Below are 57671 nucleotides of genomic sequence, written 5' to 3' on the forward strand. Positions count from 1 at the left end.
CGGACTGGAGGTTCAGTTGCCCTGCGTGCTCGACGCCGACGCGCGGGTACGCACGGCCGTCGGCGCTCCCGCGGTGTTACCGATCTCGGTGCTGGTGCGGGCCGACGGCTCGGTCGCCGACGTCGTGGTGCGGGCGTTCGACGGGGTGGATGACATCGCGAACACGGTGGCGGGCAAGCTCGGAGTGGCCGCATGACAACGCGGGTGGACGAATCGATGGTGGAGGTGACGGTGCGGGCGAGCACGCGGCTCGGTGGGCGAATGCGCGGGGGAGGTGTGCGATGAGCATCGAAATGCCGCCCGACATCCCGAAATGGCTGACACGCTCGGCCGAGCCGGTCGCCGACAGCGCTGACACCCTGACCATGGCGCGGGCGCTGCGCCGCGCCATGACCCTGACTTCGAAGCCGCGTCAAGCCGCGGTGCTCGTGCTGTTCGGCGGCTCGCCCGAGCCGGACCCGGCCGCACCCGGCGGATTGCCCGCCGACGCGGAAGTGCTGCTCACCCAGCGCGCCTCCACCATGCGCCAGCATCGCGGGCAGGTCGCCTTCCCCGGCGGTGCGGTGGACCCGGACGACGCCGGGCCGATAGACACCGCGCTGCGCGAGGCCTGCGAGGAGACCGGTCTCGACCGGTCCGGCGTGGAGCCGTACGCGGTGCTGCCGAAGCTGTTCGTGCCGCCGTCCCGTTTCGACGTTTCGCCGGTCCTCGCGTACTGGCGCACGCCGGGCGCGGTGCGGGTCGTCGATCAGGGCGAGACCGAGCGGGTCGTGCGCGTCCCGTTGGCGCAGCTGCTCGATCCCGCCAACCGCTTCCTGGTCCGCAGCACCCTCGGCTACCAGAGCCCGGCGTTCCAGGTGGACGGGATGCTGGTCTGGGGCCTGACCGGCGGGATCCTCGCCGGGATCAGCAAGGCCTCCGGTTGGGACCGCGAGTGGGACCACGACGACGTTCGTGATTTGGAGACCGCCTTGGCCGCCGTGGGGATGACGTTATGAGCTCATCGGCGTGGCTCGACATCGCCGTCGTGCTGCTCGCGCTGCTGGCCGCCTCCTCGGGGTGGCGGCAGGGCGCGGTGGCCTCGGCGCTGGCCTTTCTCGGCGTGGTGCTCGGCGCGGTCGCCGGCATCCTGATCGCGCCGCACATCCTGCTGCACGTCGACGAGGGCCGCACCAGGGTGCTCACCGGTGTGCTGCTCATCGTGGTGCTGGTGATCGTCGGTGAAGTCGCGGGCATGGTGCTGGGACGCGCCGCGCGCAGCGGCATGCGTCATCCGTTCACGCGCAGCGTGGACAGCGTGGTCGGCGCGGTGCTGCAGGCGGTCGCCGTGCTGGTCACCGCGTGGCTGCTGGCGCTGCCGCTGGCCACCTCCTCGCAGCCGGCCATCGCGACCGCGATCAACGGCTCGCGGGTGCTCGCCGACGTCAACGACGTCGCGCCGAACTGGCTGCGCAAACTGCCCAACGAGTTCTCCAAGCTGCTCAACACCTCCGGCCTGCCGGACGTGATCGGGCCGTTCGGGCGGGCGCCGATCGCGGCCGTCGAACCGCCGGATCCGAGCGTGCTGGCCAGCCCCGTCGCCGCGTCCCTGCAGCAGAGCGTGCTGCGCATCCGGGGCGTCGCGCCGAGTTGCCAGCGGGCGCTGGAAGGTTCGGGCTTCGTGATCGCGCCGGAGCGCGTGATGACCAACGCCCACGTCGTCGCGGGCACCACGAGCGTCGCGGTGGACACCCCGCGCGGCCCGCTGGACGCCAACGTCGTGCTGTTCGATCCGTCCAAGGACGTCGCGGTGCTCGCCGTGCCCGGTCTCACCGCCCCGGTGGTGCCGCGTGCGCCCGCACCCGCCCGCTCGGGTGACAGCGCGATCGTGCTCGGGTACCCGGGCGGCGGACCGTACACCGCGAGCGCGGCCCGGGTACGCGAGACGCTGGATCTCACCGGCCCGACCATCTACCGCAACGGCACCGTCGAGCGTGAGGTCTACACCGTTCGCGGCCAGGTCAGGGCGGGCAATTCCGGTGGCCCGCTGGTGGATACGGAAGGGCAGGTGCTCGGCGTTGTGTTCGGAGCCGCCGTCACCGACGACGACACCGGGTACGTGCTCACGCTGGCGGAGGTCCGCGCCCAGCTCGACGCGGCCGAACGAGTCGGCGCCCCGGTGGATACCGGCGCCTGCGTACTCAGCTGAATCGCTGGCCCTGGCCACGCATCCGCGTGGCCGGGGCGGGTGTCAGCGGCTCAGGCGAGAAGCTTGGCCAGCTCCGTGGTCACGGCGTCCGGGTTCTCCTGGTGAGCGAAGTGGCCCGCCGCCGGGATACCGGCCAGCCGCCGTTCCGGCGAGAGATGGAGGTCGCGGCGGAAGGTCCCCGGCAGCACATACGCGTCCAGCTCGCCGCGCATCGCCAGTACCGGAATGTGGATGGGTTCGCGCATGGTCGCCATGAACCGGCGGCCGTCCGGACGCCATTGACTGCGGAAGGCCCAGCGCTGGTATTCCAGCGCGCAATGCGCGGCCCCGGGAACGCGAATCGCCGACCGCATGCGTCGTGCGGTGTCGACGAACTCGGCGGTGCCCGCCCATCCCGCGCTCACCCGCTGCCGTAGCAGTCGTTCCACTTCGAAGCCGTCGGCGGTGGTCAGTAGATGCTCGCCGTAGCGGGGCAACTGGTAGCGAAGGAAGTTCGGCAGCCAGGCCGCGCGCTGGCGGCGGTTGCGCAGCACGGCGCTCTTGAGCGCCGACGGATGCGGCGAGCCGACCAGCGCGATGGAACGCACCAGTCGCGGATGCAGCACCGCGGTGGTCCAGCAGACCAATCCGCCTTCGGCGTGCCCGACCAGCGTCGCCTCGGTGTAGCCGAGCGCCCGGATGAGCCCGGCGACGTCACCGGCGAGCGTCCAGCCGTCGTAACCGCGCGGCGGCTTGTCGCTGTCGCCGTAGCCGCGCAGGTCGACGGCCACGCTTCGGTAGCCGAGCTCGGCCAGGCCGGTCAATTGGTGACGCCAGGACCACCAGAAGTCGGCGAAGCCGTGCAGCAGCACGACCAGCGGGGCATCGGAGCGCTCGGGCGCCGCGTCCACGACGTGGAATCGAATGCCGTTGGCGTGCACGTCCCGATGGGTCCACCGTCCGTCGTAACGGACGCTGGACGGATCCGGAAGCAAGTTCGCCGACACGCCGATCGAGCCTAGTAGCCGCCGTATCGGCTCGTGAACGCGCCTAGGAAGTCCGCTTCTCCAGGACGAGGCGATCCTCGTGCGCGGAAGCGCCCAGCCCGTGCGGCAGTACCGTGCGCGCCTGCTTGAGCGAGTCGATCGTCTTCTCCGGCGCGCGCAGTTTCTTCACCCGCCGGTACCCGACGAACGCCAGCACCGCGGTCGCCGCGATCATCAGCAGGAAGACGATCAGGAAGGCCGCCCAGCGCGCCAGCCACACGTCGAGCAGCTCGCCGAGGAAGAAGAAAAAGAAGAAGGTGCTGAACAACAGCACGGTGAGCGCGAGGATGAAGAAGACGCTGCCCTGCAGGCCCTTCTTGATCTCGCCGGTGACCTCGGCCTTGGCCAGCTCGACCTCGGCGCGGACCAGGGTCGACATCTGCTCGGCTGCGTCACGGACCAGGGTTCCGAAACTCGCGGAGCCGAGCGGATCGGCGTCCGTGAGAGGAATGGAGGTGACCGTACGACCGCGCTCCGCGTCGCTCCCGTTACCGCCGTGGTTGAAACTCACTTGGTCGACCCTTCTCCCTGTCCCGGCACTGCTGAAACTCCCGTTCGATGGGCGGCGCTCCCGGTGCCCTCCGTGGTCACGCAGGCTACCGCCTCCGGGCGAATCGCTCGCGCCGCCGTATTGTTCACGTTGTAGCGCACGGGCGTCCCGCCGAGCCTGGTGGACACGCCCACGCCGCAACAGTAGCGCCGAACCGGCGAGCGACGCCGCCATTGATGTGACCAACACAGCGGCTTTCGCCAACTCGACGGCGGATCCGTCCGCGACATCGGCGAGCGCGAGTTCCGCCACGAGAAGGCTAACCGTGAACCCGATCGCGCCGAGCACCGACAGGGCGAACATGTCCCGCCAGCCGAGCCCGCTGGGGCGGGTCGCGATGCCCAACCGGATTGCCATCCAGCTCATCCCGAAGATGCCGAGCGGTTTGCCGATCAGGAGCCCGAGAATCACGGCGAGGGCGAGCCGGTCGGTGAACAACTCGCCGAACACCGTGGGATTCAACGGGACTCCGGAGGCGAACAGGGCGAACAGCGGAACGCACAGCCCGGCGGAGACCGGCTGGAAGAGGTGCTCCAGCCGGGTGGCGGGCGCTTGTCGTTCTCCGGGATCCGGGCGCACCCGGGTGAGCAGGCCGAGCGTGACGCCGGCCAAGGTGGGATGGATGCCCGCCTCGTGCAGCGCGTACCAGGACGCCAGCGCCAGCGGAACATAGAGCAACGGTGTACCGATTCGCGCGCGCTGCCCCAGCGCCCAGCCTGCGAAGCATCCGGCCGCGGCGAGCAGCCACAGCAGCGACACCGTCGTGGTGAACAGGACCGCGATCAGGATGATCGCCATCAGGTCGTCGACCACCGCGAGGCTCAGCAGGAACACGCGCGCGCCCGCCGGGATGCGCGAACCGGTCAGCGCGAGCACGGCGAGCGCGAACGCGATGTCGGTGGCGACCGGGATGGCCCAGCCGCGCTCCATGCCGGGGACGCCGAAGCCGACGACGGCCGCGATCAGGGCGGGGGTCACCACACCGCCGATCGCCGCGATGACCGGCAGCGCGGCGCGCCTGCGGTCGGCGAGTTCGCCGACGACCAGTTCGCGTTTGAGTTCCAGGCCCGCGACGAAGAAGAAGACCGCGAGCAGACCGTCCTTGGTCCAGTCGGCCAGCGTCAGTTCCAAATGCAGTCGTGGGATCGCGACGACCGTCTCGGTCATCGTCAGATAGCTCGCTCCCCACGGCGAGTTCACCCACAGCAACGCCGTCGCCGCGGCGATCAGAAGCAGTGCGCCTCCGACGGTTTCCGTGCGCAGGTAGCGAGACAGTTCCGAGCGCACTTGGATGATCACGGGAAACCTTTCGGGCGGTGGTCGGGCCGAGTGGACGCTGCACTCGGCCGGAGCCGGCGTACGCGTGCGCGACCGCTCGCCGACCAGACTTCCCGGCACACCTGACGCAATCTTAACGGGCACGGCCGGTGACGGAGCCCGCCACCGGCCGTGCCCAGCGCCGCGCGGTCAGTCCTTGCTCGCCCGGATCGCTTCGAAGACGCTCGGGTCGACGAGGGTGGAGGTGTCGCCGAGTTCGCGTCCTTCGGCGACGTCTCGCAGGAGGCGGCGCATGATTTTGCCGCTGCGGGTTTTGGGGAGTTCGGGGACGATGTGGATTTCGCGGGGTCGGGCGATGGGGCTGATGTGGCGGGCGACTTCGGTTTTGAGGTCGTCGATGAGTGTGGTTCCGGTGTTGTGGGCTTGGGCTGTGAGGATGACGAAGGCGACGATGCCTTGGCCGGTGGTGGGGTCGGTGGCGCCGACGACGGCGGCTTCGGCGACGGTGTGGTGTGCGACGAGGGCGGATTCGACTTCGGCGGTGGAGATGCGGTGGCCGGAGATGTTCATGACATCGTCGACGCGGCCGAGGATCCAGAGGTCGCCGTCGGTGTCGAGTTTGGCGCCGTCGCCGGCGAAGTACCAGCCTTGTGCGGCGAAGCGTTGCCAGTAGGTTTCCCGGAAGCGTTGCATGTCGCCCCAGATGCCGCGCAGCATCGACGGCCAGGGTTGGTCGAGGACGAGGTAGCCGTTGGCTTCGGTTTCTCCGCGGTGGACGGGTTTGCCTTCTTCGTCGACGACTTGGGCGCTGATGCCGGGTAGTGGGGTCATGGCGGCGCCGGGTTTGGTGGTGGTGACGCCGGGTAGGGGGGAGATCATGATGGCGCCGGTCTCGGTCTGCCACCAGGTGTCGACGATGGGGGTGCGGTCGGCGCCGATGACTTGGCGGTACCAGCGCCAGGCTTCGGGGTTGATGGGTTCGCCGACGGAGCCGAGTAGCCGTAGTGTGGACAGGTCGTGGGCGTCGGGGATGTCGCGGCCCCATTTCATGAAGGTGCGGATGAGGGTGGGGGCGGTGTAGTAGATGGTGACGCCGTATTTTTCGATGAGGTGGAAGTGGCGGTGTTCGTCGGGGTGGTTGGGGGTGCCTTCGTAGACGATTTGGGTGCTGCGGTTGGCGAGGGGGCCGTAGACGATGTAGCTGTGGCCGGTGACCCAGCCGATGTCGGCGGTGCACCAGTAGGTGTCTTGGCCGGGTTTGTGGTCGAAGACGGTGTGGTGGGTGTAGGCGGTTTGGGTGAGGTAGCCGCCGGTGGTGTGGAGGATGCCTTTGGGTTTTCCGGTGGTGCCGGAGGTGTAGAGGATGAACAGGGGGTGTTCGGCGTCGAAGGGTTGTGGTTGGTGGGTGGGGGATGCGGTGGTGACGGTGTCGTGCCACCACAGGTCGCGGTTGTCGGTCCAGGGGACTTCGATGCCGGTGCGGCGCACCACCAGCACGTGTTCGACGCTGCCGGGGGTGGTGCTGTGTGCGTGGAGGGCTTGGTCGACGGCTTGTTTCAAGGGGGCGGCTTTGCCGCGGCGCCACTGTCCGTCGGTGGTGATCACCAGGCGGGCTTGTGCGTCGTCGACGCGTTGGCGTAGGGCGGTGGGGGAGAAGCCGGCGAAGACGACCGAGTGGGTGAGGCCGAGGCGGGCGCAGGCGAGCATGGCGATGATGGCTTCGGGGACCATCGGCATGTAGATCGCGACGCGGTCTCCGGCGACGAGGCCGAGGTCGGTCAGTGCGTTCGCGGCCCGGCAGACGTCGTCGAGCAGTTCGCGGTAGGTGATGGCGCGGGAGTCGCCGGGTTCGCCTTCGAAGTGGATGGCGACTTGGTCGCCGTGGCCGTCGAGGACGTGGCGGTCCACGCAGTTGTAGGCGACGTTGAGTTTGCCGCCGACGAACCACTTCGCCACCGGCGCGTCACTCCAATCCAGCACCTGGCTGAACGGTTCGTGCCAGTGCAGCCGCCCCGCCTGCTCGGCCCAGAACGCTTCACGATCGGCCGCCGCCCGCTCGTAGAACCCGGCATCGGCGTTGGCCGCCGCCGCGAACTCCGCGGTGGGCGGATACGAGTCCCTGTGGTCGGCGCTGGTTTCAGTCATCTCGTCTCTTCTTTCCACGTAGCCTGAGCGCTCGATTCTTCGCAGCCGAGTTCGACAGTAATCAACTGTGACCTACGCCGCGTGCGCTTGTGCCGAGGGTGTCTCCGCCAGCACGCCGATGCCCGTGCCCGCCGGGGACGGCCCGCACGCGGTGTTCCTGTTCCGCCCTCGACGGAGGCAATGTTCCGGCAGCAGGAGTATTTCCGCACGAAACTTGGGGTGTTTCGGCGATGTTGCCGGATCGGTAACAAGTGCGACGAACTCGGATCAATCAGATGACAGTGCCCGCGGCGGTGGTTACTCTGCCAACCACACAGGGGGATCGTGTCGGCATGCGCTGATGGACCTCGCGCGGGTGCCGCCCGGCTCCCCCCTTCTCGCACCGGGAGGACGCGTTGAAATTCCACAGAGCGATGGCGCTGACCGCGGCAGTCGTGCTGGCCACGAGCTTGGGACTGTCCGCGTGTTCCTCAGGCGACGACGCAGATGCCGACATCGTCACCGTCAACGGAGGCGAGCCGCAGAATCCATTGGTGCCCACCAACACCAACGAGAACATGGGCGGGCGCGTGGTCGACCGGCTGTTCGCTGGGTTGAAGTACTACGACGCCAACGGCAAGGCGCACGACGAGATGGCGGAGTCGATCCAGACCACGGATCGAAAGAACTACCGGGTCACCATCAAGCCGAACTGGAAATTCACCGACGGCAGCCCGGTGACGGCGAAGTCGTTCGTCGACGCGTGGAACTACGGCGCGCTCGGCGCGAACGCGCAGTTGCAGAGCTATGTGTTCGGTCCCATCGTCGGTTTCGACGAGGTCTCCGCGGAAAAGCCGACCGCACAGACGATGTCGGGCCTGAAGGTGATAGACGACCGCACGTTCACCATCGAGCTGAAAGCCCCCTCGATCGACTTCGAGACCGCGCTCGGATACGCGCCGTTCTACCCGTTGCCGGAGGTCGCGTTCAAGGACATCAAGGCATTCGGGGAGAACCCGATCGGCAACGGCCCCTACAAATTCGCCCGGCCCGGGGCGTGGGAGCACAACGTCAAGATCGACCTGGTGGCCAACCCGGACTACCCCGGCGGCCGAGCGGCCAAGAACAAAGCGCTGCGGTTCGTGATGTACCAGTCCTTCGACACCGCCTACGCGGACCTGCAGGCGGGCAACCTCGACGCGCTCGACACCGTGCCCGACAGTGCGCTCACCTCCTACCAACAGGATCTCGGCGACCGCGCGATCACCAAGCCGACCGCGCAGAACCAGCACATCGGCATCCAGTCCAACGTCGCGCACTTCTCCGGCCAGGAAGGGCTGCTGCGGCGGCGCGCGATCTCGAAGGCGATCAACCGGGAACAGATCGCGCAGAACATCTTCCACGGCACCCGGATTCCGGCGCGTGACTTCACCGCGAGCACGCTGCCCGGTTTCCAGCCCGACCTCCCCGGCTCGGAAGTGCTGAAGTACAACCCGGACGAGGCCAAGAAACTGTGGGCGCAGGCCGACGCGATCTCGCCGTGGTCGGGCCGCTACGAGATCGCCTACAACTCCGACGGCGGCCACCAGGCCTGGGTGGAGGCGGTGGCGAACAGCGTGAAGAACACCCTCGGCATCGACGCCGTCGGCACGCCGTATCCGACGTTCAAGAACATCCGCGACGAGGTGAACGCGCGCAGCATCGGCAAGGCCTTCCGCTACGGCTGGCAGGGTGACTACCCGACCATGCTGCAGTTCCTCACCTCGCAGTACTACAGCTACTCCGACACCAACAACGTCGACTACAACAATCCCGAGTTCGATCGCCTGCTGGATGCCGCCCAGGCCGCCCCGGCCCAGGAAGAGTCCTACAAGATCATCGCGCAGGCACAGGCCCTGCTGATCAGGGACATGGCCGACATCCCGGTGTTCGACTACGTCGCCGCCGCGGGCCGCTCCGATCGAGTGCGGAAGGCCGAACTCGCCTGGAACGGTCTGTTCGACTTCGAGAACATCGAGAAGTAGCCGCTCGCCGCCGCGCCCGGCCCGGTGCGCGGCGGCACCGACCCCGGAGGCGTAATGGCCTGGTATGTCCTGCGGCGTCTGCTTCAGATGATCCCCGTCTTCCTCGGGGCGACGCTGCTCATCTATGCCCTGGTATTCCTCGTTCCCGGCGACCCGATCCACGCGCTGGCCGGCGACAAACCGATGACGCCCGCCGTCGAGGCGCAACTACGTGCGCGCTACCACCTCGACGAGCCGTTCATCGTGCAGTACCTGCTCTACCTGAAGGGCATCCTCACGTTGGACTTCGGCACCGCCTTCTCCGGCAGGCCGGTGCGGGACGAGCTGGCCCGCGCCTTTCCCATCACCATCAAGTTGGCGATCATGGCGGTTCTGATCGAGTCGGTCTTCGGCGTCCTGTTCGGGCTCGTCGCCGGGCTGCGCAAGGGCAAGCTGTTCGATTCGACAATGCTCGTGGTCAGCCTGATCGTCATCGCGGTTCCGGTCTTCGTGGTGGGCTTCCTCGCGCAGTATCTGCTCGGGGTGAAGTGGGGGATCGCTCCGGTGACCGTCTCGGGAAAGGCGACGGTCGGCGAACTGCTGGTGCCGGCCTTCGTGCTCGGGTCGCTCTCGTTCGCCTATGTCCTGCGATTGACCCGGAATTCGGTGGCGGAGAACATGTCCGCCGACTACGTGCGCACCGCGACCGCCAAGGGCCTGGCCAGGCCGCGTGTCGTGACCGTGCACATCCTGCGCAATTCGATGATCCCGGTGATCACGTTCATCGGCGCCGATCTGGGCGCCCTCATGGGCGGCGCGATCGTCACCGAGGGCATCTTCAACATTCCCGGCGTGGGCGGCACGCTGTATCAGGCCATCATCAGGGGAGAGCCGCCGACCGTGGTCTCCTTCGTCACGGTGCTGATCGTCATCTTCCTGATCACCAACCTGATCGTCGACCTGCTCTACGCCGCACTCGACCCGAGGATCCGCTATGCCTGAGGTGACCAAGAGCGACGGCCCCCAGCGCCGCGGCCAGGAACACTTCGTCGCACCGCCCGACGAGGTAGAGGTACTCGCCACCGACGCCGTGCTGGACGCCGGTCCACCGACCAGTATCTGGCGCGACGCGTGGCGGCAGCTGCGGCGTAACCCGATCTTCCTCGTCGCCACCGTCCTGATCGTGTTCGTGTTGATCGTGGTGATCTGGCCGGGGTCGTTCACCGATCAGGACCCGCGTTACTGCAACGGCGACTTCAGCATGGACCCGCGCAGCTCCGGCCATCCGTTCGGTTTCGACAAGCAAGGCTGCGACATCTACGCCAGGACCGTGTACGGTGCCAGGGCATCCGTGCTCACGGGGGTCGGCGCGACGCTGCTGTTCGTGCTGGTCGGTGGCACGCTCGGCGCGCTGGCGGGCTTCTACGGCGGGCCGCTGGACTCGATCGTCTCCCGGCTGGCCGAGATCTTCTTCGCGATCCCGTTGATGCTGGCCGCCATCGTGATCATGCAGCTGCTGGAGGCCCGCACGATCTGGACCGTGATCGTCATCCTCGCCTCGTTCACCTGGCCGCAGGCGGCGCGGATCGCCCGCAGCGCCGTGGTACAAGCGAAGAACAGCGATTACGTCACGGCGGCGAAAGCATTGGGGGTCTCGCGAATACAGACGCTGCTGCGCCATGTGCTGCCGAACTCGGCGGGACCGCTCATCGTGGTGACCACGCTGTGGCTGGGCGTGTTCATCGTCACCGAGGCGACGCTGTCGTATCTCGGCGTCGGGCTGCCGCGCACGGTGGTGTCCTGGGGCGCGGACATCGCCACCGGGCAGAAGGAGATCCGCACCTCGGCGATCCTGTTCTATCCGGCGACGGCGCTGGCGCTGACCGTGCTGAGCTTCATCATGCTGGGCGACGCCGTGCGGGACGCCCTCGACCCGAAGGCGAGGAAGCGATGAGTGAGTCGGCGCGGCCGCTGCTGGAGATCACCGATCTCAACGTGAGTTTCACCGCCGACGGCAGACCGGTGCCCGCCTTGCGGGACGTCAGCCTGTCGGTCTATCCGGGGCAGACCGTGGCCATCGTGGGGGAATCGGGTTCGGGGAAGTCGACTACCGCGCACGCGATCATCGACTTGCTGCCCGGTACGGGCCGGATCACCTCCGGCTCGATCGAGTTCGACGGTAAGGACCTCACGGCTGCCTCGAAGCGAGAGATCGGCGCGGTGCGCGGCAGCGGCATCGGGTTGGTCCCGCAGGACCCCATGTCGAACCTGAATCCGGTGTGGAAGATCGGATTCCAGATCCGTGAGACGCTGGAGGCCAATGGCATCGCGAAGGGCAAAGCGGCCAGGAAACGCGCGGTGGAGTTGCTCGAGGAGGCGGGGATGCCCGACGCCGAACGCCGAGTGAACCAATATCCGCACGAGTTCTCCGGCGGCATGCGCCAGCGCGCGCTGATCGCCATCGGCTTGTCCTGCCGGCCCAAGCTGCTCATCGCCGACGAGCCGACCTCGGCGCTCGACGTGACCGTGCAGCGGCAGATCCTCGACCATCTCGAACGGCTCACCGCCGAACTGGGCACCGCGGTCCTGCTGATCACCCACGATCTGGGCCTCGCGGCCGAGCGCGCCGAACATCTGGTGGTGATGTATCGCGGCCGCGTCGTGGAGTCCGGCCCCGCCTTGCGGATTCTGCGTGATCCCCAGCACCTGTACACCAAGCGGCTGGTGAGTTCAGCGCCCTCGCTGGCCGCACAGCGGCGGTCGGCAGTGCGGCGCCGAGCCGAGATCCACGTGCGGGCCGAGCAGGTGGCCGCGGACGACACGGTGATCACGGACGAGGTGTTGGTAGCCGAACACCTGAAGAAGACCTTTCGCATCCGCGAGCGCGCGCCGTGGAAATCGACCGAGTTCGTCGCCGTGGACGATGTGTCGTTCCGGCTGCGGCGCGGATCGACCACCGCGATCGTCGGAGAGTCGGGCTCGGGCAAGACGACGGTGGCGCAGATGGTGCTCGGTCTGCTCGCGCCCACCTCCGGCGCGGTCAGGTTCGACGGCAAGGACGTGGCCACTCTGAACCGCAAGGACGCGTTCGCGTTCCGGCGTCGGGTGCAACCGATCTTCCAGGATCCGTACGGTTCGCTCGACCCGATGTACACGATCTACCGCACCATCGAGGAGCCGTTGCGAACCCACCGCATCGGGACGCCCGAGGAGCGGGAGGCGACCGTACGGGAACTGCTGGACAAGGTCGCGCTGCCCGCCGGCGTCATGCGGCGCTATCCCAGCGAACTGTCCGGAGGACAGCGTCAGCGCGTGGCGGTCGCGCGTGCCCTCGCACTCCGGCCCGAGGTGGTGGTGTGCGACGAGGCGGTGTCCGCGCTCGACGTGCTGGTGCAGGCCCAGATCCTCCGGCTGCTCGACGAACTGCAGGCCGAGCTTGGGCTGGCGTACCTGTTCATCACCCATGACCTGGCCGTTGTCCGGCAGATCGCCGACGACGTGCTGGTCGTGCAACGCGGCAAGGTGGTCGAAGCGGCGACGACCGACGAGGTGTTCGACGATCCCCAGCAGGAATACACGCGCAAACTGCTCGACGCGATCCCGGGCCGCGATCTGCTGGCCGGCTAGGCGAGACAGGCGCGCGGACCGTTCCCCGCGGGCGCAAGTAGCCTCGTATGCCGTGACCGATCCGCTTCAGCCCCTCGTCGATCTTCCCGGTGTCCGGGACGCGGCCGACCGCGCCCGCGACGCGCTCGCCGAGGTGCACCGGCACAAAGCGAACCGGCGTGGGTGGCCGACCACGGCGGCCGAGGCCGCGGTGCGCGCGGCCCGGTCCTCGGCGGCCATCGACGGCGGCGGCACGGACATCCCCGTCGACGGACGCGTCGAGGACCCGATTCTGGCCGGTTCGCTGCGCGTGGGCCAGGCATTGGACGGAGAAGCGCTGCGGAATCTGGTGAGCACCTGGCAGCGCGCTCCACTGCAAGCGTTGGCGCGGCTACACCTGCTCGCCGCGGCCGATCTGGTCGAGCAGGAAGAGTCGCTGGGCAGACCCCGCGGCGACGCGGGCGTGGCGCAGCGGCTGGACCTGCTGGCGCAGACGGTGGTCGGTTCGCGAGCGCCCGCGCCCGTGCTGGCCGCCGTAGTACACGGTGAGCTACTGGCACTGCGTCCGTTCGGAACGGCCGACGGCGTGGTCGCGCGGGCGGCCTCTCGGCTGGTCGCGGTGTCCAGTGGGCTGGATCCGCACAGCCTCGGCGTGCCGGAGGTGTTCTGGTTGCGCAGGCGGCAGGCGTACCTGGACGCGGCCGCCGGGTTCGGGACCGGGGATCCGGAGGCCGTTGGCGGCTGGGTGATCTTCTGCTGCGGGGCTTTCGAGGACGGTGCGCGCGAGGCGACGTCGATCGCCGACTCGGCGGTGAAATAACCCCCCCGTACACGTCAAAGCGGGCGGCGTTGTCTGACGACCTCACCGCCCGCTAGCACGGACTACCCGGTTACCAAGCGTGCTGTGGTGGGTTGTGTTCTGCGGCCTCGGCGACAATCCGGACATCGCCGGTTCATCCCCGCAACCTGTGCGAGGCCCTCGCCGTCGACTATCCGAATCTCGCAGGCCCACAACGCTTCTGCCCTTGTCGCGGCGCGCTCCGCGTGGGTGCCTGGTGTCCGTGCTGGGAAGGATGGTCGGGAGACAGTACCTTCTCTTCCGGTGCTGCCTTGGCCTTCCGTCCCTCCGTAGTTACCTTTCTACACTGTGACTGCACTCACATCAAGGGATGATAGAACATTGCATAATCGGCGTGTTTCTCGGCGTTTCGTGGTTAAATGCCTGGTCTCTTGCCGGTTCCGCTAAGTCGGCGAATCCCTCGGCAAGCATCCGGCGACCGGTGTTCACGCCCCGTTCGGGGCGCCCGATCTCAGCGTCGCCGACGGAGCATCCGGTAGCTGATCGCCCCGGCCACCAGCGCGCTCAGGCCGACTGCGGCCGTGGCCGCGAGCGTCGTCGAGGACGGCGCCTGGAAGCGCGACCACAACGACACCGGATTGGAGAAGGCCAGGATCGGCCAGCCGCGCGCGGTGGCTTCGCGGCGCAGATTGCGATCCGGGTTGACCGCGGTGGGGTGACCCACCGCGCCCAGCAGCGGCAGATCAGTGATCGAGTCGGAGTAGGCGTAGCAGCGCGACAGGTCGTAACCCTCACTGGCGGCGAGTTTTTCGACGGCGGCGACTTTGCCCTCGCCGTAGCAGTAGAACTCGACCGCGCCGGTGTACTTGCCGTCCGCCACGACCATCCGGGTGGCCGCGGTCTGCGAGGCTCCGAGCGCCTCGGCGATCGGGCCGACGATCTCCTCGCCGGAGGCCGACACGATCACCACGTCGTGACCCCGGATCTTGTGGTCGGCGATCAAGTCGGCCGCCTCCGCGTAGATCAGCGGATCGACCAGCTCGTGCAGTGTCTCGGCCACGATGGATTTGACCTGTTCGACGTCCCAGCCGGCACACATGCTGGTCAGGTGGGCGCGCATCCGTTCCATCTGGTCGTGGTCGGCGCCCGACAGCAGGAACAGGAAATGGGCGTAGCTGCTCTCCAGGACGGCGCGGCGGTTCAAAAGCCCCTGCGCGTAGAAGGGCTTGCTGAACACGAACGTGCTCGACTTCGCGATCACGGTCTTGTCCAGATCGAAGAAGGCGGCGACGCGGCCGCCCGTGGCTGAGTTGTCCACCTGACCAGGATAGGGGGCGCGCCTTCGGCTCGGGCTGCGGCGGAGTTCGACCGGCTGTTTCGGCGCGGTGCGGACTGTCGACGTCGGCTCCACGGCGGCCTTGTCTCGAAGCGGCCTCGGCATGTTGTGCACGGACCCCGTCACGCCTGTCGAGTGGCTGCCTTGCCTTCGTTCGGGCCGATGTGGGCGGCGGACGGACTTCGGCCGCGTCCATTGGGCACGCGGTGTTCCGGGCGGCGGGGCCGCTGCCGTCGGCGCATCGATGAAGTTTGCCCCGCAGACGCCGGGGCTGTGACGGCCGCAAAGATGTCCAACGGCGGACTTGCGTTGTGGGCGGGGCTTGGGTGTAGTATTGCTGGCACCTGGACATGGTCCAGGCGCGTTCAGCCCGACCCCCCGGGGCTGAACCCCGACGGCCCCAGCCTCCTCCCCCCCCGGCTGGGGCCGTCCTCTATTTCGGGGACGCTTCGGTAGGCCGCGCAGGCGGATAGTTGTCCACAGCCCGCGGGTTATCCACATTCGGCATACTGCGCCTTCTCTCCCTACCCGCATTCAGCGACGCTGACCTGCATGAACCTCGAAGCATCGGAGCCGAGCGGGCCACCGCCCGCCCTCGTGCTCATCGATGACGACCGCCTCCGTGACGAAGTCCGGCGTATCGCGGCGGCCGCCGAACGGGCTCTCGACGAGCGGACACAACCCGTCGGCAGGCACGCCTGGACGGGCGCTCCGCTGGTGATCCTGGATACCGCCTCTGCACGGGAGGCGGCAGCCGCCGGCTACCTGCGCCGGACCGGCGTGGTGTTGGTAACCGATGGTGAGCCAGGTTTGCTCGACTGGCAGGCCGCCGCCTCGGTCGGCGCGCAGCGGGCTATCGCCCTGCCCGGTGCTGCCGTGGGGCTTATCGAGATGTTTGCTGAGTACGGCGAGCAGCGTGCGGGCGACGGTGTGGTTGTCGCCGTCGCGGGGGCGGGCGGCGGGGCCGGGGCATCCACCCTCGCCGTCGCGGTCGGGCTGCGCGCCGCCGCGGAGGGATTCCGGCGCGAAACCTTGCTGATCGATGGCGCACCCTTCGCCGGTGGCCTCGACCTGCTGCTCGGTATCGAGAACACAGCGGGTTTGCGCTGGCCCGACCTGGTGGTCGAGGACGGGCGCGTGTCGGCGGCCGCGCTGCACGGCGCCCTGCCCATCGCCGCGCCCGGGTTGGCCGTGTTGTCCTGCGGGCGCTGCGGTGCGGGACGATTGCCACGCGAGCTCGGCTCGGCCGGAATCCGCGCGGTTATCGAAGCGGGCCGTGCCGCAGGCGATTTCGTAGTTTGCGACATTTCCGGTGAGCGCGGGCCGCATGCCGACCAGATGCTCGACTCGGCGGATCTCGTAGTGCTGGTCGTCCCGGCGCGCCTGCGGGCGGTCGCCGCCGCCGAAGCGGTGTCCGCGCACATCGCGCGGCGAAACCCGAACCAGGGGTTGATCGTTCGGGGACCTGCGCCCGGTGGCCTCCGTGGAGCCGAGGTCGCCGAGGTGCTCGACCTCCCGCTGCTCGCCGCCGTCCGCGCCCAGACCGGTCTGGCGCACCGTCTGGAGCGCGGCGGGGTCTCGGTCCGCAGGCGCGGGCCCCTGCGTGATGCCGCCGATGCCGTGCTCGGCGTGCTCAGCGCTCCACCCGGGCACCGGCGGTGAGGAGGCGGCGATGAGCGCGATACTGACCAGCGAGCTGCTGGATCGGGTGCGGGAGCGACTGGCCACCGAGACCGGCGATCCGGATCCGGCGCAGGTCGCCGCCGCGATCCGCGCCGAGGCAGGCGGGGTGCTCGGTGACACAGACCTGCTGCGTGCCCTGCGGCTGTTGCAGACCGAGTTGACCGGCGCGGGTGTCCTCGAACCGCTGCTGCACGATCCCCACGTCGCGGACGTGTTGGTGACGGCCCCGGACGCGGTGTGGATCGATCGAGGCCACGGTTTGGAGAAGACCTCCATCACCTTCTCCGACGAGGCGGCGGTCCGGCGGCTGGCACAGCGCCTGGCGCTGTCGGCGGGGCGACGACTCGACGACGCGCAACCGTGGGTGGACGGCCGGCTGACCGGACCCGGTGCGGCACTCGGACATTCGTTCGGCGTTCGTTTGCACGCGGTCCTCGCGCCGGTCGCGCACGGCGGCACCTGCCTGTCGCTGCGCGTGCTGCGTCCGGCCACCCAGGGGCTCGCCGCGCTCGCCGCGGCGGGCTCGATACCCTCCGGCGCGAAACTTCTCCTGGAGCGCATCATTCGGGCCAGGCTGGCGTTCCTGGTGGTCGGCGGCACCGGAGCCGGGAAGACGACGCTGTTGTCCGGGTTACTCGCCACCGTGGACCCGTCCGAGCGGATCATCTGCGTCGAGGACGCGGCGGAGCTGGCGCCGCCGCACCCACATGTGGTCCGCCTGGTTGCCAGGACCGCGAACGTGGAGGGTGTCGGCGAGGTCACCGTGCGCGATCTGGTCCGCCAAGCCTTGCGCATGCGGCCGGACCGGATCGTGGTCGGCGAGGTCAGGGGAGCCGAGGTGGTCGACCTGCTGACCGCGTTGAACACCGGTCACGACGGAGGAGCGGGGACCGTACACGCCAACTCGTCGCACGAGGTCCCCGCCCGTCTGGAAGCCCTCGCCGCCCTGGGGGGCATGGACCGAGCGGCCTTGCACAGCCAACTCTCCGCCGCGGTGCAGGTCGTCCTGCACGTGCACCGCCGATCCGACGGCTCGCGTGGCCTGCGCGAGATCGGTTTCGTGCACCGCACCGGAGAGGGACGGGTGCGGATCACGCCCGCCTGGCACGAGACGGGTTCGGCCCCGGCCGCCGCGGACTTGTCCAACCTGCTCGCCGAGCGGCTCGACCGATGAGCGGGGCGGTGGTGTGCCTCGCGCTGGCGCTGGTCGTGATTCCGGCGCCACGGTCCCGGCGCCGGTTCGGGCAGCTGTTCACCGCGCACGTCGCGTATCGAATGCCGCAACGGCGACTCTGGTTTCGCGCCGGTGCGATCGCAGGCGTCGTGGTCGCGTTCGTCCTCCTCGGGCCAGGTCCTTCCGTCGCGGCCGGCATGGTCGCCGGAACGGTGGGGTTGCGAGCCCGCCGGGCGGCGCGAGACCGGCGCAGGAACGTCGAGCGTGGGCACTTGCTCGAAGCCTTGGAAGCCGTGATCGCCGAATTGCGTGTGGGGGCGCATCCGAGCGCCGCCGCAGAGGCCGCCGCACGGGAGGTGCAGGGCGAGTCGGCGCGCACGTTCGCCGTCGCGGCCGCGCGCAGCCGGCTCGGTGGCTCGGCGGCGGAGGGCTTGCGCCGACCGGTTTCCTCTGTCGCCGCCGAACTTTCCCGCGTCGCGGGCGCCTGGTGGATGGCCGAGCAGCATGGTCTGGCACTGGCCGAGTTGCTGTCGGCCGCTCGCGCGGATCTCGTGGGGCGCATTCGCTTTCACGGCCGTACCACGGCTGCGCTGGCCGGCCCACGCGCCACCGCGGCGGTGCTGGCCTGCCTGCCGTTTCTCGGCATCGCACTCGGCCAGATGATGGGTGCGTCGCCGCTGGACGTCCTGTTCGCCTCGTCCGTGGGGACGGTGCTGCTGCCGCTCGGCGCGGGCCTGGCCTGCACGGGCCTGCTGTGGACCGATGTGATCACCCGAAAGGCGCTGATATGAAGGCGTTTTCCATTGCCGGTCCGGGTCGGCCGATTGGGCTACGGCAACCATGCGCTTCGGTTCGAGGGGTGGTTCTCACCGCATCCACGGGTGGCACCGCCGCGCACGGCCCGACAGAACATCCTGCGAAGGGACCTTCTGCAACAGCATTGGAGAGGAAGGCCGCTGATGGTGATCACAACCGGGACCGCACTGCCGTTGCTGCTGGTGGCGGCTGCGCTGACTCTCATGCCGGGACGGGTGGCCGTGAACCGACGGTGGTGTACTCTCCGCCGAGCACACCAGGGACCGGCCGAGTCGTCGCGCCGAACGAACCAGGAGACCGATCCATTGGCTGTGGCGTCGGTCCTGGAGCTGCTGGCCGCCTGCCTGCGCGCCGGGCTTCCCATGGCCGGGGCGGCGCGGACTGTGGCGTCGGAGGCGCCGGAGCCGCTCGGGGCGGCACTGCGCCGGGCGGCGGACCTGCTCGCGCTGGGCGCCGACGCCGCCACGGCCTGGGAACAGGTCGCACGGGATGCGCGCGGGCGACCCGGTGCCGAGGAGATCGAGTCACTGGCCCGGATGGCTCGCCGGTCGGCGCGGTCCGGATCGTCACTGTCCGCCGCGGTCACGGAGTTGGCCGAACAGCGCAGGTCGGCTGCCGAGGACACGGCGGCCGCGAAGGCGGAGCGCGCAGGCGTCCTGATCGCCGGCCCTCTGGGTCTGTGCTTCCTCCCGGCCTTCGTCTGTCTGGGCATAGTGCCGGTGGTCATCGGCTTGGCAGGCCGAGTGCTCGACGGCGGGCTTCTGTAGCCACGCGGCGCACCGTGGCTTCGCCGGGCACGGCGTCGGTGCCTGCGGGTGATGCGCGAGGTGCGCGTTCGCCTGATCCAGGCGTCCTGATCGGCGGCGCGGGGGATTCGAGACGGTGGTACGTGGCACTCGCGCCGCGCACTGCCCCGGAAGAAGCGTGCTCGTGCGGACGGGCCGCACGGGTCGGAAAGGAGGAATCGGGTGCGTATCGAGGGGGTCAGGAGATCCGTGGGCCGGATACCGAGGGCTGTATATATGGGCCTGCGGACGCGGGTGCTACGGGCAGTCGTCGCGGAGGACGGCATGAGTACGGCGGAGTACGCGATCGGCACGATCGCGGCGGCGGCCTTCGGCGCCGTGCTCTACGGCGTGGTGACAGGCGACAGCATCGTCAACGCGTTGACGAAGATCATCGACCGGGCGCTCAACACATCGGTGTAGCTGTCGCCGCGGCACGACAGCGTCGCGCCTCGCCGAGACTGCGCGACGACCGGGGAGCGGTGACGATCGAGGCCGCGATTGCACTGACGGCGGTCGTCGCGACCCTCGTGCTGTGTCTCGGTGCTTTGCTGGCGGCGTCGACACAGGTCCGCTGTGTCGACGCCGCCCGTGAGGCGGCCCGCCTCGCGGCGCGCGGCGATCATGCGAACGCCCTCCCGGCGGCGGAGCGCATCGCCCCACCATCGGCCGACATCGCCCTGCGCACCGACGGCGCTCGTGCCATAGCCGTGGTATCCGCCCGAACTCCGCTTCTGCCTCTGCTCACGCTCCGTGCCGAAGCGGTCGCAAACCTCGAACCGGGGGTCGCGAAGTGAAGGTGGTCCTGGCAGTCCGTTCCCTCACGTCCGTCGGCCCATCACGTCGGGGCGGGTTCGTCGGCGCGGTACTGCCGGAAGGAGCGAGTGGAGCGCGGAGGCTGCACGTCGACGTGGCCGACCACGCCATGCGCCCTGGGCAGTCCGATCCGAGGGTGGCTGTTCGGAGTGGAAGAAGTGTGTCGGCACACGCCCCGACCAGGGAAGACGAGTCCGGGATGACAGCGGGGGTGACGTGAATGGCCCGAGGAACGGGACCTGAGCAGGTCGCGGGCAGCGCCCGGCTCGAGCGGAGACAGCGCACGTCCTCTGGGGCCGGGCGCCGCATGTCCGCTGACGAGGGGTTGGCCACGGTGTTCGCGTGCCTGGCGCTCGTGGCGCTGATCGGGGTGACGCTCTTGATCGCCCAGGTCGGTGCCGTGGTGGTGGCGCGGCATCGGGCGCAGGCAGCAGCGGATATGGCGGCGCTGGCCGCGGCAGGCGCTTTGGTCGGAGGCGTCGACGTCGCATGCGGCGAGGCGACAGCGGTGGCACGCCGGATGGGCACGCGAATCCGCGAGTGCGACGTAGCGGATTGGGACGCCATGGTGACTGTCGAAAGGAATGTACCTATAGGTCTGTATGGGGGTCGCGACGTTCGAGCGAGCGCGCGGGCCGGACCAGTCGAAGAGTGAGAGAGTTCGATACACAGTCGCCCGCGCGTCGCTTCCGGTAGCGGGAAACGGTAATTCTACTGGCCGGTTAAAAAAGGCCTCGGTGCAATTCCCCGCGCGAGTCCGGATATGGAAAACGAATGAATGCGCATGTCCGCAATGGAGGCGGTGGCAATGATCTAGTTAACATGAATGTATTCCTTTTTATTCGGCAGAGGTGAAGCGGTGTCATTCCACTGGGAGATGTCCCAACCTTCCCAGCGTGCTCGCTGGCAAGGTCGACAATTGGTCACATGTCCGGCTCGGGCCCGTCACGAATGATGCGCAGCGTCTTCACCAGCGGACAGTTCGGCGAGTACGGCCGTGAGCAGGCGTCCCGCTGCGGCCTTGTGCAGCGGGTGGTTCCCATTGCCGCACTTGGGCGATTGCACGCAGGACGGACAGCCTGCCGCGCAGCCGCACGACTCGATGGCCGCCAAGGTCGCCGAAAGCCACTGTCGTAGCCGGGCGAACCCGCGTTCGGCGAAACCGGCTCCGCCGGCTTGGCCGTCGTAGACGAAGACGGTCGGCAGCCCGGTGTCCGGATGCTCGGCGGTGGACACGCCGCCGATATCCCAGCGGTCGCAGGTCGCCACCAGGGGCAACAGTCCGATCGCCGCGTGTTCGGCCGCGTGCAGCGCTCCGGGAACGTCCTGCGGTTCGATCCCGGCCAGCGCCAACAACTCCGGTGTCACCGTGTACATGACCGCCCTGGTGGGCAGTGTCTGCGGCGGGAGGTCGAGTTCGACCAGGTCGAGCACTTCCCCGGTGAGCAGCGTGCGCAGATAACCGATCACCTGGCTGGTGACCCGCACCCCGGCCAGGCTCACCGTCACGTGACCGTGAGCGCGGTGCTCGGTCACCACGTCGACGGCGATCGTTGTCACCTGACGTGCGCTGGTGGTCCACCCCGGCTCGGCGGCGTGCACGAAGGCCACGCCGTCGTCGAGATCCAGCTCGTCGACCACGTAGGTCTCGCCCTGATGCAGGTGAACGGCGCCTTGGTGCAGCGTCGCCCGTGCCCGCGCCGCGTCGGCGGTACCCAGGAGCCTGCCGGTCTCGCCGTCCACGATGGCCACCGGAGCGCCGATCCCGCCCCGGACGTCCACCGCGTCGTGCGGCTGCGTCTCGGCGGTCACGTACCAGCGCGCGCGGTCATCGGTGCCGCGCCGCCTGATCAGCCCTTTCGCGGCCAGCTCCGCCAGCACTTCGCGCGCGCCGAGTTCGTCCACCTCCACGTCGGTGAGCGGCAGTTCCAGCGCGGCGCACAGGAGTTGCGGACCCAGTACGTAGGGGTTGCGCGGATCTGTGATGGTGGCCTCGACCGGCTTGTCCAGCAATGCGTCGGGGTGATGGACCAGGTAGGTGTCCAACGGGTCGTCCCGCGCCACGAGCAGGACCAGCGACCCCTGCGTGCGTCGACCGGCCCGCCCGGCCTGCTGCCAGAACGACGCGACCGTTCCGGGGAAACCGGAGATGACCACGGCATCCAGTCCCGCGATGTCGACGCCGAGCTCCAACGCGTTGGTCGTCGCCGCGCCCAGCAGCGATCCGTCCGACAGGGCCGCTTCCAAGTCGCGCCGATCTTCCGCGAGATATCCCGCCCGGTAGGACGCCACGCGCGCGGCCAAGTCCGGATCGACCTCGGTCAACAGTCTTTTGGCGTCCATGGCGGTCAGCTCGGCGGCCCGGCGCGAGCGGACGAAGGTCAGGGTGCGCGCGCCTTCGGCCACCAGATCGGCCATGATCCGCGCCGCTTCCGCGGTGGCCGCCCTGCGCACCGGTGCGCCGTTCTCGCCGGTCACCGCGGTGAGCAGAGGCGGTTCCCAGAGGGCGACGGTCCGCGGCCCCTGCGGCGATCCGTCCCGGGTGACCGCGATGACCGGCGCGCCGATCAGACGCTCGGCGGCCGCCGCCGGTTCGGCCGTGGTCGCCGAGCAGAGCACGAACACGGGATCGGCGCCGTACCGCGCGGCGATCCGCCGCAGCCTGCGCAGCACCAGCGCGACGTGTGAGCCGAAAACACCCCGATAGGCATGGCATTCGTCGACCACCACGTAACGCAGCCTGCGCAGCACGCGTGCCCAGCGCTGGTGTGAGCGCAATATGCCCAGGTGGAGCATGTCCGGGTTGGTGAAAATCCATCGCGCGTTCGCGCGGACCCACTGCCGGATCTCGGCAGGCGTGTCGCCGTCGTAGGTGGCCGGATGGATGTCGCGCAACGGGCCTTCGTGAGTCAGGGTGCCGACGGCGCGCAGCTGATCGGCGCCGAGCGCCTTGGTCGGCGACAGATACAGCGCGGTGGCCTTCGAATCCGCTTGCAGCGCCGTCAGTACCGGGAGCTGGTAGCCGAGCGATTTGCCGGAGGCTGTCCCGGTGCTCACGACCACATGCAGGCCTCGAAACGCCGCATCCGCCGTCTCCGCCTGATGGCGCCACGGCGCGTCGACGCCCGTGTCGCGTAATGCCGCAATCACATCCGGCGATGCCCAAGCGGGCCAACCGGCGTGATCGGCGGCCCGGGCGGGCAGCTCGACCACATGGGTCAGCCGGGGGTCGTCATCCGGGACCCCGGTTAGGACACGATTCAGCAACGATGCCCCGTAGCCGAGTCCGGTTCGCAGCCGCGCACGCGGCGCCGAGTCCGCCGGATTCACGATGAGAACCCCGCAACACGCTCCGGAAGTGTGAAACGTGTGCGTCCGGGAACGTCCACCTGCCATTTCGATACCCAATAGCGACCTGGGTCACAGCTCCTTTGCTGTATGTCGACTCGGTTATCAGCAGGCAAACGAACCCCAAGTCCGGATTCCGCCATTGTCTCCCTCACCTGCACATTCGCAAGATCAACTTTTTTGCAAATTGTCGGTAACTCGACTGTTGAATTGCCCGAAGACATGGTTCACTGGTTCCTGGTCGCAAGCTTCTGTGTTCGAGGGACGGATCCAAAGTCCAAACCGTCAGCAGGATCGATGTTGCGAACGGTGTGCTTGGTGCTTTCCTGCAGGGGGAACCAACAGTACAGCGGTCACAACGGACCCGGTGGACGAACCCAGTTGTCCGCCGTTCCGGTAAGAAAAGAGAAGGAACAGAATGGCACAGGGAACTGTGAAGTGGTTCAACGCGGAGAAGGGGTTCGGCTTCATCGCGCCGGAGGACGGCTCCGCTGACGTCTTCGTCCACTACTCCGAGATCCAGGGTTCGGGCTTCCGCACCCTCGAGGAGAACCAGAAGGTCGAGTTCGAGGTCGGCCAGGGCACCAAGGGCCCGCAGGCCACCGGAGTGCGTGCGCTCAGCTGAGCGGCGCGAGATTCACAGCTCGTCCCTCACCACCGGTAACGGGGTGGGGGACGAGCTATATCTGGGGTGAGCACTGCCCGCGCGCGAACTGGCGGAACAGCCCGCCGAGCACGACGCGGCGAGAGTGCGGCGAACAGACAAGGCATACTGATTCGAACTGACGCGCGTACGCTCAGTGGTTCGAGTCGCAAGCAACTCGACCACACGCGGCGTCACGGTATAAACGTGTCTGGTGGCGATGTACAGCCGTCGCAGCCGCTTACCCCAGCCGCGCACAGCGGAAACAACGCAGCGCGGGTCGATAAGGAAAGGTGTATTCGCCGGTGGCAACACGAGACCGCGGTGCAGCCGACCAGGGCCGTCCCCTGCGTCGTCTCGTGATCGTCGAGTCCCCGACCAAGGCCCGCAAGATCGCGCCGTACCTCGGTCGTAACTACACGGTCGAGGCGTCGGTCGGGCATATCCGGGATCTGCCGCGAGGCGCGGCCGACGTACCGGCCAAGTACAAAGGCCAGTCCTGGGCGCGTCTCGGCGTGGATGTGGACAACGACTTCGAACCCATCTACGTCGTCAGCCCGGACAAGAAGGCCAAGGTCACCGAGCTCAAGAGTCTGTTGAAGGACGCCGACGAGCTCTATCTGGCCACCGACCCCGACCGCGAGGGCGAGGCGATCGCCTGGCACCTGCTGGAAACGCTCAAGCCCAAGGTGCCGGTCCGGCGGATGGTGTTCCACGAGATCACCGAACCCGCGATCCAGGCCGCCGCCTCGGACACCCGCGACCTCGACAACGATCTGGTCGACGCGCAGGAGACCCGCCGCATCCTGGACCGGCTCTACGGCTACGAGGTCAGCCCGGTGCTGTGGAAGAAGGTCATGCCGCGGCTGTCGGCGGGCCGAGTGCAGTCGGTGGCCACCCGGGTGATCGTGCAGCGCGAGCGCGAGCGGATGTCGTTCCGCTCGGCCGAGTACTGGGACATCGCCGCCAAGCTGGACGCCGGTAACGGCGAAGCGAGCGACGCCGCCAACCCGAGGACGTTCGGCGCGCGGCTGGTCGCCGTCGACGGGGCTCGGGTTGCCACCGGGCGTGATTTCGGATCGGACGGGCAGCTCAAAGCGAGCAACGGCGTCGTCGTGCTGGACGAGGGCTACGCGCGGCGGCTGGCCGAGGCGCTGGACGGCGCCGACCTGGTGGTCTCCTCGGCGGAGGCCAAGCCCTACACCCGCAAGCCGTATCCGCCGTTCATGACCTCGACGCTGCAGCAGGAGGCCGGTCGCAAGCTCCGCTTCACCTCCGAGCGGACCATGCGGGTCGCGCAGCGACTGTACGAGAACGGTTACATCACCTACATGCGTACCGACTCGACGACGCTGTCGGAGTCGGCCATCGCCGCGGCGCGCGCGCAGGCGACTCAGCTCTACGGCTCGGAGAACGTGCACCCGACCGCGCGGCAATACAACCGCAAGGTGAAGAACGCGCAGGAGGCACACGAGGCCATCCGTCCGGCAGGCGACACTTTCGCCACGCCGGGTCAACTGCACGCGCGGTTGGACAACGACGAGTTCCGCCTCTACGAGCTCATCTGGCAGCGCACCGTCGCCTCCCAGATGGCCGACGCCAGGGGCACCACGCTGACGCTGCGCATCACCGGCGTCGCGGGCACCGGCGAGGAGTGCGTGTTCTCCGCTTCGGGCCGCACCATCACCTTCCCCGGCTTCCTGAAGGCCTATGTGGAGAGCGTCGACGAGGAGGCGGGCGGTCAGTCCGACGACGCCGAGTCCCGGCTGCCTGCGCTCGAGCAAGGCCAGGCGGTCACCGCCGTCGAGCTGAACCCCGATGGACACAGCACGAATCCGCCCGCGCGCTACACCGAGGCGTCGCTGATCAAGACGCTCGAAGAGCTCGGCATCGGCCGTCCGTCGACGTATTCGTCGATCATCAAGACGATCCTCGACCGCGGCTACGTCTACAAACGCGGCAGCGCGCTGGTGCCGTCCTGGGTCGCGTTCGCCGTGATCGGGCTTCTGGAGGAACATTTCGGCAGGCTGGTCGATTTCGACTTCACCGCCGCCATGGAGGACGACCTCGACGCCATCGCGGGAGGACGGGAGCAGCGCGGAAACTGGTTGTCCAGCTTCTACTTCGGCGGCGATCACGGCGTGGAAGGCTCGGTCGCGCGATCCGGCGGTCTGAAGAAGATGGTGGGGGAGCGGCTCGACGACATCGACGCGCGAGAGATCAACTCCATCAAGCTGTTCAGCGATTCCGCCGGACGCGATGTCGTCGTCCGGGTCGGCAAGTACGGCCCGTACCTGGAGCGGATGGTCGCCGATCCCGATGACCCCGAGGGCAACTCGGTCTCGCAGCGCGCCAATCTGCCGGACGATCTCCCGCCCGACGAGCTGACGCCGGAGGTCGCCGAGAAGCTGTTCGCGACGCCGCAGGAAGGCCGGTCGCTGGGCATCGATCCCGAGTCGGGGCACGAGATCGTCGCCAAGGAAGGGCGTTTCGGGCCGTACGTCACCGAGATCCTGCCCGAACCGCAGGTCGAGGAGGGACAGGAACCGGCCAAGAAGACCGCGAAGAAGGCCGCGGCGCCCAAGCCGCGCACCGGCTCGCTGTTCAAGTCCATGGACTTGGCCACCATCACGCTCGATGAAGCGCTCCAGCTGCTGTCGCTGCCTCGGGTGGTCGGCACCGACCCGGCCAACGGTGAGGAGATCACCGCGCAGAACGGACGTTACGGGCCGTACCTGAAGAAGGGCACCGACTCGCGTTCGCTCAACACCGAGGACCAGATCTTCACCGTGACGCTGGAGGAGGCGCTGAAGATCTACGCGGAGCCCAAGCGTCGTGGACGCCAAGCCTCGAGCGCGGCCCCGCTGCGTGAGCTCGGCACCGACTCGGCCAGCGGCAAGCCGATGGTGATCAAGGACGGCCGCTTCGGCCCGTACGTCACCGACGGTGAGACCAACGCGACGCTGCGCAAGGGCGACGAGATCGAATCGATCACTCCCGAACGGGCCATGGAACTGCTCGCCGACCGGCGGGCGCGCGGACCGGTGAAGAAGACGGCCAAGAAGACCGCCGCGAAGAAGGCGCCCGCGAAGAAGACAGCGGCCAAGAAGGCGACTGCTTCGAAGACGGCAGCCAAGAAGGCGACCACCACGAAGACGGTGGCCAAGAAGAGCGCGGCGTCGAAGGCGGCGACCAAGAAGACCGGCGTCGGGAAGTCGTGAATTCTCTGTTCGTCGCATCGGCCGTAGCCTGAGCGCCATGAGTATCGAACCGGAGCGCGAAGATCTGATCGCAATGCTCGCCGACCAGCGTGCGCTCTTCCGCATCACCCTGCGTGGCATCGATGACGAGCAGGCGCGGCGGCGAACCACGGTGAGCGAACTGACCCTCGGCGGCCTGCTGCACCACTTGGTCAGCTGCGAAAGCCACTGGACCACGGTGATCGTGCAGCGCGATGAGAACGCGGAACTGGACGTCTCGAAGTTCGGCGGCGAGTACGTCATGGCGCCCGAGGAGACCGTGGCCGGACTGCTGGCCACCTGGGACGAGGTCGCCACGGCGACGGCCCAACTGATTCGCTCGGTGGACAGCCTCGACACCTCGATCCCCTATCCGACGGCGCCGTGGGCGCCGGAGCGAACCTGGCAGTCGGTGCGCTACACGGTGTTGCACATCCTGCGGGAGATCGCGCACCACTCCGGGCACGCCGACATCATCCGTGAGGCGTTGGACGGGGCGAACAGCACATCACAGCGCGTCTCCTAGTCAGGAGTCTGCCGAATGTCACCCGCACCGCCGTACGAGCGCGCTTTCTGCGCTGCTCGGTGTGGCCGGGGCCTGCCAGGATCGCGGTGAACTGTCGGTCGGGGCGGATAGGGTGGACGGCGTGGCGGGAGTCTTCGATCGGTTGGTCGGCCAGGAGGCGGTCGAGTCCGAGTTGACGGCTGCCGCCGTCGCGGCGCGCGGGGGCGTGGTCGAGGGCGCTATGACGCATTCGTGGTTGTTCACCGGCCCGCCGGGGTCCGGCAGATCCGTCGCTGCGCTCTGCTTCGCGGCGGCGTTGCAGTGCACCGACCCGGGGACACCCGGGTGCGGCAGGTGTCACGCCTGCACCACGACCATGGCGGGCACGCATGGCGACGTTCGCCGGGTCGTGCCGGAGGGGCTGAGCATCAGCACCAAGGAGATGCGCGAGATCGTGCAGGTCGCCTCGCGCAGGCCGAGCACGGGGCGCTGGCAGGTGGTGGTCATCGAGGATGCCGACCGATTGACCGAGGCTGCGGGCAATGTGCTGCTCAAGGTCGTCGAGGAGCCGCCGGACCGGACGGTGTTCCTGCTCTGCGCGCCCTCGGTGGATCCGGAGGACATCTCCATCACGCTGCGTTCCCGCTGCCGTCATGTGCACCTGGTGACGCCGTCGGTGCCCGCCATCGCGCGGGTGCTGCGGGAACGCGACGATCTCGACGAGAAGACCGCGCATTGGGCCGCCGCCATCAGCGGCGGGCACGTCGGCCGCGCCCGCAGGCTGGCCACCGACGAGGAGGCGCGAGCCCGCCGCAAGCGTGCCCTGGCTTTGGTCGCCGCAGTCGGCAAGCCCGGCGCGGCCTACGCCGCCGCCGACGAGTTGGTGCGCGCGGCCGACGACGAGGCCAAGCAGATGAGCGCGACCCGCGACGAACGCGAGCGCGAGGAATTGGCGACCGCGATGGGCGCCGGCGGCACCGGCAAGGGCGCGGCGAGCGCCACTCGGGGCTCCGCGGGCGTGCTCAAGGACTTGGAGCGGCGGCAGAAGTCGCGAGCGACCCGCACCGGCCGTGACGCGCTCGATCGCGCCCTGATCGATGTGGCGGGCGTCTACCGGGACGCGCTGGCCGTCCGATTCGGCGCCACCCGGCTCGGCTCCGGCGTCGCGCTCACCCACCCGGACCTGTCCGACGAGATCCACGATCTGGCCGAGCGGGTGCGCCCCGAGGGCCTGCTGAAGTCCATCGAGGCCGTCCTCGCTTGCCGCGAAGCCCTCGACCAGAACGTCAAACCCCGTTTCGCCCTCGCCGCCATGGCCGCCGCCCTCATCGCCGCCCGCGCACAGTGACCGTGACCACGCGTTTTCGCGATCGGGCCGCAAGAGGATAGACTCGCTTGGCCGCAAGGCACGCCGCCTTAGCTCAGTCGGTAGAGCGCTTCACTCGTAATGAAAAGGTCGGGGGTTCGATTCCCCCAGGCGGCTCAAACAAAGGCCAACATCGGGCCGGAGACCGGCGCGGTGCGGATCAACAAGGCATGCAACGTCGACGGCACCCGCACCGTCAATGTGCCGCTGGAAACCGTGGCGCGTGTGGCTCTGGCGCATCCGGGCGACGCGCTGCTGCCCCGCACCCGCAGCGACACACCCGGCACCGCCTACCACTTCTACAAGACCGCCTGGCAACCCGCGCCACGCCGCCTCGAGGCGCTGTCGCGCCGGGACTTCAGCTTGTTCACCAAGAAGGCCTGGGCGCGGTGCGGGCCCCGAACTGCTGCTGGCCTACTACGGCAGTGCGGTCAACACCTGATGCGGTAAAAGGCTGAGTCCCTACCCCTGCGCCACACCGGCATCTCTCGGAAGTTGCAGGACGGGGTGCCGCTGTTCGTCGTCTCCCGCGACGCCGGGCACGAATAGTGTGGATCTGGGGACACTCCGACGCCACGTCCATGATCGGGCCGGGTGGCGTACGTCGCCACCACCCACCACGGCACCCCATACACCCTGCTCTCCTACCGCGAGGGAGAACTCCAGCCCGCGACCCCACACGGACGAAATGGAGCCCGGGCGACTATGATCTCGACCGCCACAGAATTGGAATCGGCGTAGAGTTGCTCGAACTCGCCCGGCTCGCGGTCTACCGCACCCTCCAATGAAACGTCATGTGCCACAGTGATACCACTCCGTCTTACCGAATAGGTGAAATGATCGACCAGGTTGTGGTGTGAGCAACATCATCAGGGCGTGGCGAGCTTTGCGCGACATGCTGAGGAACGACCAGATACCGAACGCCGCGAGATCAGCGGCGCGTCTGCCCTCCAGCGGTGCGGACGGTTTGCGGTCTGTTGTGCGAACAGATATCGCCGCCGACGAGTCGCTCGCCACGGGGTTGAAACGTGCCGTGGACGACCCAGCTACGCCCGAGGTCGAATCGATCCAGGGGCGGGATCTGCCCGAACTGGCCGCCGCACGGGGCTTCGGCAGCAGCAGCGCCACCGATCCTCGGCGGCCTCTGCGTACCGGGACCTGGAATGTTGCCGGGCTGCAAACCATCAAGTCCCACGGCATGTGGGATTACAACCCGCGCGACGTCGACTACTTCGCCAAGGTGCTCAACAGTGTGCACCCTCCACCCGATGTCCTGCTCTTCCAGGAGGGGCAGGTCAGTCGGGCCTTCAACGAGATGTCGGTGGGCCGGGCCAGATCGGATCTACGCGAGCTGGCCAAATCGCTCGGTTACCCGCACATCCACGAAACCGTCATCTCCAGATCGCACATGTCCGCCGACCAAGACTTGTCCATGGCGATCATGAGCAAATTACCGTTCGAGCAGACATGGGCCCGGCGGATCCCGGATCCGGACCTGCCCCTGACCCTGTTCGGCGAGCCGGTCGATCCGCTGCCGCGGTACGTCCAAGGCGCGACAGTCTCCGGCATCACCGTCGTCAACGCGTTCCCCATACCATTGGGCGTCCTCGGACACGACTACGAAACCAGCGGAGGGGCACAGCATGCCGCACAGGTCGCCGAGACACTGCGATCAATGATCCAAGGCCCCACAGTGATCGGCGGCGACATCAACACCGCACGCCCCGAAGTGGTGTACAAGGACCACTTCGATGACATGGGTCTGAGTGCCGCCCTGCAACCCGGCACCAAAACCGTGCCCGGGTGGGACGGCTCACCCGATCAGGTGTACTCCACCCGCGAATTCGCTACCGTCGAAAGCCTTGTCGTCCCCACCCGTACCGACCATCATTTGATCTTGACAGATCTCGCCGTCACCGACCCCGATTTGCTCGAAGCCCTCAGCCGAACACGACAGTCACAACCGTAGACAACCGGCTCGCCACGAGCGGTGATGCCAGGCTGGACCGCTCGCGGCGAGCGCGTCTGAAGCGAGCTGCCCAACCGGGGACCGTCAGGAGCCGCGACCGGTGCGCTGCTGGAGTTCATTGATCAGCTGCGATGCCTCCGCCTTGGTCAGCCCCTTCGGCACCTCCTCGCCCGCCTCCTGGGCCAGGGTATTCAGATAGGACTCCTGCGGGCCGGTCATCGGCTCGTCGCCGGTGGTCCACTGGTCCGGATCCTTCTCCGGCTTCGGCTGCACCATCACCGCTCCTCCCGTTGGACAGAACAAGTGTTCGATCCGGGCCTACCCGGATCGTGGGATCTTCAATCACAGGTCGAGCCGTTGCCTAGAACACTTCGCCGAGGGTGCGCAGCAGGAGGGCGATCCGGTCCTCGTCCCGGCGGTAGTAGGTCCACTTGCCACGACGTGTGGCGGTCACGAGACCCGCCTGGCGCAGCAGGGTCAGATACTGCGAGGTGGTCGACGGGCTCAAACCGATACGTCGCTGGATGTCGCTGACGCACACACCGATCTCGACATCCTCCGGCTCTTGGCCGGGAAAGCTCATCGGATCTTTCAACCAGACCAAGATCTGGCGTCGCGACGGGTTCGACAACGCCTGAAATACCTGGAGCAATTCCTCCTCGGACAGCACTCCCGCATCCTAGTCATGTTGAAGATTCGCGAAATGTGGATACACAATCGTGGGGTGACGCAAAGCCAATTCATTCGCCGGATTCCGGGCCACGATCCGGCACCGCTTCGAGCTCTGGGCGTGCACCATGGCCACGCCAGTTCCGGTATCCGCGATGCGCGGCAAAGGCTCCGATGATCGCGGTGACGCACCACACGGCGATCGCGGTGTAGGCGAGAGGCGCCGAAAGCTCACCTATCGACGCGCCGAGCGCGGTATAGACGAATGCGCGTGGTGCGGATCCGATGAACGAGCCGACGATCATCTGCCACAACGGGACTCCGAACGTGCCGAAAACGTATGACGCCAGCGCATCCGAGATGCCGGGGACGAAGCGCTGGCCGACGACGGCCCACAGGCCACGCCGTTCGATCCGTGCGTCGATGCGATCGGCGCGCTCGCTGCCGAGCAACTCGCGCGCACTATCGCGGCCCGCCCGCCGTCCGAGGAGGTTGGTGATGGTCGCGGTGCCCACCGCCGCGCCCAGCGTCACGAACGTCCCGGTCAGCGGCCCGAACAGCAGGCCGCTCGCACCGGCCAGCAACGGGCCCGGAACGAAGATCGCGCCGAGTACAGCCGATGCCGCCACGTAGACCAACGGCGCCGCCGGCCCCGTCGCCGCGATCATGCCGCGCACCTCGGCGAGGTCGATCACCCGTGCGACGGCGACGAGATAGAACATGCCGAACAAGACCACGGCGAACAGCGCCAGCCGCCCGATGTGCCACCGTCGGCTGGTAGGTGAGGAAACCTCGTTGTCGGTCATGGTGAGTGCAATCCTGCCGCACGCCGCCCGCACCCTCGAATCGACGCGGATGCGGTGACCAGCCCGTACCGGGCCGCGCACTCCGAGTCGCCCTACCGTCCGGGACAGGCAGAACCGGCCGATGGGTGAGCATCCGGACAAATTTTCTGCGAGGGTGTGTATATGGAGGTATTGGCCAGGAACCACGTGACTGTGAGCGGCAAGACCGGCGCGCCGGTGGTCGTACTCGCTCATGGCTTCGGGTGCGACCAGAACATGTGGCGGCTGGTCGTACCGACCCTGGAGCGTGATTTCACCGTCGTGGTGTTCGATCATGTCGGCGCGGGCCGCTCGGATCTGTCGGCGTGGAGCGCGCGGCGATACTCCAGTATGGACGGCTACGTCGAGGATGTGCTCGCGGTTATTCGCGACCTGGCGCTGGGGCCGGTGGTCTTCGTCGGGCATTCGGTGAGTGCGACGATGGGCGTGCTCGCCGCCGCACGCGAGCCCGCGGCGTTCGCCGGACTCGTATTGCTGGCTCCCTCGCCGTGCTTCATCGACGATCCTGCCACCGGGTACCGGGGTGGTTTCAGCGCCGACGACATCGAGGAACTCCTGGAGGCGCTCGATTCGAACTATCTGGGCTGGTCGGGTGCGATGGCGCCCGTCATCATGGGCAACCCGGAACGTCCGGAATTGGCCGAGGAACTCACCAACAGTTTCTGCCGCACCGATCCGGAGATCGCGCGCGTCTTCGCCCGTGTGACGTTCCTGTCGGACAATCGGGCCGACCTCTCCGCGGTGACCGTACCCACCTTGGTTCTGCAGTGCTCCGACGACGCCATCGCCCCGCTCGAGGTCGGCTCCTTCGTGCACGAACAAATCGCAGGCAGCCGACTGGTCACCCTGACGGCGACCGGCCACTGCCCTCAGCTCAGTTCACCGGCGGAGACCGCCGCCGCCATCGCCGCCTTCGCCCGCGAGACCGGATGACCAGCGCGGCGGGCGGCCGAGACTGTGGCAGGAATCGCGGAGACCTCGAAGCCGGACACGATGACGACGCGGCGTTCGCCGCGTTGCTCGAGGACAGCGTCGAGGACCTGTACGAACACGCGCCCTGCGGATACCTGTCCACCACGCTGGACGGCCGCCTCGCCAAAGTGAATGCCACACTGCTCGGCTGGCTGGGCTATCGGCGCGAGGAACTGGTCGGCCGTAAACAGTTCTCCGACCTGCTCACCGCGGGAGGTCGCCTCTACCACGAGACGCATTTCGCTCCCCTGCTTCGGATGCAAGGCGAAGTCCGCGGCATCGCCCTGGAGATGAAGGCCGCCGATGGGCGACGACTACCCGTGCTGGTGACCTCCATCGTCAAGACCGGCAGCCACGGACAGCCGCTGCTGATTCGTACCACCGTCTTCGATGCCCGCGAGCGCCGCGCGTACGAGACCGAACTGCTGCGGGCACGGCGCGAGGCCGAGCAGGAGCGCGAGCGCCTCCAGCGTCTGAACGCCACTTTGCAGACCACACTGCTACCACCTGAACTGCCGCAGGTCCCCGGTCTCGAGGTCGCCGCGTACTACCACATCGCCTCGGCCGACGAGGTCGGCGGCGACTTCTACGATCTGTTCCCCATCTCCACGGACATCTGGGGAATGTTCCTGGGCGATGTCTGCGGCAAAGGCGCTCCCGCCGCTGCCCTCACATCCCTGGCCCGATACACCCTGCGCACGGCCACCGCCTACACCCGCGATCCGGCCGAAGTACTGGACACGCTCAACACCGCGCTCACCGAGCGCTACCACGGACACAACCCTCGGTTCTGCACGATCATCTTCGGACTGATCGAACCCACTCCCGATGGCGGGGGTTGCGAGATCACCTTGGCCAGTGGCGGACACCCGCCGGCCCTGCTCTTGCATTCCCACGGCGCCGTGGAGGAATTGCATACCCGCGGTGGTCAGCTCATCGGGGCGATCCCGCACGCTCAGATCGTCACCAGGAGCGCACGCCTGGAAGCCGGAGACACCTTGCTCCTCTATACCGACGGACTCACCGAAGCTCGTACGGAGGCCCACGGTGGTCGCTACGGCGACCAAGCCCTCGTCGATTTCGCTCGGGGACTCGCGCCTGTCACGGCTTCCGGTGGCGTCGCAGCCATCCGAGAACTGCTGCACTCCTTCGGATCCGGAGTGGAGGACGATACCGCCGTTCTCGCGATCCACGCGCTACCCCCTTCGCAGAGCACGACGCGCTGATCCCGAGCTGGGATACCGCGCCGCCGCGAGATCGGGGGCTCCTTGTGGGGCACAAGTAGATCCGCGCGGCCGTGTCACAGAGCCGTCACCTGCTGGAACGCCACTTGGCCGAAATGGGAACGGCCACATGTGTTTAGTGAGCCGTCGAATAGTGGCACAATTCATAGCGAACCAATATTCGCGTAACCCGGGCGTAACCATGTTCCGCTCAGGGCGGTGAGGAGGGACGTCAGTCCAGATGGGGAGACGCACACGCGCGACGCCTCCGCGCCCGGATGGCCACCGTCGCCCGGCGCCACGCTCCGGACGCCGAAGGGGGGAGTTTGTGCGCCCTGCACGAGCCAGGCCGGCCCGGGGCATGAGCTCGTGCAAGACGAGTCGCACCCATCGGCTTCGCGTGCTGCCAGGCCCGTCCGAGCCGAGATCTCGCCGATGTCGAGAAGAGGCGGTGAATATCGACTGATCCCGCCACCCTCACGCAGGGGCATGGACGGACTGGCTAATTCTCGAGTCGAGGTGATCATCAAATGTTGGAAACGCAAACCAAGGTAGTTCGAAGTCTGGTTCCCGCCCGGATGGACCGGCTTCCGTGGACCAGGTTTCACTGGCTCATCGTCGTCGGTCTGGGCGTCTCCTGGATTCTGGACGGGATCGAAATCCAGATCGTCAGCAGCATGGGCGGACCGCTACAGGACGCGGATGCGCTGCATCTGACCTCCGGTCAGGTCGGCGCGATGGCGTCATGGTACCTGGCCGGTCAAGTCGTCGGCGCACTCGTGTTCGGCCGCCTCACCGACCGGCTCGGCCGCAAGAAACTGTTCATCCTGACCTTGGCCATCTATCTCCTCGGCAGTGGATTGGCCGGGTTCTCGTGGAATGCGTGGTCGCTGTACTTCTTCCGGTTCATCGCGGGTATGGGAATCGGTGGAGAATACACGGCGATCAATTCGGCGATCGACGAGATCATGCCGTCCAAGTATCGCGGCCGGGTCGACATCGCGATCAACGGCACCTATTGGGGCGGAGCGGCTCTGGGAGCGGCGGCCAGCCTGGTCCTGTTCAACGAACGTTTCATCCCGACCGGCTGGGGATGGCGCATCGGTTTCTTCATCGGGCCCGTCCTCGGGCTGATCATCATCTTCCTGCGCAGGCACATCCCGGAGAGCCCGCGCTGGCTGCTCACTCATGGACGGGCCGAGGAAGCCGAGCGGACCGTCGACGAGATCGAAGCGCAGGTTCGGAGTCGAGGAATCGAACTTCCTCCGGTCGACGAGAGCAAAGCCTTGGACGTCGTGGACGCGGGTCGGCTCTCCTATGTGCAGATGGGTCGGATCTTCTTCGGAAAATATCCTTCCCGTTCCTTCCTCGGCTTCACGATGATGGCCACACAGGCGTTTCTGTACAATGCGATCTTCTTTACCGTCGGATTGGTGCTGATCAACTTCTACAATGTGCCGGCCCACCATACGGGTTATTATTTCTTCCCCTTCGCGGTCGGCAATCTGATCGGCCCTCTGGTGCTCGGCCCGCTCTTCGACAGCATCGGCCGCAGAAAGATGATCTGCGCGACCTATGTGGGGTCCGGTTTTCTGCTCTTCATCTCCGCTTGGGCGTTCAACGCGGGTATTCTCGACGCAACCACGCAAACCATCTTCTGGTGTGTCATCTTCTTCTTCGCTTCGGCGGGGGCGTCCTCCGCTTATCTCACGGTCAGCGAGATCTTCCCGCTGGAACTGCGTGGTCAAGCCATCTCGTTCTTCTTCGCCATCTCGCAGGGCGTGGGTGGGGTCATCGCCCCGTTCCTCTTCGGCCACCTGGTGGGCGGCGCCGAGAACCCGAGTCCCGACCGGTTTCCGCTCACGGTCGGTTACCTCATCGGCGCCGGATTCATGATCTTCGGTGGCCTGGTCGCCTGGTTCTTCGGAGTGAACGCCGAAGGCCGGTCCTTGGAGGACATCGCAGATCCACTGTCGATAGCTCAACCATCGAAAACGGCTTTCGGCGTAGCCCCCGACGAGGTGAGCGGCGACAGCTCGCAAGCCCCCGACATGAAGGGCCATCAGGAACCGGCAACGATCGGTAAACCTTCAGCATCCAACGAGCCGATATCTGACGGTTCATCATCTATCGATTCACTGAGCAGGGAATGACGGATATGGTGCAGCCGACTCCGTGGGGGGCAAGCAAGAATCAGAACCGGCAGGCAGGCTCACCGATTCGCGCAACGGGTGGCGGCCGAAAGCGGCGGGTCGACGCGGAGAAACTGCGGGCGCGGGTCCGACCGCTCGTCACTCTGCTCCGAGACAACTCGGGTTATCTGTTGGCCGCGGTGGGCTGCCTCATCACCTTCACCCTGTTGTTCAAGCCGTGGCTGACCACAGGCGGACCCGACGGCACGATCTGGAGCAATGCCTTCGGCCAAACCCATATCAGCACTACGCTCGTGGGTCTTTGGTCGCAGAAGCCGCCCGCCCACTCCAATCTCAGTGGCAAGTGGGCGATTCTCGCCACCATCGCGATCTTCCTCACCGTGCTCGCCGCGTTGGCGAATCTCTGGGCCCGCACCGAAACGCTGGCTCGTTTGACGACGGGTTCCGCGGTGGCGGTGGCGCTTTTCGTCGCTTTCACCCTGGTCTATCTCAACGGAAAGGGGCCGGAACTGCGCTCCATGATCGGGTCCGGCCCTCCCACCGACCTCGGGACGCAGGCCGGCTTCGTGATCCGATGGGCTTCGGGCAACGGGCAATACCCGCTACCAGGGCTGCGAAAGGTCGAGTTCTCCACCGCGAAGCTCACCGGTGACGCGCTACTGGCAGGCGCGACGGCGATGTTCTCGGCGGTGGCGGCTATCGCGCAATGGGTTCGGAGACTGAAGGCGCGTCGCCGCTCCGGCTGAGGTCGGACTCGGCCGGAGCGACTCGGCGGGAACGCAGCTCAGGAAGCCCAGGGACCGATGCCGCCAACTTTCTCGATCCGAATACGGGTGAGGTAACCGGGCGGGGCGTCCGCGGGCGGAAATGTGACGTTCGGACTGGCCAAGGTCTTGGCGAGTTCTTTCAGCAACTCCGGTGCGCCGCCCTCCACGACGCGCGCGGTGCCGATGATCGACAGATACGGGCGCATCACCTCGCCCCGTTCCGGGGAGAGGATGGTCACCGCGACGCGCGGGTCACGGCGGACGTTGCGGATTTTCTGGTAGACGCCCAAGTGGGCGGTGACGAGCTCGTCGCCGTCCGGTGTCGACTGCAATGCCACCCAGACGACCGATACCTGTGGGCTGCCGTCCGGATTGATCGTGACCAGCGTGGCGTCGGCACCGGGCCCGATGAGTGCGCGAGCCTCGTCGTCGAGTTTCATATGTCGTTCTACGGCTGGCGCCGCGCTTTCATTCCCGCACCGGTTTCCGCTCTCCGCTCGTACGCCGTCCGGCACATGCCCATCGGGCGAAATCGTCGAGCTACGGCTGCCGTCCCTGCTACGTGACGACGAACACTCCCTTTCCCGGAACGTGTGGCAAGTTGGTCGCGATCAGTACTTCCACCCGGCCGAGGCCGGAGGGGAGGCCGAGCGGCACCCACGCACCGGCGACGTTCTCTTTGGTCGGTGTGTCGTCGGCGACCCAGAACGTGGGAAGGGTGCCCAGCACGCCGGTGTCGGAGTTCTGCCACGACACCGTGACCTCTACGCCGCAGGCGCCGCCGGGCCGGTCGGGCGTGAAGACGAACTCCGGACGGATCCAGAGCGTGGGAGTACCGGAGGAGTTGCGGTCGGGGTCGTAGTGGGCCGTGATCATGCCGATACCGGCACCGCCGCCGCCGCAGAGCGTTCGTGCCGCTGGGACGCCACGGGGGAGGGCGGAGGCCGCCGGGGTGGTCACCGCGACTGCGCCGATGGCCAGAGCCAGGACTGCTAGGCCGTGCCGGACTTTCACCGATGCTCCCTTCGCCGGAACCGAACTGTCTGTCTGCTGTGTCGACAGGGACTGGCTGCATGTTAACGGCAGGCGGGTTGAGGGAGTGTTATTCGAACTGAAAGCGCTCGAATCTCCCGGTGGCGGCGGCGTTGCGGACCGTTGTCCTGGACCGGGCGCCGTTGACCGGCCCAGGAGAACGGTCTCCGGGGTCAGCCGGCGACTGCGGAGCGCAGGTGGGCGCGCTCGGCGATGGCCGCCAATTCCGCGTTGAAGCGGTCGGCGGCTTCGATATTGCCGAGGTGGCCGGTGGGCCACACGTGGTACGCGGCCAGGTGGCCGGTCTCGGCGAGCGCGTCGGCGATGCGGCGCGACATGCGTTCGGGCAGCAAGCGGTCGTGCGCGCCCGCGATCACCGTGGTGGGCACGGTGAGGGACGCGGCGGCTTCGGCGAGATCCATGTCGGCGAGCGCGGCGGCATGCCTGCCGCGGGTGAGCGGTCGGCACGACCGCACGATGCCCAGCGCGAATTCCACCTGATCCGCGGTCGCGTGCGGGGTCATCACGCGCGCCTTGAGCAGCGCGCTGGCCGGCCAACCGCCCGGTAACGGGACCGGCGCGGTGAGCAGCGTCTCCGCGACGATCATCGGCATCCGCACGGTGGCCCCGAGCACGGTGATCGGCCGATCCGCCAGGGTGAGCGGCTTGTTCAGCAGCGGAAGCAAGTCGGTGTCGTAGCGGATGTTGCCCGAGGAGCTGTTCAACAGGACGGCGGCGGCGGCCTGCTTACGGACCTGTTCCGTATGGCGAGCGGCCCAGGCCTGAATGGTTATTCCGCCCATGCTGTGGCCGACCAGCACGGCGCGCTGCCCGGGCCGGAGGGTGGCGTCCAGAATGGCCGACAGATCGTCGGCCAGCGACTCTTTGCTGGGGGCGGCCTTGCCGAGCTCACTGGCGCCGTGGCCGCGCTGGTCGTAGCAGACCACGCGGTATCGGTCGGCGAACGCGTTGATCTGCGGGTTCCAGTACTCGATACTGCAACTCCAGCCGTGGATGAGGACGATGACATCGCCGTCGGCCGGACCGTAGGCGTGTACGCGCAGGCGAGCGCCGTCCTTGGTGGTGACCGGGATAACCGCGTGGCGGGCGGTGGGGGCGTTCAACGACGCCGTCCGGAAGGTGCGGGACCGCAGTCCGGCACGGTAGTCGGCGGTCAGCGCACCGTCGTACGCGTCCGCCAGCGTCCTCATCGACTTCACCAGCATCGAGCACTCCTTTGTGTCCACCGTCACCGTACAGTGCAAGCAGAGTGCTTGCTAGTGCTAGCGCTGTATGACGGGATGTCCTGGCTTGTACCAGGGAGTACCCCGGATTCGGTCGGGCTAAAGATCATTCCTACCCAAACATCGCCCGCGATGAACCGAGCGTTTCGGGCCGGGCGGGCCGGGGTTCGAGTTGGCCGACCCGTCCGGCAACGTGCTGCGGTTCGCGCAGCCGAAGTAGCGCCGCGCTGCTGTGGCGTCCCCGCTCACCGCCCGGTTACGGTTGAGTTCGTGGACATCGCGCATACTTCCTCCGGCCCCGCGGCGGACCCGGGAACCGAGCCGAGGACCGGGTGGCGCGGGGCGGCTGTTCCCCTGCTCGTGGCGGGCGTCGGGGTGGGTGTCGGCGTGCTGCTGCACCTGCGTGATCCCCACGTCGAAGGCTCCTATGGCACCTGCCCGGTATACGCGCTGACCGGCTGGTACTGCCCGGGTTGCGGGGGGATGCGCGCGGTGCACAATCTCACCGACGGGCAGGTTCTCGACGCCCTGCACAGCAACTTGCTCGCGATTCCGCTGATTCTCGCGTTCGCTGTGTGGGTGACGGACTGGACCGTCCGGGCTTGGCGTGGCCAGAAGATGCGGCTGCCCTCGATCAGCAAGACCACCATGTGGACCTTCTTCGCATTGCTCGCGATCTACACCGTGGTGCGCAATACGCCGTGGGGAACCCTGTTCACACCGGTGTAACAAGCCGGTATGCGGGCACCCCGAGGTATGAACGATTCGCTGAAGACCCGGGTGCGGCAGAAGTTGCTGCGCCAGCTCGTCGAAGATCCGCGGGACACCGAGCACGACGACCCCCGCCAGATCGCCGTGGAAACCGATCTGGACGCGCTGGCCAACGTCTCGGAGGACGATCCGCTCGTCGAAGAACTCGCCACACGTTATCTCGTGTTCTGATCAGGCCGTCGACGCGCCGCCATAGGGCGGTAACTGCGGCAGCCGCTCGGCGAGCAACCAGCTGTCCCACAGGGGACGCAGCGGCACCAGGCTGTAGTGCCCCGCCAGATCGGTGAATTCCTCGGTGGTCACCGACGAGTGGCGGTAGCGAATGGTCCACTCGCGCAGTAAGTCGAAGAACGTCGAGTCGCCCAGTTCCAAGCGCAGGGCGTGCAGGGTGAGCGCGCCCCGTTTGTAGACGCGATCGTCGAACATGCGCTGCGGTCCCGGATCGCCGATGACGATGTCCTGCGGCTCGCGGGAAAGATTGTGCCGTGCCGCGCGGGCCAGCTGATCGGCGGTTGGCCCGCCCGCGGCCTCCGACCAGATCCATTCCGCGTAACAGGCGAAGCCCTCGTGCAGCCAGATGTCACGCCACTGCCGGATGGTCAGGCTGTTGCCGAACCACTGGTGGGCCAGTTCGTGCGCGACCAGCCGTTCGGCGCCGCGGCGGCCGTCGCAGTGGTTGGCTCCGAAGATCGAGATGCCCTGCGCCTCGATCGGAATCTCCAGCTCGTCGTCGGTGACGACCACGGTGTAGTCCTCGAACGGGTACGGGCCGAATTTCTCGCTGAAGACTTCCAGCATCATCGGCTGACGCGCGAAATCGTAGTCGAAAGCGGTGCGCAGTCGCGACGGGAGGACGGCCTGCATCGGTACCGGGGAGTGCGAGGAGCCGATGCGGTGCTTGCGATAGTGACCGATCTGGACGGTGGCCAAGTAGCTCGACATCGGTTCGGGCTGCTCGTACACCCACGTGGTCTGACTGGACTTGGTCTGCTTGCGCAGCAAAGTCCCGTTCGCCACCGCGTAGTACGGCGAATCGGTGGTGATCGAGATCCGGTAGGTCGCTTTGGAACTCGGGTGGTCGTCGCACGGGAACCAGGACGCAGCGCCGTTGGGCTGGCTGGCCACGAGCGCGCCTTCGGTGAGCTCCTCCCAGCCGACTTCGCCCCACGGCCCGCGCACCGGTCTCGGGGTGCCGCCGTACTGCACCACCAGCGCGAGCACGCCGCCCGCGGGGATCCGCTGTTGCGGCGTGACCACCAGTTTGCCGTGCTGGTGGGCGAATTTCGCGGCTTTGACCCCGTTGACGAACACCTTCGAGACGCTCAGCCCCTGAGCGAGATCGAGGGCGAACCGGGGCCGCGCCTCGGTGGTCACCGCGGTGATCGCGGCGCGCGCGGTGAGCCGGTTGACGGCCACCCGGTAGGCCAGATCGAGTTCGTATCGGGACACCCGATACCCCCGGTTGCCGTTCTGCGGTAGGTACTCGTCGATGGGGGCTTCGTAGAACTTGCCCGCCATCAGCTCGCCCCGGGGTCGCCCGTGAACCAGGGCGCGATCGGGTTGCCCCACCAGCGCGTCGAGGCGGGCACCGCGTCACCGCGCATGACCAGAGAGGCCGGGCCGACGGTCGCGCCGTCGCCGATCGCGGAGGCGGGCAACGCCACGCAGTGCGGTCCGAGGGTGGCGCCCGCACCGAGGGTGACGGTGTCCATGGCCATGATCCGGTCGTGGAACAGGTGGGTCTGCACCACACAGCCGCGTTCCACGGTCGCGCCGTCGCCGAGAGTCACCAGATCCGCCTCCGGTAGCCAGTAGGACTCGCACCATACCCCGCGGCCGATGCGGGCGCCGAGGCCGCGAAGCCAGAGGTTCAGGACGGGCGTCCCGGTCGCCGCGCGCGCGAACCACGGTGCGGCAACCGTTTCCACGAACGTGTCGGAGACCTCGTTACGCCAGACGAACGAGCTCCACAGCGGATGCTCCTCGCTGCGGATTCGTCCCACCAGCAACCATTTGGCGGCCACCGCGCTCGCTCCGGCGACGGCGCCCGCTGCCAGCAGCACCAGCCCGCTGAGCAGCCCGGCGGTGAGGTGGCCGAAAGTTCGCGCGAGCCAGGCCAGGGTGAACAGCACGCCGAGGCCGATCGCGAAGGTCACCAGGACAGGGAACAAGCGGCAGGTTTCGACGAGGCCCCTGGCGACGCGCAGGCGTACCGGCGGGTCGAAGGTCCGCGCGGTGTCGGCGCTCTCCGCGGCGCGGCGCAACCGCACCGGCGGGCTGCCCAGCCAGGACGAGCCGGCCTTCGCCTTGGACGGCGCCGCCGACAGCACCGCGACCAGGCCGTTCTTCGGCACCCGGCGGCCGGGCGCGGTCATCCCGGAGTTGCCGAGGAAACCGCGCTTGCCGACCTTCGCCTCACCGATGCGCAGCCAGCCGCCGCCGAGTTCGTACCCGGCGATCATGGTGTCGTCGGCCAGGAACGCCCCGTCGGCGACGGTGGTGAACTTGGGCAGCAGCAGTACCGTGGACGCCTCGACGCTCTTGCCCACCTTCGCCCCGAGCGAGCGCAGCCACAGCGGCGTGAGCAGGCCGGCGTACAGCGGGAACAGGAAGGTGCGCGCGGAATCCAGCAGCCGCTCGGTGGCCCAGGCCTGCCAGCCGACGCGGCTGCGCACCGGGTGGTAGCCCTCGGTGAGACCGATGCTCAGCAGCCGGACCGCGACGATGGTCGCCGCGGCGTACACGCCCAGGCTGAGCAGGGTCGCGAGGGGCAGGACGGTGAACGCCCGCGCGACGCCGTCGGCGAGCGTGCGGGTGTCCCGAACGAACCACGCGATGAACACGCCACCCGCGCCGATACCGAGAATCGGCATGGCGGCCAAGGCCATCGAGGTGATGCCGAAGACGCCGACCCAGTGCCGGGCTCGGTCGGGCCGGTGCGACGGCCAGCGGTGCTGGGCCTTGCCGACCTTCACCGCGGGCGAACCGGCCCACTCCTGGTCGGCCTTCACCTTGCCCGATACCGCGGAGCCGGGCGCCACCTCCGCGTTCCTGCCGATCTTCGTGCCCGGCAACAAGATCGAGCGCGAGCCGACCACCGCGCCGGGGCCGATGGCGATCGGACCGAGATGCACCACGTCGCCGTCGATCCAGTAACCGGACAGGTCGACCTCCGGTTCCACGCTGCAACCGTCGCCGAGTTCGAGCATGCCGGTCACCGGCGGGAGACTGTGCAGGTCGACGCCCTTGCCGATCTTCGCACCCAGCGCGCGAGCGAACGGCACCATCCACGGCGCACCGGAGAGGTTCTCGGCGCCGCTGGCCGCGGAGAGGCGGACGGCCGCCCACAAGCGCAGGTGCACCGATCCGCCGCGCGGATAACGGCCGGGGCGGATGCCACGCAGCAGCAGGCGCGCGCCTGCCACGCAGATGGCCATGCGGCCGGGTGGGGAGATGAACAGCGCGAACGCGACCAGCGTCCACCACCAGGACAGCTGGGGCAGCCAGGGCAGCGAGCCGGACCAGGCCGCGATGTTGCCGACGATTGCCAGCCAGGTGAGCCACTGCAGCCCGGTGAGGGTGGTGAGGGGGATGGTGGCGAGCACCTGCGCCGCTTGCGCCATCGGTGGCGTCGGTCGCACCGTCCGCTCGGCGACCGCCACCGCGGGCGTGGTCTGCTCCAGCAGGTCGGCCAGCGCGCCGAGGCGGGGATGGTCGTAGACATCGGCGACCGTGATCTGCGGATACCGTTCGCGCAGCGCGGTGACCAGTTGCGCCGCCGCGAGCGAGCCGCCGCCCAGATCGAAGAAGTCCGCGTCGAGATCGCCGACCTCCGCGCCGAGGATGGAATCCCACAGCCCGGCAACCCACTGGGCGGTGCCGGTCAGGTCGTTGTCGTCGTCGTCCTCGGCGGCATTGGGCAGCGGCCAGGGCAGCGCGTCCCGGTCGACCTTGCCGGAGGTGCGGGTGGGCAGCTCGTCGACCACCGCGAGCCTGGGCACCAGCGGCGCCGGGAGTTGTCCGGCGAGGGCGGCTCGCGCGGCCTTGGCATCGAAGTCCGTCCCCGGCCCGGTCACATAGCCGACCAGGAGCTTGTTGCCCGCCTTCGTGGTTCGGATGGCCGCCGCGGCGCCCGTGACGCCCGGGAGGTGCTGGAGAGCGTTGTCTATCTCGCCGAGTTCGATGCGCCGACCGCCCAGCTTGATCTGATCATCGGCGCGGCCGAGGAAGATCAGCCCAGCGCTGTCGTTGCGGACCAGATCGCCGCTGCGGTAGGCGCGCTCCCAGCCGACGGAGTTCAGCGGGGCGTACTTCTCGGCGTCCTTGACCGGGTCGAGGTAGCGCGCGAGACCGACTCCGCCGATCACCAATTCACCGGATTCGCCCTCGGCCACCGGATTGCCCGCTGGATCCACCACGACCAGATCCCAGCCGTTGAGCGGCAGTCCGATCCGGATCGGCCACCGGCCGTCCAAGCGCGCGGCGCACGCGACGACCGTCGCTTCCGTGGGGCCGTAGGTGTTCCATACCTCGCGAGCCGAATCACCGTTGCCCGCAAGGCGTTCGGCGAGTTCCGGCGGCACGGCCTCGCCGCCGAAGATGAGCAGGCGCACCGCCTCCAGCGCCTCGACCGGCCAGGTCGCCGCCAGGGTCGGTACGGTCGAGACCACGCTGATCTCCCGCCGCACCAGCCAGGGACCGAGATCGGCTCCGGTGCGCACCAGATCGCGTGGGGCGGGCACCAGGCAGGCGCCGTTGCGCCAGGCCAGCCACATCTCCTCGCAGGAGGCGTCGAACGCGACCGACAGACCCGCGAGTACCCGGTCACCGGGACTGATCGGAGCGTCGCGGAGGAACAGGTCCGCTTCGGCGTCGACGAAGGCGGCGGCGTTGCGATGAGTGACCGCCACGCCTTTCGGAGTTCCGGTGGAACCGGAGGTGAAGATGATCCAGGCGTCGTCGCCGGGGCCGGGCAGCGTCGACCAGGTCTCCTCGCGCTGCCGCTCCGCCGCGCGGATGCCCGCGGCGGTGGTCTCGATGCCTTGCGCGGTCACGATCGCGGTGACCTGCGCCTCCCCGAAGACCAGTTGGGCGCGCTCGTCCGGGTCGTCGGCGTCGACCGGCACGTAGGCGGCACCGGAGTACAGGATGGCGAGAATGGTGACGTAGAGCTCGCGGGTGCCCGAGGGCATGCGCACGCCGACCCGGTCGCCCGGCCGCACGCCCGCCGTGGCGAGGCGAGCCATGGCCTTCTCGATCTCGACGACCAGCTCCAGGTAGGACAGCACGACTCGGCCGTCATCGATGGCGGGGGCATCGGGGTGCGCGAGCGCCGTCGCGGTGAGGATGTCGACCAGCGTCCTGGCCGCCGGCGCGTGATCGCCGCGCGACAACGGACGCGCCGGCGCGTCGAGCTCTGTCTCGAGCATGGTGCTCTGTGCACCTCCCATCGACCTGCCTCACACTTTCCTGTTGTTGTGTCATAGCTGGGTTACCAAAGGGCAAACGCCATGCTGGCCAGTTGTCCACGGTACCCGGGGTTGTCGTCGTTTGTTGTTCACCGGACGGCGCGTGGGAGCGGCCGGTGCTGCGGGTGTTGTTGCAGGTGAGCCCGCTATTTACGGCTTTCCGCAGGGCAACGGCTGGTCGGCGGGTCAGTCTCGTGCATTCGCCACGAGATCGCTGAACCGAGGGTGTGATTCCGCTCATCGAAGCGGTCGGTCGCCTCCCGCACGGTGGTGCCGAACGTCGAGTCGCGGATCGCGGCACCGGGCGCGGTGGCAGTCGTCTGTCGCCGAGGGGTCCACGATTTCGCGAGGCAGGCGCGGCTCGCGTGTCTTCGTGGGGGTGCTTGTAATGGCTCCCACATGGTGGTTAGGTCCACGCGGTGCTCGTGGGGGACTCGGGTCGGATGTGGTTGACAGTGCCGGGGCGCTTCTGCCACTCTCGGGTCAGGTCATGAGTGCCAGTGCAAAGCCCCGGCTTGCTGGCCGGCAACCCTCCTCCGCGGTGGGGTGCTCCGGGTGACGACCCGGCCGCCGCCCGACCGGGCGCGGCAAGCGCGGACTCGACGACTCATCTGATCGCGGGTCCCTTAGCCGACGGGATTCACGTGATGACTACTGCCCTCGACAACGCCTGTGCCGCACTCGCCCAGGTCTCCGGTGACCAACTGCGCGTGCCGTTGGTGCAAGGCGGAACGGCGACCTACGCCAACTTCGACTACGCGGCGAGTGCGCCCGCTTTGACGCAGGTCAGCGAGCGTGTGCAGCAGCTGCTTCCGTTCTACGCGAGCGTGCACCGCGGTGCGGGCTACGCCTCCCGGATCTCCACCGAGTGCTACGAGGCCGCTCGCGGGTCGGTCTGCCGGTTCCTCGACACCGCCGACGACCAGGTGGTCGTCTTCACCCGCAACACCACGGACTCGCTCAACCTGCTCGCGTCCTGTGTCCCCGGCGACACGGTGGTGCTCGACATCGAGCACCACGCCAACCTCCTGCCGTGGACCAGGAATGGAAGGCGCGTCGTGCAGGCGGCGGGCACGGTCGAGGAGACGATCGGCAAGCTGGTCGCCGAACTGTGCAGCAGGCCCGCGGCTTTGCTCGCGGTGACCGGCGCCTCGAACGTGACCGGTGAGGTGCTTCCGCTGGAGCGTCTGGCCACCATCGCCCACCAGTGCGGCGCCCGCATCCTGGTGGACGCGGCGCAGTTGGCGCCACATCGGCGGATCAGCCTGCGCGACACCGGCATCGACTATCTGGCGTTCTCCGGACACAAGCTGTACGCGCCGTTCGGTGCGGGTGTGCTGGTGGGCAAGCGGGATTGGCTCGACGCGGCCCAGCCGTACCTGGCCGGTGGTGGGGCGGTGCGCGAGGTGCGTACCGACGGGGCCGAGTGGGCGCCTGCTCCGCAGCGGCACGAAGCCGGTTCGCCGAACGTGCTCGGCGCCGCCGCGCTGGCCGCCGCCTGTGACACGCTCGGTGCCATCGACGCCGAAACCCTTGCCGCGCACGAGCATCGGCTCGCCGATCGCCTCCGCGACGGCTTGGCCGCGATCCCCGGCGTCCAGCTGTTGCGCATCTGGACCGACAGTCCCGACTCCGTCGGCATCGTCGCCTTCACACTCGCCGACTTCGCCCCCGGCCACGTGGCCGCCTATCTCTCCGCCGAGCACGGCATCGGCGTGCGTGACGGACGTTTCTGCGCCCATCCGCTGCTCACCCGCCTCGGGCTGGCCGGCGCCCTGCGCGCCAGCATCGGCCTCGGCACCACCTCCGCCGACGCCGACCGTCTCGTCGAGGCCGTGGACACCCTGGTGCGCACCGGCCCCACCTGGGACTACACCGTCACCAACGGCCTGTGGAATCCCACCCCCGAAACCCGCCCCTTCACCTCCACGGCTCCCGCCGGCGCTGCCCCCTGCTTGGTCGGCTGAGTCCGCGTACGCCCGATCAGGGCAGCGCCGCCGGATACTATCGCCGTATTCGAATCCGAGCTGAGGCGAACTTATGAGCACGCTGCCCGTCTGGGCCACCGATCCGGGGGCCCTCCTCATCACAGAGGAGGGCTACGCGGCGCTTCCCGAAGATATCCAGCGGCAGATCGAGGTGGTCGACGGCCATGTGATCATCTGCCGCAGTGGGACCTTCGAGCACAACAATGTGGCGCGGCGACTGGCCAACGCGTTGGAGCAGGCCGCCCCGGATGAGCCGTGCACCGGGGTAGTGACCGACTTCGAAATGCATTACGTGCGCAGCCGCCCGGGAAGCCCTGGTTTCTCTTTTCGCCGCCCGGACGTGGCGTTGCACCGGTGTATCAATGGCGATCGCAAGTTGACGACGGCGGACGTACTGCTGGTGGTCGAAGTTGTCTCACCAGGGTCCGAATATACCGACACCGTCGACAAGTGTGCCGAGTACGCGAACGAGGGAATCCCTATCTACTTGGTCGTGCACTTGGCGGCGGATCGCAAGGTCAAGATCATCCAAGAATACCGGCTCGACTGGGCCAGCCGCAGCTACCGCTTGGCGGAAACACACCAGGACGTGCTTCGGCTGACCGACCCTTTCCCCGTGGACGTCGACTTCGCCACCTTGGACGGGGCGTGAGGTCGGGTGGCGTAGTCGGAATCTACGGTCAGTCGCCCAGGGCGGTGGGGCGGTAGTAGCGGCCGTTGTAGTACAGCAGTGGCGAGGCGGCGGGTTTCTCGTCGGTGTTGTCGTGGACGCGGGTGACCAAGCCGACGACGAAGGTGTGGTCGCCGATGGGGATCAACTGGTGCACGGTGGCGCGCAGCCAGATGGGGGTGCCGTGCAGAACCGGTTCGCCGGTGTCCAACGTGGTCCACAGTGCGCGGTCGGTGAAGCGCTCCTCGGCGGCGCGGGAGAACCGGTGGGCCAGGTGCTGCTGGTGTTCGCCGAGGAAATGGATGACGACGGACTCGGCGTCCAGCATGGCGGACAGGCTGGAGGAGGTGTGCGCGATGTTGAACGAGACCAGCGGCGGATCCAGCGACAGCGAGGCGAAGGAGGTCGCGGTGAAGCCGACCGGCCCCTGCGGCGAGTTCAGCGTCACGACGGTGACGCCCGCCGGATAGTGGCGCATGGACGCGCGATACTGCTCCGCGGTGATGCCGCTCAGATCATCGGGAATCTGTAGTCCCGTCTCCGGCCGTGGTGCGTCGGTCACATGACGAAACTACGCCCGGACGCCCGAACCGCGCGGGGGTGTGTGGCCGTCGGCATGATTTCCGCGGCCCGGGCCCGAGTCAGTCCACGTCGATCGGAAGACCCGCGGTGATCCGCAGCAACTGTGGGAACGAGGTGCGGAAAATGGTGTTCGGGTGCCCGCCCGCGGCCCATATCTCTCGATGGGCGGCCAGCGCGTTGTCCACCCAGGTGGGAAGGTTGGTCGGGTGGCCGACCGGCGCGACGCCGCCGATGGGCTGACCGGTCACTTCGCGCACCATATCGGCGGGGGCGCGGGTCAGTGTCCCTTCCAGGCGCGCACCGGTCTTCGCCAAGTCGACCTGGTGCGCGCCCGAAACCAGTAGCAGCACCGGGTCGTCGTCGAGCAGGAATACCAGTGATTTGGTGATCGCCCCGACATCGACGCCGAGTGCGCGCGCGGCATCCGCGGCGGTGTGCGTCGGTTCCGGCTGGGCGACGATGAGACCGTGATGGCCCCGTGAGATGAGGGTGTCCGCGACCCGGCAGGCGACCGGGGGCAATGACGACCTGCGCATCTCACCAGGGTAGAGCGATTGCGGACCGTACGCCGGGCGAGTCGCGCCGCCCGCTCAGTATTCCGGGTATCCCTCGCTGGGACCGAGCATCCCGGCGATGCGTTCGCCGGTGATCCGCGCGAGTTCGGTCACGTCGCGCGAGGAGACCGCTTCGTGCGCAACCGCTTCGAAGGCGCGGTCGACATCCCGCGGGGACAGGGCGAGCAGTTCGGCATCGGCCTTGCTCAGCAGTGCCTCGCGGTCCCGATACGGGCGAGCGTCGGCGAGTGTCGCCGCCCACGTCACGTTGCAACAGCATTCATACAGCGCGTGAACCGCGCGACCGCGGGGCATTTGGTTGAATCGGTCGAGGCCGATTCCGCGATGCATCAGCACAGTGTCCTCCGAACCCGATGAATGAGGTTTGCTGACCTGCTCATGATCCGCTTTTCTCCGAACCGGGAACCAGTAGATCACTGCGAATTCGCACAGCCTTTACACTCGCGCGACTTCCTTTGCGAGTCGCGCACGCCGGGACGTTTCCCGGGTCGGAATACCGGCCGCGACGAGTCTCGATACGCTGTACAAATGACAGATTGGCAGGCTTTCACCGTCGAAACCAAGGATCACGTCGCGCAGGTGACGCTGACCGGCCCCGGCAAGGGCAATGCGATGGGCCCCGACTTCTGGCGCGAGTTGCCGGAGGTCTTCCAAGCGCTCGACGCCGATTTCGAGGTGCGCGCGATCGTGCTGACCGGCTCGGGAAAGCATTTCTCTTACGGCCTCGACCTGCCCGCGATGAGCGGCACGTTCGGTCCGCTGCTGGCCGAACGGGCGCTGGCCGCGCCGCGCACCGACTTCCTGACCGAACTGCGCAAGATGCAGGCCTCGGTCACGGCGGTGGCGGACTGCCGCAAGCCGGTGATCGCCGCCGTGTCCGGCTGGTGCATAGGCGGCGGGCTGGACCTGATCGCGGCGGTCGACATCCGCTATGCCAGCGCGGACGCCAAATTCAGCCTGCGAGAGGCCAAGGTCGCGATCGTCGCGGACATCGGCTCGCTGCACCGGCTGCCCGGCATCATCGGCGAGGGACACCTGCGTGAGCTCGCCTACACCGCCAAGGACATCGACGCCGCGCGCGCGGAGAAGATCGGCCTGGTCAACGACGTCTTCCCGGACCAGGAGTCGGTGTTGGACGCCGCGCACGCCACCGCGCGCGAGATCGCCGCGAACCCGCCGCTGGTGGTGCAGGGTGTCAAAGACGTGCTGGATCAGCGGCGTAAGGACGAGGTCGCAGCGGGCCTGCGCTACGTCTCCGCGTGGAATGCCGCGTTCCTGCCCTCGGAGGACCTCACCGAGGCGATCAAGGCCGTCTTCGAGAAGCGCCCGCCCGAGTTCCGCGGTCGGTGATGCCCACGGCGCCCGACGGCGGGTCGGGCGCGCCGTGCACCAAGGGTGGGTAGGAAGGGTGGGCAAGGTGATTCGCCTCAGGGTTGCCCTGCCCTCACCCTAGGGGTGGCTGTGTGCGGCGCCGAACGTCCATATCGTTTGGGACGTCAAAGATTTCGCCTCGCATTCAGGAGCACAAGAAATGCGTATCAGGTCCTTCCTCGCCGCTGGTCTGCTGGCCACCGCTGCCGTCGCCGGGGTGTCGACGGCCGCTTCGGCCTCGGCCGCGCCGGTTTACCAGGACGTCGCCTACAGCGGCACCTACATCGGTACCTACGCGACCTTCGAAGCCTGCCGGGCGGACGGTATCTCGCCGAGCACCGGCGGCTACTACTGGGAGTGCATCGAGACCTACGACGGCTGGGACCTTTACATCTCCTACTGAGCCACCTGTCACCGAGAAGGGGCATCCGGTATCCGGGTGTCCCTTTTCACCTCTCGGGCCTTCGATGCGGCCCGCAGAGCGAAGCGGGGAGTCCGGGCCTACCGGACTCCCCGCTTCGCTTGTGCCGTAGCGGCTTTCAGTGTCCGCCCTGGTCCTTCAGGCGCTGGATGGACGCCTCGACCTCGGCCTCGGCCTCGGCGCGCCCGACCCACTCCGAGCCCTTGACGTACTTGCCGGGCTCCAGGTCCTTGTAGCGCTCGAAGAAGTGCTTGATCGCGGCCAGCTCGAACTCCGGGACGTCCTTCAGATCCTGGATGTGGTCCCAGCGCGGGTCGCCCGCCGGTACGCACAGAACCTTGTCGTCGCCGCCGGCCTCGTCGGTCATCTTGTACATCGCGACCGGACGGGCCTCCACGATCACGCCGGGGAACACCGAGTCGGGCAGCAGGACCAGCGCGTCCAGCGGGTCACCGTCTTCACCGAGGGTGTTCTCGATGTAGCCGTAGTCGGCGGGATAGACCATGGACGTGTACAGGAACCGGTCGAGCCGGACCCGGCCGGTCTCGTGATCGACCTCGTACTTGTTCCGAGAACCCTTGGGAATCTCGATGGTGACGTCGAACTCCACGCCATCTCCTTCGTGCATCGGTGCCGAGCCCGGCGACTCGGCTTCTTTTCGGCGACTGCCGACTCGGCCGCTGCGGAGTGCGCCGACTCGCCAGGTTGTTCAGGGGAACGGTTGCGCAACGAGGATAGTGTGGTCCCCGGGGATATGGGTGCGGCAGGCGGCTGCTGCGGGAATCGGTCAGGAGAGCGGCGGCGACGTGTTTGGTGGCAACGAGAACATCGGTGGGCTGGCTGCCCGGCGGCGTCGCAACAGATGGATCTGGATCTCGGCCACGCTGGTCGTGCTGCTCGCCGTCGCCGTCGTGGCACTGCTCGCGGTGCGGCCGTGGACCGACGAGTTCCGGCACGGCGGGTTGACCATCGCCGCCCCGCCCGCTCCGGTCGAACCGTCGCCACAGGTCGGCGCGGCCCGGCCCACCGGTTCCGCACCGAGTCCGGCGGGCGTCGCGGCCGCGCTCGCGCCGGTCATCGGCAACCCGGACCTCGGCGCGTTCGCGGGCCAGGTGACCGACGCCGACAGCGCGATGGTGCTGTGGAGTGGCGATGCGAACCGCCCGATGATCCCGTCGTCCACCGCGAAGATCCTCACCACCGCGGCCGCCCTGCTCACGCTGCCCGCCGAGCATCGGGTGACCACGAAGGTGGTCGCCGGTTCCGCGCCGAACGAACTGGTGCTGGTCGGCGGCGGCGATCCGACGCTCACCGCGCAACCGGACGGCAAGGGCTACTACCCGAACGGACCGCGTCTGTCCGACCTGGTCGCCCAGATCAAGTCCGCAGGCCGCCCGGTGGACACGATCATCGTCGACACCTCCGCTTACACCGGCCCGACCATGGCGAAGGGCTGGGACCCGATCGACATCCCCGAGGGCTCCATCGCCCCTATCGAGCCGGTGATGATCGACGGCGGCCGCTTGCAGCCCCTTGTGGAGTACTCGCCCCGCACCCCGACGCCCGCCCTGGACGCCGGACGGCGACTCGCCGCCGATCTGGGGCTCGACCCGGCGCGAGTGCGGGCGGGCGTCGCCCCCGTAGGCGCGACCGAGGTCGCTTCTGTGCAGTCGGCGCCGCTGCGCGACCGGCTGCGCGACACGATGGTCTATTCCGACAACGTGCTCGCCGAGGCGATCGGGCGGGAGATCGCCGCGGCCACCGGTGGCCCGGCTTCCTTCGACGGTGGCGTCGCCGCGGTGCGCGCGGCGCTGAGCAAGGCCGGTTTCGATCTGTCCGGCCTGGATATGCACGACAGCAGTGGGCTTTCGGTCGACGACCGGATTCCCGCGCGGTTGCTCGACCGGGTCGTGGCGACCGCGGCCAAGCCCACCGGCGCCACGGCGGTGCAACCGGCCGGTACCAAGGCCAAGCCGGAGAACGACCGGATCGCGGCCACCTTGGCGCCGATGCTCGACCACCTGCCGGTTGCGGGCGCCACGGGCTCGCTGACCAGCCGCTACGTCACCCGGGACCGGCAGGCCGCGGGCTGGGTGCGGGCCAAGACCGGAACTCTGTCGGTGTCCAGCGCGTTGGTCGGGTATGTGCTGGACGCCGATGGGCGGGTGCTGACCTTCGCTTTGATGTCGAACGATCGACCGCCGGAGGTGAGCAGGCCCGCGTTGGACGCGATCGCAGGCACGCTGCGAAACTGTGGATGCTCGTGACGGGTGGTTGAGTATGACCCAGCAAGGTTCCGACACAGCCGAGTCCGGCTCCGCGGGCGCGGTCGGCCGAGGCAAGGCCCGTTCGGGTCTGTCCGGCGTGGTCGATTGGCGCTTGGCCGCGAGAACTGGCTCCGCGCTGGTACCCGCGGGTCCGCGTACCTCGCGCTACTCGGCCCGGCAGGTGGTCACCGAACTCGCCGATGCCTCGGTGCGAGCCGAGGGGCCCGTGCGTGAGGTCACCGGGTTGCTGGACGACCGGCCGGTGCCCGCGGCCAGGATCGTCGACCGGCCGGGATGGATTTCCGCCGCCGCCGACTCGATGGCCCAGCTCACCGGAACCGGTGAAACGCGGGCCGAACGCAAGCTGCTGGCGGGCAAACCCGCCGGTGTGCAGGCGGGGGCGATGCTCGCCTTCCTGTCCACCGCCATCCTCGGCCAATACGACCCGTTCACGGGATCGGACGGCACCCTGCTGCTGGTCGCGCCGAACATCGTCGCGGTCGAGCGCGCGCTCGGCGTGTCACCGAGCGACTTCCGGCTCTGGGTCTGCCTGCACGAGGTGACCCACCGCGTGCAGTTCTCCTCCGCGCCCTGGCTCGGCGACTACATGCGCGCCAACGTCGAGGTGCTCGGCGAGGTCGGTGACGAGCCGCTCGGCGATATGCTGTCGCGCCTGGTCGACGAGGTACGTGACCGCCGTCGCGGCACCGCCTCCGACGACCCGGCCGCACGCGGCGTGATCGGTCTGCTGCGCGCCACCCAGGCGCCGCCGCAGCGCGAGGCGCTGGACCGCCTGCTCATGCTCGGCACTCTGCTCGAGGGCCACGCCGATCACGTCATGGACGCGGTCGGCCCCGCCGTCGTCCCGTCGGTCGAGCAGATCCGCACCGCGTTCGACCAGCGGCGCAGGCGTCCGACCAACCCGGTGCAACGCATCCTGCGCGCCCTGCTCGGGGTGGACGCGAAGGTCGCGCAGTATGTGCGCGGCAAGAAGTTCGTGGACGAGGTGGTCGGCACCGTCGGGATGACGCGGTTCAACACCGTGTGGACCGATGCCGACACGCTGCCCCGCCCCGACGAGATCGAGCATCCGCAGCGCTGGATCGAGCGCGTGCCGGCCTGAGCGAGCGCGCCGCCTTCGGGCCCGGCGGTGCGGCGGTGCGCGAGTCCGGTCGGTAGGCTGCGCCCATGGGGCGTGCGCCGAGAGGGACACACGGGCGTTCCGGGCCGGAGGCCGGGTCATCCGGCGTCGGGCGTCCGCCTGAGCCCGGCACCGTTCTGCGCCTCCCGGAGACCGCCGCCGTGCTCGCCGTCCGCCGAGCCGTCCGGGACTGGCTGACCGGATTCGGGCCGCGAGAAACCGAGGAGCAAGCAGTCGCTGTGGCGCTGTCCGGTGGCGCGGATTCGCTGGCCCTCACGGCGGCCGCAGTGGTCGAGACGCATGCGGTCGACGCGCTGGTGGTCGATCACCGGCTGCAACCCGGTTCCGGGGCCGTCGCCGCCGAGGCGGCGGCTCAGGCGCTCGCTCTGGGCTGCCGGTCCGCGCGTGTGCTCGCGGTCCAGGTCGGCACCGAGGGCGGGGTGGAAGCCGCCGCGCGCCAAGCCCGCTACGCGGCGCTGGAATCCGCGCGCGGGGGCCTGCCGGTGCTGCTCGGGCACACGCTCGACGACCAGGCCGAAACCGTGCTGCTCGGGCTCGCGCGCGGCTCGGGTGGGCGCTCGATCCAAGGGATGGCGCCCTGTAGCGAGCCCTGGGGGCGGCCGCTGCTCGGAGTGCGCCGGGAGACCACCCGGCAAGTCTGCGCCGACCTGGGCGTGACGCCACACGAGGACCCGCACAACCTCTCGCCGGAGTTCACCAGGGTCCGGCTGCGCACCGAGGCATTGCCGCTGTTGGAGCGAATTCTCGGCGGCGGGGTCGCCCCGGCGCTCGCGCGCACGGCCGAGCAGTTGCGGGAGGACGGCGCGGTGCTGGACGCGCTCGCCGCCGAACTGCGGCACACCGCCAGTGATGGGCAGACGCTGGTGATCGAGACCCTCGCCACTGCGCCCGCGGCCCTGCGCAAACGGGCCATTCGGTCATGGTTGCTGGCCAACGGGGCGAAAGCCCTGACCACGAAGCATTTACAGGCGGTCGACGACCTGGTGACAGCGTGGCGTGGGCAGGGCGGCGTCGCGGTCGGCGGAGGAAGGCCGGGTAGCAGGTTGGTCGCCGGGCGCGAACATGGCAGGCTGACACTGCGGCTGGGCGCGGAAGACATCGGATCGATGAAGCAGACCGAACCGGCCCAACGGGCTCACCACCACGGAAGGGACACCAGCTGACGTGTACGGGGACGACATCGCGTCGGTGCTGATCACCGAGGAACAGATCGCCGCCAAGACCCAAGAGCTGGCCGAACTCATCGCCAAACGGTATCCCCCCGGCGCTCCCGAGGGGGACCTGCTGCTGGTGGGCGTGCTCAAGGGCGCGATCTTCTTCATGACCGACCTGGCCAAGGCCCTGCCGATCCCGACCCAGATGGAGTTCATGGCCGTCTCGTCCTACGGGTCGTCGACCTCCTCCTCCGGCGTCGTGCGCATCATGAAGGACTTGGACAAGGACATCGCCGGCCGCAACGTCCTGATCGTCGAGGACATCATCGACTCCGGGCTGACGCTGTCGTGGCTCAAGCGGAACCTGTCCACCCGAAACCCGGCCTCGCTCGAGGTGGTCACCCTCCTACGCAAGCCCGACGCGCTACGCACACCCGTGGAAGTCGCGCACGTCGGCTTCGACATCCCGAACGAATTCGTCGTGGGCTACGGCCTCGACTACGCGGAGCGTTACCGCGACCTGCCCTACATCGGCACCCTGGACCCGAAGGTATACGGCGGCTGAGGCGTCAGCCGCCCAGGATGCCGAAAATGGTTGCGGGAGAGCCGGAACCACCGCGGTATATCGGTCCGCCCACCAGCACCCACGCCCCGGTCGCGGGCAGCGCGGTCAGGTTCGCCAAGCATTCCAAGCTGATCCGGTGCTCGCCGTAGAGCAGTTTGGACACCGCGTACGTCTCGTCGGTTCCCACGTCGGGGCCGAACGTGTCGATGCCGAGCGCGCCGCGGCGGCCGAGCCTGCCGGTGCGCAACAGCCATTCCACCGTCTCCACCGCGAAACCCGGTTGCCGACCGGCTGATTCGCCCGTGCCGATGAACTCGGGCGTACCCCACTTGGCGTCCCAGCCGGTCCAGGCGACCACCGCGGCACCGTCCGGAATCCGGCCGTGCTCGGCCTCCCATTGCTTCACATCGCCGACCGTGATCGTGTAGTCGCGATCGTCCGCGCAGCGCTGCCGCACATCGATCTTCACCGCGGGCAGCAGCAGATCGTCCAGTTCGAGTTCGTCCGCGGCCAGCCCGT

The 57671-nt window shown here is 68.2% G+C and carries 53 protein-coding genes, 1 tRNA gene and 1 riboswitch (2 of these 55 only partly in view); of the genes, 36 read left to right on the plus strand and 18 right to left on the minus strand.

The genetic code is table 11. From position 1 onward, the window contains the following. From K8O92_10670 to K8O92_10680, 3 genes are all read left to right on the plus strand, one after another. Positions 1 to 196, plus strand: partial view of a TlpA family protein disulfide reductase gene (locus K8O92_10670; GenBank protein ID UAK35604.1) — the final stretch only. Its footprint begins 380 nt before the window's first position; the window shows 196 of its 576 coding nt (coding positions 381-576); the start codon falls outside the window, past its left edge; the stop codon is at positions 194 to 196. A gap of 85 nt (positions 197 to 281) precedes the next feature. Next, the gene (locus tag K8O92_10675; protein ID UAK34281.1) at positions 282 to 998 is read left to right on the plus strand and encodes a CoA pyrophosphatase; all 717 of its coding nucleotides are present in this window, start codon (positions 282 to 284) and stop codon (positions 996 to 998) included. Next, positions 995 to 2188 carry a MarP family serine protease gene (locus tag K8O92_10680; GenBank protein UAK34282.1) on the plus strand — a complete coding sequence of 398 codons (1194 nt, stop codon included), beginning with the start codon at positions 995 to 997 and terminating at the stop codon, positions 2186 to 2188. Before K8O92_10675 ends, K8O92_10680 begins: the two co-directional genes overlap by 4 nt. Positions 2189 to 2238: 50 nt before the next feature. On the opposite strand, the gene K8O92_10685 is transcribed toward K8O92_10680, so the two are convergent. From K8O92_10685 to acs, 3 genes are all read right to left on the minus strand, one after another. Beyond that, positions 2239 to 3174, minus strand: coding sequence for an alpha/beta hydrolase (locus tag K8O92_10685; protein UAK34283.1), 936 nt, complete (start codon positions 3172 to 3174; stop codon positions 2239 to 2241). Positions 3175 to 3217: 43 nt separating this feature from the next. Then, complete coding sequence (nhaA, locus tag K8O92_10690) at positions 3218 to 5062, minus strand: Na+/H+ antiporter NhaA (GenBank protein ID UAK34284.1); 1845 nt, start codon at positions 5060 to 5062, stop codon at positions 3218 to 3220. A gap of 168 nt (positions 5063 to 5230) precedes the next feature. Beyond that, positions 5231 to 7186, minus strand: coding sequence for an acetate--CoA ligase (acs, locus tag K8O92_10695; protein ID UAK34285.1), 1956 nt, complete (start codon positions 7184 to 7186; stop codon positions 5231 to 5233). Positions 7187 to 7599: 413 nt separating this feature from the next. On the opposite strand from acs, the gene K8O92_10700 reads away from it, so the two are divergent. From K8O92_10700 to K8O92_10720, 5 genes are read left to right on the plus strand one after another with little or no spacing between them, the layout of a single operon-like run. Beyond that, positions 7600 to 9189 carry an ABC transporter substrate-binding protein gene (locus K8O92_10700; protein UAK35605.1) on the plus strand — a complete coding sequence of 530 codons (1590 nt, stop codon included), beginning with the start codon at positions 7600 to 7602 and terminating at the stop codon, positions 9187 to 9189. Positions 9190 to 9243: 54 nt separating this feature from the next. Further along, positions 9244 to 10170 carry an ABC transporter permease gene (locus K8O92_10705; GenBank protein UAK34286.1) on the plus strand — a complete coding sequence of 309 codons (927 nt, stop codon included), beginning with the start codon at positions 9244 to 9246 and terminating at the stop codon, positions 10168 to 10170. Further along, positions 10163 to 11122: an ABC transporter permease gene (locus tag K8O92_10710; GenBank protein ID UAK34287.1), complete on the plus strand. Its 960-nt coding sequence runs from the start codon at positions 10163 to 10165 to the stop codon at positions 11120 to 11122. The genes K8O92_10705 and K8O92_10710 overlap by 8 nt, the downstream gene beginning before the upstream one ends. After that, entirely contained in the window at positions 11119 to 12795 is a 1677-nt protein-coding gene (locus K8O92_10715; protein ID UAK34288.1) for an ABC transporter ATP-binding protein, read from the plus strand. Before K8O92_10710 ends, K8O92_10715 begins: the two co-directional genes overlap by 4 nt. A 52-nt stretch (positions 12796 to 12847) precedes the next feature. Further along, entirely contained in the window at positions 12848 to 13594 is a 747-nt protein-coding gene (locus K8O92_10720; protein ID UAK34289.1) for an oxidoreductase, read from the plus strand. Between the two features lie 490 nt (positions 13595 to 14084). On the opposite strand, the gene K8O92_10725 is transcribed toward K8O92_10720, so the two are convergent. Next, on the minus strand, positions 14085 to 14891 hold the full coding sequence (locus tag K8O92_10725) for an HAD-IB family hydrolase (GenBank protein UAK34290.1): 807 nt from the start codon (positions 14889 to 14891) through the stop codon (positions 14085 to 14087). Between the two features lie 570 nt (positions 14892 to 15461). Between K8O92_10725 and K8O92_10730 the strand changes: the two genes are divergently transcribed. The 7 genes from K8O92_10730 (at position 15462) to K8O92_10760 (ending at position 20838) form a co-directional block, all read left to right on the plus strand. Continuing rightward, on the plus strand, positions 15462 to 16571 hold the full coding sequence (locus K8O92_10730) for a CpaE-like family protein (protein ID UAK34291.1): 1110 nt from the start codon (positions 15462 to 15464) through the stop codon (positions 16569 to 16571). Between the two features lie 10 nt (positions 16572 to 16581). After that, the gene (locus tag K8O92_10735; protein ID UAK34292.1) at positions 16582 to 17766 is read left to right on the plus strand and encodes a TadA family conjugal transfer-associated ATPase; all 1185 of its coding nucleotides are present in this window, start codon (positions 16582 to 16584) and stop codon (positions 17764 to 17766) included. Next, entirely contained in the window at positions 17763 to 18557 is a 795-nt protein-coding gene (locus K8O92_10740) for a type II secretion system F family protein (GenBank protein ID UAK34293.1), read from the plus strand. Before K8O92_10735 ends, K8O92_10740 begins: the two co-directional genes overlap by 4 nt. 168 nt (positions 18558 to 18725) lie before the next feature. Beyond that, positions 18726 to 19349 (plus strand): type II secretion system F family protein, encoded by a 624-nt coding sequence (locus K8O92_10745; GenBank protein UAK34294.1) that lies wholly within the window; start codon positions 18726 to 18728, stop codon positions 19347 to 19349. A 255-nt stretch (positions 19350 to 19604) separates the two neighbouring features. After that, a complete protein-coding gene (locus K8O92_10750; protein ID UAK34295.1) occupies positions 19605 to 19790 on the plus strand; it encodes a DUF4244 domain-containing protein in 186 nt (61 codons plus the stop codon). A 59-nt stretch (positions 19791 to 19849) separates the two neighbouring features. After that, positions 19850 to 20164: a pilus assembly protein TadE gene (locus K8O92_10755; protein UAK34296.1), complete on the plus strand. Its 315-nt coding sequence runs from the start codon at positions 19850 to 19852 to the stop codon at positions 20162 to 20164. Positions 20165 to 20490: 326 nt separating this feature from the next. Next, positions 20491 to 20838: a flp pilus-assembly TadE/G-like family protein gene (locus K8O92_10760; protein ID UAK35606.1), complete on the plus strand. Its 348-nt coding sequence runs from the start codon at positions 20491 to 20493 to the stop codon at positions 20836 to 20838. 290 nt (positions 20839 to 21128) lie between these two features. Here the strand turns inward: K8O92_10760 and K8O92_10765 are convergent, their stop codons facing one another. Next, complete coding sequence (locus K8O92_10765) at positions 21129 to 23579, minus strand: DEAD/DEAH box helicase (protein ID UAK34297.1); 2451 nt, start codon at positions 23577 to 23579, stop codon at positions 21129 to 21131. 370 nt (positions 23580 to 23949) lie between these two features. Here K8O92_10765 and K8O92_10770 point away from each other — a divergent pair, with 370 nt between their 5' ends. From K8O92_10770 to K8O92_10800, 7 genes are all read left to right on the plus strand, one after another. Further along, positions 23950 to 24156 (plus strand): cold-shock protein, encoded by a 207-nt coding sequence (locus K8O92_10770; GenBank protein UAK34298.1) that lies wholly within the window; start codon positions 23950 to 23952, stop codon positions 24154 to 24156. A gap of 323 nt (positions 24157 to 24479) precedes the next feature. Next, positions 24480 to 27395 (plus strand): type I DNA topoisomerase, encoded by a 2916-nt coding sequence (gene topA / locus K8O92_10775; protein UAK34299.1) that lies wholly within the window; start codon positions 24480 to 24482, stop codon positions 27393 to 27395. 37 nt (positions 27396 to 27432) lie between these two features. Further along, positions 27433 to 27939 carry a DinB family protein gene (locus K8O92_10780; protein UAK34300.1) on the plus strand — a complete coding sequence of 169 codons (507 nt, stop codon included), beginning with the start codon at positions 27433 to 27435 and terminating at the stop codon, positions 27937 to 27939. A 121-nt stretch (positions 27940 to 28060) separates the two neighbouring features. After that, positions 28061 to 29266 carry a DNA polymerase III subunit delta' gene (locus tag K8O92_10785; GenBank protein UAK34301.1) on the plus strand — a complete coding sequence of 402 codons (1206 nt, stop codon included), beginning with the start codon at positions 28061 to 28063 and terminating at the stop codon, positions 29264 to 29266. 62 nt (positions 29267 to 29328) lie between these two features. Then, a tRNA-Thr gene (locus K8O92_10790) sits at positions 29329 to 29401 on the plus strand. Beyond that, positions 29366 to 29734 (plus strand): hypothetical protein, encoded by a 369-nt coding sequence (locus K8O92_10795; GenBank protein ID UAK34302.1) that lies wholly within the window; start codon positions 29366 to 29368, stop codon positions 29732 to 29734. Before K8O92_10790 ends, K8O92_10795 begins: the two co-directional genes overlap by 36 nt. 406 nt (positions 29735 to 30140) lie before the next feature. Beyond that, positions 30141 to 31253, plus strand: coding sequence for an endonuclease/exonuclease/phosphatase family protein (locus K8O92_10800; protein ID UAK34303.1), 1113 nt, complete (start codon positions 30141 to 30143; stop codon positions 31251 to 31253). An 84-nt stretch (positions 31254 to 31337) separates the two neighbouring features. Here the strand turns inward: K8O92_10800 and K8O92_10805 are convergent, their stop codons facing one another. From K8O92_10805 to K8O92_10815, 3 genes are all read right to left on the minus strand, one after another. Then, positions 31338 to 31529: a DUF3072 domain-containing protein gene (locus K8O92_10805; GenBank protein ID UAK34304.1), complete on the minus strand. Its 192-nt coding sequence runs from the start codon at positions 31527 to 31529 to the stop codon at positions 31338 to 31340. An 85-nt stretch (positions 31530 to 31614) separates the two neighbouring features. After that, complete coding sequence (locus K8O92_10810; protein ID UAK34305.1) at positions 31615 to 31923, minus strand: helix-turn-helix domain-containing protein; 309 nt, start codon at positions 31921 to 31923, stop codon at positions 31615 to 31617. 70 nt (positions 31924 to 31993) lie between these two features. After that, positions 31994 to 32728 (minus strand): TVP38/TMEM64 family protein, encoded by a 735-nt coding sequence (locus K8O92_10815; protein ID UAK34306.1) that lies wholly within the window; start codon positions 32726 to 32728, stop codon positions 31994 to 31996. A 162-nt stretch (positions 32729 to 32890) separates the two neighbouring features. Between K8O92_10815 and K8O92_10820 the strand changes: the two genes are divergently transcribed. The 4 genes from K8O92_10820 (at position 32891) to K8O92_10835 (ending at position 37861) form a co-directional block, all read left to right on the plus strand. Continuing rightward, positions 32891 to 33700, plus strand: a complete 810-nt coding sequence (locus K8O92_10820; protein ID UAK34307.1) for an alpha/beta hydrolase — start codon at positions 32891 to 32893, stop codon at positions 33698 to 33700. Then, positions 33697 to 34965 carry a SpoIIE family protein phosphatase gene (locus tag K8O92_10825; protein UAK34308.1) on the plus strand — a complete coding sequence of 423 codons (1269 nt, stop codon included), beginning with the start codon at positions 33697 to 33699 and terminating at the stop codon, positions 34963 to 34965. Before K8O92_10820 ends, K8O92_10825 begins: the two co-directional genes overlap by 4 nt. Before the next feature lie 575 nt (positions 34966 to 35540). Next, a complete protein-coding gene (locus K8O92_10830; GenBank protein ID UAK35607.1) occupies positions 35541 to 37115 on the plus strand; it encodes an MFS transporter in 1575 nt (524 codons plus the stop codon). Beyond that, a complete protein-coding gene (locus K8O92_10835; GenBank protein UAK34309.1) occupies positions 37112 to 37861 on the plus strand; it encodes a hypothetical protein in 750 nt (249 codons plus the stop codon). Before K8O92_10830 ends, K8O92_10835 begins: the two co-directional genes overlap by 4 nt. Before the next feature lie 38 nt (positions 37862 to 37899). Here K8O92_10835 and K8O92_10840 read toward each other — a convergent pair whose 3' ends face one another. From K8O92_10840 to K8O92_10850, 3 genes are all read right to left on the minus strand, one after another. Beyond that, positions 37900 to 38322 (minus strand): PPOX class F420-dependent oxidoreductase, encoded by a 423-nt coding sequence (locus K8O92_10840; protein ID UAK34310.1) that lies wholly within the window; start codon positions 38320 to 38322, stop codon positions 37900 to 37902. 118 nt (positions 38323 to 38440) lie between these two features. Beyond that, on the minus strand, positions 38441 to 38896 hold the full coding sequence (locus K8O92_10845) for a hypothetical protein (GenBank protein ID UAK34311.1): 456 nt from the start codon (positions 38894 to 38896) through the stop codon (positions 38441 to 38443). 191 nt (positions 38897 to 39087) lie between these two features. After that, positions 39088 to 40140: an alpha/beta hydrolase gene (locus K8O92_10850; GenBank protein UAK34312.1), complete on the minus strand. Its 1053-nt coding sequence runs from the start codon at positions 40138 to 40140 to the stop codon at positions 39088 to 39090. A gap of 294 nt (positions 40141 to 40434) precedes the next feature. On the opposite strand from K8O92_10850, the gene K8O92_10855 reads away from it, so the two are divergent. Then, entirely contained in the window at positions 40435 to 40887 is a 453-nt protein-coding gene (locus K8O92_10855; GenBank protein ID UAK35608.1) for a DUF2752 domain-containing protein, read from the plus strand. A gap of 27 nt (positions 40888 to 40914) precedes the next feature. Continuing rightward, positions 40915 to 41100, plus strand: coding sequence for a hypothetical protein (locus K8O92_10860; protein UAK35609.1), 186 nt, complete (start codon positions 40915 to 40917; stop codon positions 41098 to 41100). Here the strand turns inward: K8O92_10860 and K8O92_10865 are convergent, their stop codons facing one another. After that, entirely contained in the window at positions 41101 to 42447 is a 1347-nt protein-coding gene (locus K8O92_10865; protein ID UAK34313.1) for a M1 family metallopeptidase, read from the minus strand. Next, positions 42447 to 46358 (minus strand): amino acid adenylation domain-containing protein, encoded by a 3912-nt coding sequence (locus K8O92_10870; protein ID UAK34314.1) that lies wholly within the window; start codon positions 46356 to 46358, stop codon positions 42447 to 42449. The genes K8O92_10865 and K8O92_10870 overlap by 1 nt, the downstream gene beginning before the upstream one ends. Positions 46359 to 46883: 525 nt before the next feature. After that, a riboswitch (SAM riboswitch) is annotated at positions 46884 to 46997 on the plus strand. 47 nt (positions 46998 to 47044) lie between these two features. On the opposite strand from K8O92_10870, the gene K8O92_10875 reads away from it, so the two are divergent. Next, positions 47045 to 48364 (plus strand): aminotransferase class V-fold PLP-dependent enzyme, encoded by a 1320-nt coding sequence (locus K8O92_10875; GenBank protein ID UAK34315.1) that lies wholly within the window; start codon positions 47045 to 47047, stop codon positions 48362 to 48364. A 73-nt stretch (positions 48365 to 48437) separates the two neighbouring features. Continuing rightward, positions 48438 to 49037 carry a Uma2 family endonuclease gene (locus tag K8O92_10880; GenBank protein ID UAK34316.1) on the plus strand — a complete coding sequence of 200 codons (600 nt, stop codon included), beginning with the start codon at positions 48438 to 48440 and terminating at the stop codon, positions 49035 to 49037. 28 nt (positions 49038 to 49065) lie between these two features. Here the strand turns inward: K8O92_10880 and K8O92_10885 are convergent, their stop codons facing one another. From K8O92_10885 to K8O92_10895, 3 genes are all read right to left on the minus strand, one after another. Continuing rightward, a complete protein-coding gene (locus K8O92_10885) occupies positions 49066 to 49533 on the minus strand; it encodes a flavin reductase family protein (protein UAK35610.1) in 468 nt (155 codons plus the stop codon). Positions 49534 to 49696: 163 nt separating this feature from the next. Next, positions 49697 to 50173 (minus strand): YbaK/EbsC family protein, encoded by a 477-nt coding sequence (locus K8O92_10890; GenBank protein ID UAK34317.1) that lies wholly within the window; start codon positions 50171 to 50173, stop codon positions 49697 to 49699. Between the two features lie 54 nt (positions 50174 to 50227). Beyond that, on the minus strand, positions 50228 to 50548 hold the full coding sequence (locus K8O92_10895; protein ID UAK34318.1) for an OHCU decarboxylase: 321 nt from the start codon (positions 50546 to 50548) through the stop codon (positions 50228 to 50230). Between the two features lie 192 nt (positions 50549 to 50740). Between K8O92_10895 and K8O92_10900 the strand changes: the two genes are divergently transcribed. Next, entirely contained in the window at positions 50741 to 51562 is an 822-nt protein-coding gene (locus tag K8O92_10900; protein UAK34319.1) for a crotonase/enoyl-CoA hydratase family protein, read from the plus strand. 181 nt (positions 51563 to 51743) lie between these two features. Beyond that, positions 51744 to 51986, plus strand: coding sequence for a hypothetical protein (locus tag K8O92_10905; GenBank protein ID UAK34320.1), 243 nt, complete (start codon positions 51744 to 51746; stop codon positions 51984 to 51986). Positions 51987 to 52122: 136 nt separating this feature from the next. On the opposite strand, the gene K8O92_10910 is transcribed toward K8O92_10905, so the two are convergent. After that, on the minus strand, positions 52123 to 52614 hold the full coding sequence (locus K8O92_10910) for an inorganic diphosphatase (GenBank protein UAK34321.1): 492 nt from the start codon (positions 52612 to 52614) through the stop codon (positions 52123 to 52125). Between the two features lie 217 nt (positions 52615 to 52831). On the opposite strand from K8O92_10910, the gene dacB reads away from it, so the two are divergent. From dacB to hpt, 4 genes are all read left to right on the plus strand, one after another. Continuing rightward, the gene (dacB, locus tag K8O92_10915; protein ID UAK35611.1) at positions 52832 to 54271 is read left to right on the plus strand and encodes a D-alanyl-D-alanine carboxypeptidase/D-alanyl-D-alanine-endopeptidase; all 1440 of its coding nucleotides are present in this window, start codon (positions 52832 to 52834) and stop codon (positions 54269 to 54271) included. A 13-nt stretch (positions 54272 to 54284) separates the two neighbouring features. Continuing rightward, on the plus strand, positions 54285 to 55394 hold the full coding sequence (locus tag K8O92_10920; GenBank protein ID UAK34322.1) for a zinc-dependent metalloprotease: 1110 nt from the start codon (positions 54285 to 54287) through the stop codon (positions 55392 to 55394). Positions 55395 to 55549: 155 nt separating this feature from the next. Then, complete coding sequence (tilS, locus tag K8O92_10925; protein ID UAK35612.1) at positions 55550 to 56596, plus strand: tRNA lysidine(34) synthetase TilS; 1047 nt, start codon at positions 55550 to 55552, stop codon at positions 56594 to 56596. 1 nt (position 56597) lies between these two features. Further along, entirely contained in the window at positions 56598 to 57152 is a 555-nt protein-coding gene (gene hpt / locus K8O92_10930) for a hypoxanthine phosphoribosyltransferase (protein UAK34323.1), read from the plus strand. A gap of 4 nt (positions 57153 to 57156) precedes the next feature. On the opposite strand, the gene K8O92_10935 is transcribed toward hpt, so the two are convergent. Continuing rightward, positions 57157 to 57671 carry the 3' portion of a cyclase family protein gene (locus K8O92_10935; protein UAK34324.1) on the minus strand. Its footprint extends 202 nt past the window's final position, so 515 of the gene's 717 nt are visible here — the last part of the coding sequence; its start codon lies off the right edge, out of view — the gene reads right to left on this strand; the stop codon is at positions 57157 to 57159.

The organism is Nocardia asteroides, from assembly GCA_019930625.1.
Taxonomy (GTDB): Bacteria; Actinomycetota; Actinomycetes; order Mycobacteriales; family Mycobacteriaceae; genus Nocardia; species Nocardia sputi.

Bases quoted from the DNA above. Each gene is read 5' to 3' on its own strand.
- K8O92_10675 (UAK34281.1), top strand. From the start codon at position 282: ATGAGCATCGAAATGCCGCCCGACATCCCGAAATGGCTGACACGCTCG.
- K8O92_10680 (UAK34282.1), top strand. From the start codon at position 995: ATGAGCTCATCGGCGTGGCTCGACATCGCCGTCGTGCTGCTCGCGCTG.
- acs (UAK34285.1), bottom strand. From the start codon at position 7,186: ATGACTGAAACCAGCGCCGACCACAGGGACTCGTATCCGCCCACCGCG.
- K8O92_10700 (UAK35605.1), top strand. From the start codon at position 7,600: ATGGCGCTGACCGCGGCAGTCGTGCTGGCCACGAGCTTGGGACTGTCC.
- K8O92_10705 (UAK34286.1), top strand. From the start codon at position 9,244: ATGGCCTGGTATGTCCTGCGGCGTCTGCTTCAGATGATCCCCGTCTTC.
- K8O92_10710 (UAK34287.1), top strand. From the start codon at position 10,163: ATGCCTGAGGTGACCAAGAGCGACGGCCCCCAGCGCCGCGGCCAGGAA.
- K8O92_10715 (UAK34288.1), top strand. From the start codon at position 11,119: ATGAGTGAGTCGGCGCGGCCGCTGCTGGAGATCACCGATCTCAACGTG.
- K8O92_10730 (UAK34291.1), top strand. From the start codon at position 15,462: ATGAACCTCGAAGCATCGGAGCCGAGCGGGCCACCGCCCGCCCTCGTG.
- K8O92_10735 (UAK34292.1), top strand. From the start codon at position 16,582: ATGAGCGCGATACTGACCAGCGAGCTGCTGGATCGGGTGCGGGAGCGA.
- K8O92_10740 (UAK34293.1), top strand. From the start codon at position 17,763: ATGAGCGGGGCGGTGGTGTGCCTCGCGCTGGCGCTGGTCGTGATTCCG.
- K8O92_10745 (UAK34294.1), top strand. From the start codon at position 18,726: ATGGTGATCACAACCGGGACCGCACTGCCGTTGCTGCTGGTGGCGGCT.
- K8O92_10750 (UAK34295.1), top strand. From the start codon at position 19,605: ATGGGCCTGCGGACGCGGGTGCTACGGGCAGTCGTCGCGGAGGACGGC.
- K8O92_10760 (UAK35606.1), top strand. From the start codon at position 20,491: ATGTCCGCTGACGAGGGGTTGGCCACGGTGTTCGCGTGCCTGGCGCTC.
- K8O92_10765 (UAK34297.1), bottom strand. From the start codon at position 23,579: ATGGCAGGTGGACGTTCCCGGACGCACACGTTTCACACTTCCGGAGCG.
- K8O92_10770 (UAK34298.1), top strand. From the start codon at position 23,950: ATGGCACAGGGAACTGTGAAGTGGTTCAACGCGGAGAAGGGGTTCGGC.
- K8O92_10780 (UAK34300.1), top strand. From the start codon at position 27,433: ATGAGTATCGAACCGGAGCGCGAAGATCTGATCGCAATGCTCGCCGAC.
- K8O92_10795 (UAK34302.1), top strand. From the start codon at position 29,366: ATGAAAAGGTCGGGGGTTCGATTCCCCCAGGCGGCTCAAACAAAGGCC.
- K8O92_10805 (UAK34304.1), bottom strand. From the start codon at position 31,529: ATGGTGCAGCCGAAGCCGGAGAAGGATCCGGACCAGTGGACCACCGGC.
- K8O92_10815 (UAK34306.1), bottom strand. From the start codon at position 32,728: ATGACCGACAACGAGGTTTCCTCACCTACCAGCCGACGGTGGCACATC.
- K8O92_10820 (UAK34307.1), top strand. From the start codon at position 32,891: ATGGAGGTATTGGCCAGGAACCACGTGACTGTGAGCGGCAAGACCGGC.
- K8O92_10825 (UAK34308.1), top strand. From the start codon at position 33,697: ATGACCAGCGCGGCGGGCGGCCGAGACTGTGGCAGGAATCGCGGAGAC.
- K8O92_10830 (UAK35607.1), top strand. From the start codon at position 35,541: ATGGACCGGCTTCCGTGGACCAGGTTTCACTGGCTCATCGTCGTCGGT.
- K8O92_10835 (UAK34309.1), top strand. From the start codon at position 37,112: ATGACGGATATGGTGCAGCCGACTCCGTGGGGGGCAAGCAAGAATCAG.
- K8O92_10840 (UAK34310.1), bottom strand. From the start codon at position 38,322: ATGAAACTCGACGACGAGGCTCGCGCACTCATCGGGCCCGGTGCCGAC.
- K8O92_10850 (UAK34312.1), bottom strand. From the start codon at position 40,140: ATGCTGGTGAAGTCGATGAGGACGCTGGCGGACGCGTACGACGGTGCG.
- K8O92_10860 (UAK35609.1), top strand. From the start codon at position 40,915: ATGAACGATTCGCTGAAGACCCGGGTGCGGCAGAAGTTGCTGCGCCAG.
- K8O92_10865 (UAK34313.1), bottom strand. From the start codon at position 42,447: ATGGCGGGCAAGTTCTACGAAGCCCCCATCGACGAGTACCTACCGCAG.
- K8O92_10870 (UAK34314.1), bottom strand. From the start codon at position 46,358: ATGCTCGAGACAGAGCTCGACGCGCCGGCGCGTCCGTTGTCGCGCGGC.
- K8O92_10875 (UAK34315.1), top strand. From the start codon at position 47,045: ATGACTACTGCCCTCGACAACGCCTGTGCCGCACTCGCCCAGGTCTCC.
- K8O92_10880 (UAK34316.1), top strand. From the start codon at position 48,438: ATGAGCACGCTGCCCGTCTGGGCCACCGATCCGGGGGCCCTCCTCATC.
- K8O92_10885 (UAK35610.1), bottom strand. From the start codon at position 49,533: ATGCGCCACTATCCGGCGGGCGTCACCGTCGTGACGCTGAACTCGCCG.
- K8O92_10890 (UAK34317.1), bottom strand. From the start codon at position 50,173: ATGCGCAGGTCGTCATTGCCCCCGGTCGCCTGCCGGGTCGCGGACACC.
- K8O92_10900 (UAK34319.1), top strand. From the start codon at position 50,741: ATGACAGATTGGCAGGCTTTCACCGTCGAAACCAAGGATCACGTCGCG.
- K8O92_10905 (UAK34320.1), top strand. From the start codon at position 51,744: ATGCGTATCAGGTCCTTCCTCGCCGCTGGTCTGCTGGCCACCGCTGCC.
- K8O92_10920 (UAK34322.1), top strand. From the start codon at position 54,285: ATGACCCAGCAAGGTTCCGACACAGCCGAGTCCGGCTCCGCGGGCGCG.